Origin of the sequence: Shewanella sp. SR1 (genome assembly GCF_020447145.1) — a bacterium.
Lineage (GTDB): Bacteria > Pseudomonadota > Gammaproteobacteria > Enterobacterales > Shewanellaceae > Shewanella > Shewanella baltica.
This window is the reverse complement of sequence record NZ_JAJAEF010000008.1, coordinates 57,672-115,342: the sequence shown is the minus strand read 5'-3', so window position 1 is coordinate 115,342 and position 57,671 is coordinate 57,672. Positions and strand designations below refer to the sequence as shown.

Below are 57,671 nucleotides of genomic sequence, written 5' to 3'. Positions count from 1 at the left end.
AACCTTGGTAACTCTTCAGTCAATCTATGAACAGCACACTAAATCACAGCCTTCCTTGGCGCGCCACACTCGTTATAGCGCTGGATCATCATTGATCCTGTGAATAAAATGACAAGACCAGAGAGAGAAATATGTTCATGACTTGGGGGAGCACAGTTCACATATTTGATCTTGGGGGAGATAGCTCCCTCTCCAGTCTTGCCGAAACTTTTGCATTGTCTCTGTTCGTTTCGTTTGTCGGTTTTAATACTATTTCCCAATCTTCGCTGGGTTCATCAATAAAGTGACAGAGTCAGATAGTCGTAAACAGCACACTTATTATTGTTATTTGCACAATTCATATCTTAGGTCGTTGGGGAGCGATAATAGATACCCATCCGACTCTGCCTAAACTGGTTAACATTCTTAATTTTCTTAACTTTTCTCGCTTAACAATTTGGACGACAAGGCCGGACTAAAAAGGGCGCTGTTATTATTGTTGTTAGCACATCTTTTACATCGTTAGCGTTATCAGCAGGGCGATATGCAATCTCGTCCGGCCTTGTCTATTCGGGCACGTTTAACTTGTTGTACAGGCACTCAATTGCCATGCAGCGCTTAACCTATGGTGCGTAGCTCGTTATTGAGCTGCTTAATCCTTTTCTGCAGTTGGGCAATCTCGCTCATTAATGCGCATTCTCTTTGCTGGGGTTGCAGATCGCTTTCCCGCACCCATTGGTAGACTGCCTTGGCAGATAAACCGTATTGACGCGCAACATCCGACAGTAAGCGACCTTGCACTTTAACCTCGGTGATAACATGTAGCTTGAGACTATTTTCTGCGATTCCCATGAGCGTTCCCTCTTTTACTGCTTTCTAACTAAAATATGACCGTTTGCGTTGCCTTTTATTGATGATATTGACGCTGTTCTAAATCCCACTGGCTCAGACCTAGGTGGCGCAGACAAATCCATTCGTGGCGACATAGTGCGATAAAGTTCATGACTGTTTTCATACTTCCTCCTTCATGACCCTAAATACTCGAGTTCATTTTCTGTCTCGATAGGTCCATTTAATTTGGATTAATCCTGTTGAAGTCGACTTGAGTTTTCGGCGATTTCTACCGCGTCTGACTGTCTACTCACTTAGTAGTATGTAAAATTCGTGCCAATATTCTAATTTTTATTTTAATGTTTAAAATCATGATCTTGCTTATTCGATTAAAACGGCGTGATTTTTTAGTGCTGACAAAAAAGGTGCAAGACGCACTATTTCGGTGCCATCGGCTTGATATGGAGCAGGGCGGTCTAAGCCAAGATTGAAGCCCGAAATCTGTATCTTTGCTGACTACAATCTGGATTAGCAGAATTGAATATGGATAAAGGATTGTCTCGAGCGCAATTGTCTATATACCCAAGCTACCTGAAGATACGAGTTTCAGAGCACCTAGGGTGCTTCAATTCAAGGCGCATCAATGACAGAATGTCGGCCACCTTTTGAATTGATGCAACACGGAAGTGGAGTGCCCTAGGCGCTCCGTCCCGGCGAGTTTTAACGCACTTTATGCCGTGTTGGTTATTTTTAACTTAGTCCACTAGGTCTGCAAATAACCGCCTTGCCTAAAGTGCGTTAAACTCCCGCTGAATCCTGCATCTTCAGGTTGTTTGGGTATATACTGCCTGCCTTGTGGCAATCCCTAGGTCATTCGTATTACTTAGTGTGAAGTGATATTTCTTGCCCTTTGAGCGGTATTCACAGTCATTAATCATATAAAGAGGTTATAAATGATGAAGTGTTTTCAGGCAGTGCAATCTAAACCATCCCTGTTAGCCATAGTGGTATTGACGACCGCGCTAGTTGCATCGGGTTGTACAACAATCAATCCCTATTCAAACGAACAACAAACCGCTAAAGCGACCAGTGGTGCATTGATTGGTGCCGTCGCAGGGGCTGCCATTGGCGTAGTCTCTTCGAGCAAAAGCGACCGCGGTAAAGGTGCCTTAATTGGTGCTGCATCAGGCGCTGCAGTCGGTGGTGGTATTGGTTATTACATGGATGTGCAAGAGACCAAATTACGCCAACAACTCGCCTCAACGGGCGTGAGTGTGACCCGTAGCGGCGATAACATCATTTTGAACATGCCTAATGAAGTCACCTTCGGCGTAGATCAAACCGAGTTAAGCGACGGCGCTAAACGCGTGCTGAACTCAGTGGCGGTTGTGGCCAAGGAATACAGCAAAACACAGCTTAACGTATTAGGTTATACCGATAGCAGTGGCTCAGACTCTTACAACTTACGTCTGTCACAAGTGCGTGCGGGTGAAGTGGGTAATTACTTGATGAGCAAAGGCGTAGCCTCTGCCCGTGTAAAATCAAAAGGCATGGGTGAAGCGAGTCCTATCGCATCAAATGCTAATGCCAATGGCCGCGCCCAAAACCGCCGCGTTGAGATTGTATTAACGCCGACTGGTCAATAGACATTAAGCATTCTAGTTTTACAAAAGTCGCCTGAGGGCGACTTTTTTGTTTCTGTGATAGGTATATTTAGCGATAAGTGCCTCGCAGATTTAAGCTAGACAATTTGTCCTCTCTAACCTGTGTTTTGGGTGATCTGCACCACAATCACATCACAGCGGTTTGCCTTGGGATGAGTTCAGCTTGATCCCTTTACCGATTTCACGTTCTGTATGGGGATAAGTCACAAGAATGACTTTTAGCGCCCAGAGGAGAATATGACTATGATAAGCAAACACGTGTTAGTTGCCTTGAGTTTAAGCCCTGTCATCATGGTGGCTGCTGTACAAGGAATGCCGATGAAAGCCGAAGTGACCACAGGAGCGGCGCCGATAGAATTGCGCGCCGCAGGCAGTTTAAAGACGGCGATGAAGGATATTATTGCCGCTTATCAAGCCGAGTCGCACACGAGTGTTGCGGCACAATATGCGCCATCTGGTTTACTGTTAAAACGCATTCAAGAGGGTGAAAAAGTCGATTTTTTTGCCTCGGCGAATATGAAACATCCGCAGGCGTTAGTGGATGCGGGTCAGGGGAAAGCGGTGCAAATGTTTGCCCGTAATCAACTCTGCGCGGTTGCCCAGGATAATGTTCAGGTGACGAGCGCAACGCTACTCGATACCTTATTAGATCCTAAGGTCAAAGTTGGCACCTCAACCCCGAAAGCCGACCCAGCGGGTGATTATGCCTGGGCTGTTTTTGCTAAGGCCGAAGCGGTAAAACCCAATGCGAAAGCCGCGTTAGAGATCAAGGCATTGCAACTGACTGGCGGCCCTGAGAGTGCTAAACCACCTAAAGATCGCAATCCTTATGGCTGGGTGATGGAAAACAAGCAAGCAGATATCTTTTTAACCTATTGCACCAATGCTGTGCTGGCTAAAAAAGAAGTGCCGAGTCTCCAAATCATCGACTTACCGCAGGAACTCGCCGTGGGGGCCGACTATGGTTTGCTGGTTTTGCAGGGCGCCAATGCTGCCGCAACGCCGTTAGCTGAGTTTATTTTATCGGCAAAAGGCCAAGCTATACTGAGCAGTTATGGCTTTCAACCACCGGCAAAATAGCCTTGTTTAGTTTTTCAGCGAGATAAAAAAACGGCACCCTTTCGGTGCCGTTTTTTATAAAATCAAACTGTTAAAGCGTTAAAGCGTTAAAGCGTTAAAGCGTTAAAGCGTTAAAGCGTTAAAACATTAGTGCATTAGTGCATCAGATAGAGCGTCGCTAATCCGAGGAAGGCGAATAGACCTACCACGTCAGTGACTGTGGTGAGCACCATGCCGCCAGCGAGGGCGGGATCGATTTTAAGGCGTTTTAAAATCAATGGAATACTCGCACCTGCAAGGCCAGCCACTGTCATGTTGATCAGCATGGCGCTGCCAATTAATCCCGCGAGAGCCATATCATCCTTCCACAGCAACACGGCAATAAACACCAAAATCGACCACATTAAGCCATTGAGAAAACCAATCGATAATTCTTTACCAATAAGCCAACGGGCGTTGCTTTGGCCGATATGGCCTAAGGCAATACCGCGGATCACGAGCGCTAAGGTTTGATTACCGGCCACACCGCCCATGCTAGGGACAATTGTCATCAAGATGGCTATTGTGGCAAATTGCTCGATAGTGCCTTCAAACATATTACTGACTGAGGAGGCGAGTAGCGCGGCGAACAAGTTAATCGTGAGCCAGAGTGAGCGACGTAGGGTACTTTTTAGCACAGGGCCAAACGTATCCTCGTCATCGTCCATCCCCGCCATCCCCATCATGGAATGCTCGGCATCTTCGCGGATAACATCGACCACGTCATCGATTGTGATCCGTCCTAGCAGCTTGCCATCGCTGTCGACGACGGGAGCTGATACCCAGTCATTGCGTTCGAATTTCTGCGCTACTTCACTGTCGGACATGCTCACAGGAATACTTTGGATATCGGGGTCCATGATGTTGCGAATTGTGGTGCTTGGCGCGCAAGTCAGTAGATCTGCCAGCCTGACACCGCCGAGCACTTTATCCTGTTTATCGACCACATATAAGGTATCTGTGGTGTCGGGCAGGTTACCCCTTTGGCGAAGATAGCGCAGCACTACATCGATATTTACATCGGGTCTTAAGGTGACGGTATCTGTGTTCATCAAGCTGCCGGCGGTCTCATCGGGATAGGATAAAGCCTGTTCTACCCGCTGGCGGTTTTGTTCTGTCATCGACTGCAGCACTTGCTTGTAAACTGCATCGGGAAGACTACGCAGAATATAGGCCAGATCGTCGGTGTCCATGCTCGCCGTCGCTTTCGCAACCCGCTCAGGACTCATACTGCGGATCAACGGATCTTTGAGTTCTTCGCTTAACTCGTCGAGTATGTCGCCTATTTGTTCTTGATCGATAAGCTGCCACAGCACTTGTCTGGCGCTGGGTGGTGAGGATTCTAAGATCAGCGCGATATCTGAGGCGGCCATTTTTTGCAGCATGTTACGCACGTGCACAAACATGCCACTGCTAAGCGCTTGGTTTAACTGGTCGAGACTATGTCCGGTGTGATCGTTTTCTGAATTATCTACGGGCATTTGTCCTCCATAGTTGTCCGCCACTGTGCGGCAAATTGGTTAGAGAGTGCGCTGCTTGGCGCAGGGCTGAGACTTAGCGGTGACTTCGCGATAACTATGCTTCAGTCACAGATAGAGCGCTCTGGCATAGGTCATGCGTTTTACGCATAGATTAAGGCGGCTAAAACTAAGATGAGTCAGCGGTAATGCTCGCTAGTGTAATCGCCTATGGTTCGTGTCGTCGAGCGACAAATGTGTCGCCAAGCTTTTGAAACGAGATGTGAACTGCACAAATAAGCAGTGCTAAATGTGAGGTGTACTAATCTGAGTGCCTGTGTGGAACACTGAGTATGAAATGAAACTAACAGGCTTCGTCAAACTTAGCGTCGATTAAGGCACAAATGGCATCCAGAGCGGGCTCAGCATCTGGGCCTTCGGCGATAAGTTTAATGGTTTTACCCATGCCAGTCTCAAGCATCAATAAGCCGAGCACGCTGGCGGCGGATGCCTGTTTATCGCCTTGTATTAAGGTGATGGTCGCATCAAACTCGGATGCCAGTACCACCAACTTAGTGGCGGCACGGGCATGTAATCCCAGTTTGTTACAGATAGTGATCTGACGTTCAAGCTTTGGCATTATTCAGCTCTCGATGGCGGGCATAAACTTTATGTTTACCGTTACTAAAGCGTTTAGCCAATTGCTCTGCGACGTAAACCGATCTGTGTTGCCCACCCGTGCAGCCAATCGCCACAGTTAAATAACTGCGATTGTTGCGCTCGAGATGTGGCAGCCAAGTTTCCAGTAAATTTTCGATTTGCCAGATGAACTTATTCACGAGTGGTTGACGATTTAAGAACTCAGCCACGGGCTCATCTAAGCCTGTCAATGGACGCAGCGCCAGTTCCCAGTGTGGGTTAGGCAAGAAGCGTACATCGAACATAAAGTCGGCTTCGGTTGGCATACCGTGCTTAAAGCCAAAGGACTCGAAGTTAATCACTAACTCTTTATCAACGCTGCCGAGCAGAATTTGTCTGACTTGGTCGCTTAAATCATAGATATTCAGGTTCGACGTATCTATGTAGTGATCGACCAGTTTTGACATAGGCTCGAGCAGCTTCCCTTCCAGTTTTATCGCTTCTTGCAAAGAGACTTGGCTCTTCGACAAAGGGTGCAAACGGCGGGTTTCGCTGTAACGCTTGAGCAGAATTTTATCGCTGGAATTGAGGAAGAAGCTGGTTAACTCAGTATCAGGAGGCAGGCTCGCGAGTTGCTTTACTAAGACCTTGTCCTGCTCAGGCATGTTACGCACGTCGACACTAATGGCGACGAGATCGTTACTGCCTTTGAGTTGCTCAAGCAAAGTGCCGATTAAGGGCAAGGGAAGGTTATCGACACAATAATAGCCGAGATCTTCGAGTACCCTTAGGGCGACAGATTTGCCTGAGCCTGAGCGGCCCGACACTATGACCAGTTTCATCCAGTGATTACCTGATAGAGTTCCGTTTCATCATGCGTCTTGCGTAATTGCTTTAATATTTGCTTGTCGCTCAGCTTTTCGGCCATGCAAGACAAGGTACTTAAGTGCTGCTGACATTGGTCTGCAGGCACCAGTAGTGCAAATAAAATATCAACAGGTTGCTTATCGATAGCATCGAATGCTATCGGCTCTTCACACTTAATGAGTATGGCAATGGGCTGATCTATATCGGCTAGTCGACCATGTGGAATGGCGATGCCGTTACCTATACCTGTGCTCCCCATCTTTTCGCGCGCCACTAGGCTTTCGAATATCTCTTGAGATGAGAGGGTCGGGTACTGGGCAGCGACTAAGTCGCTGATGAGTTCCAGTACCTTTTTCTTGCTGCCCGGAGTGGCGCAGGTAGTGCACTCCGGCCGCAGTATGGTACAAAGTTCCATTATTAGTGTTTTGTTAACTTCTCTTTGTGTTTAATAACCTGACGATCAAGCTTGTCAATCAGGGCGTCTATAGCGGCATACATGTCAGCATGCTCTGAAGTAGCAAAAACTTCACCACCGATAAGATTTATTCTCGCTTCGGCAATCTGTTGCATTTTCTCGACATTGAGCACAACGTGCACATTATTGATCTGTTCGAAATGGCGTTCAAGTTTTGAAAACTTTTCTTCTACATATGCACGTAACGATTCGGTAATTTCGACATGGTGTCCACTCAGGTTTATTTGCATAGAAACGTCCTCCGATATCCACTGTAGGTTATAAACTTTTACGCTGATTAGAAGGCGGAATGAGCATAGCCTCTCGGTACTTCGCAATGGTTCTGCGGGCTACGTTGATCCCTTGTTCTGCCAGAAGTTGTGCCATCTTACTGTCGCTTAATGGTTTTTTCTGGTTTTCCGCTGCAACCAGTTTCTTAATGAAGGCTCTGATTGCTGTGGATGAGCACTCCCCACCATCGTCAGTACCGACGTGGCTAGAGAAGAAGTATTTTAGTTCAAAAAGTCCCTTAGGGGTATGCATGTATTTCTGTGTCGTCACCCTTGAGATGGTCGACTCATGCATTTCTACCGCTTCGGCAATATCGTTCAGCACCATAGGTTTCATGGCTTCTTCACCGTATTCAAAGAAACCTTGCTGATATTGGACGATACAGTTCGCCACCTTCAACAGGGTATCATTACGGCTCTCTAAACTCTTGATAAACCATTTAGCCTCTTGCAGATGACCACGAATAAATTGGCTATCGGCTTGGCTTTTAGTGCTGCGCGCCATCGAAGCATAATGTTGATTTACATTGATTTTTGGCATGCAGTCAGGATTAAGCTCAACCACCCAACGGCCATTTTTCTTCGACACTGACACATCTGGGATGACGTATTCGTCATCGTTGGGCGTAATCAATAAACCTGGGCGGGGATTGAGGGTTTGGATAAGCGCGATGCCGTCTCTTAACTCATCCTCTTTTAATTTAGTCTTACGCATCAACAATCTAAAATCGCGGGCGGCGATCAGATCTAAATGATCTTTGATCAGCATGCGGGCGTTTTCTAGGTTGGGCGTGTCAGCGGCGAAATGCGACAGTTGGATCAACAGGCACTCGCTTAAATCGCGGGCGGCAACACCAATAGGATCAAAGTGTTGAATGCGCTTGAGTACAGCTTCGACTTCGTCGAGCTCAACCTCAGAATTGCCCATGGCTTCGAGGATTTCGTCAGTGCTTTGGGTGAGATAGCCTTGATCGTCGATGGCATCAATAATGGCGGTGGCAATGGCTAAATCGGTTTCAGAAAACGGCGTGAGGTTTTTTTGCCATTCTAAGTGTTCATACAAGCCTTCACTGGTCTCACCTTGGAAGGGCATATCGTCTTCACGACTGCCGCCGGGGCCAGAATTGGGAGAGGCGGTGAACACTTCATCCCATGTGGTGTCCATGGGGAGTTCGTCGGGCATGGACTCTTTCGTGAGCGACTCTGCCGTGTCTATGGTGGAGCTGTCTTTTTCTGGCGGCAGGGTGCTAGATTCACTGAAATCCGTATCGGATAGCGTTTGGTTTACAGGGTCTTTAGTGGCGTCGAATTGATCCTCTTCCAGCTCGAGAAGGGGATTAGAATCTAAGGCTTGCTGGATCTCTTGCTGCAGTTCTAATGACGACAGTTGCAACAGACGTATGGCCTGTTGTAATTGTGGCGTCATGGTTAACTGTTGACCCAGTTTGAGCTGGAGTGACGCTTTCATGTTACCGCTGATCCCTACGTTATTATTGTTGGATGAGGTCGCTTGTTATCATCTTGAGTGGAGTCCAATGGTGGCATAAATTGCCTGCATTGGCTCCGCTTGATTAACTATAGCCTGAATTGTTCACCTAAGTACACAGCCCTAACTTGCTGATTGTCTAAGATCTCTGCGGGTGTTCCCTCGGCAATCAAGTTTCCGTGACTCACGATATAGGCATGTTCACACACATCTAATGTCTCACGGACATTGTGGTCTGTGATCAACACGCCAAGGCCACGACTTTTGAGCTGTTCGATAATCTTTTTAATGTCGATAACCGAAATCGGATCGACACCAGCAAAGGGTTCATCGAGCAAAATGAACTTAGGATTTGCTGCTAACGCCCGCGCAATTTCGACACGGCGACGTTCACCGCCCGACAATGACATGCCTTGGCTGTCACGGATATGGGTGATGTGGAACTCTTCGAGCAGATGCTCTAGCTCTTCTTCCCTTTGCTCTTTTTTTAATTCTTTACGCGTTTGCAGCACGGCCATGATGTTGTCATGGACGGTCAGTTTACGAAAGATACTGGCTTCCTGCGGCAAGTAACCTATGCCTTTGCGGGCGCGCAGGTGCATAGGATCTGCGGTTAAATCATCATCGTCGATAAAGATGTGGCCTTTATCGCTTTTAACCAGACCAACGACCATGTAAAAGGTGGTAGTTTTACCCGCGCCGTTCGGGCCGAGTAGGCCAACGACTTGACCGGTTTTGACCGTCAGACTGACGTCTTTAACCACTTGGCGACTCTTATAACTCTTCGCCAGATTTTGTGCTCTTAGGGTGATTTGGGTCATTTAGAGTCCTGCTTTTTCACAGGTTTATCTGCTGGCGCGTCTGGTTTGGCATCATCTTGATAGCTTTCTGGCTGAATAATCGTGATCACGCGATCGTCACCACTGCCGGTACTCTCGGCAATTAATTTTTGCTGGATGATGTTGTAGCGGATCAAATTACCCGTCACTTGGCTGCCCGCTTGATCTAACGAGGCTTTGCCTTTAAGTGTCAGGGTGCGGCTCGCCATATCGTAACGAATTTCTTTCGCGCTCGCCGAGGCTGGACGGCCATCGTCTAATACTTGGCTGTACGTCGCAGGGTTACCTGTGGCCACTAAAATTTTGCTATTTTCACCTTCGGCAGAAAATGCACGCAGTTGATCTGCATGGATTTTAATCGAACCTTGGGTGACTTCAACCGGACCAAAGAAGATGATCTGGTTGTTCTTGATATCTGCCGTTTGGCTCACAGCCTTGATTTTGACTTCCTGTTTCAGGTCGTCGACTTTAGCAAAGGCGCTCATGCTCATTATTAGCATTAGGCTGGCAAGTAATACGTTATTTTGCTTCATATGTTCCTACTACCTGACTGGTCAATTGCACTTCTTGCGCGTTGAGGTCGGCATAAAGGCCTTGGCCTTGAATATTAAAATCTTTCCCTGTGACGTAAATGGTGCGGTCAGAGGTCATTATCATCGTATTGAGATCGAGTTCCAGATAACTGGTGGACAAGGTCTGGATCGGTTCTTCTGGGCTAATGGCATCAATAATAACATTGTTTTCTAATACAACCTTGCCCGTTTCCTTGTTTAGCTTGCCCTGATCTGCTCTGAGTTGCCATTGTGCTTTACCTTGGTCTGGATAAACAAGATAAACAGGTTGAGTAAAGTAAGTTTGATTCGTTGAATCATAATGTTCCATGTGTTTCGCCGTCACACGGCTATTGACTAGCCCGTGTTCATTGAACTCAACACTGCGCAGATCTTCAACGATGAAATCTGGGGTATTTTGATCTTTTACTCTGTTATCGGTATCACCGCTGTGTTTGTTCTGCACTTGCCAATAAAGCACTAATGCCGTTCCAAAAAAAGCGATAATCGCGAGTGTCACACGACTCATATACTCATTCCATGGGCCGAAGTGAATTTATTTTGACTGAGTAGCAATAGATCTGTGAGTTCACGCAAGGCACCGTGGCCGCCATTGAGCGTAGTCACAAAGTGGGCGTGCTGACGAACATAGGGATGACCATCGGCTACGCTGACTGCTAAACCGACGACATTCATCACTGGCAGATCGACAATATCATCACCGATATAAGCCACTTCTTCTGGGGTAACGCCATAGAGTGCGAGCAATGCTTCATAGGGCTCGAACTTATTGTCTACGCCTTGGTAGATATGGGTTACCCCAAGCGCCGTCATACGGTTTTCAACGATTTTGGATTGACGTCCAGTAATCACCGCAAGATTAAAACCGCTGGTGAGTATCGAGCGCACGCCATAGCCGTCGCGGGTGTGGAAGGCTTTTAGCTCTTCGCCGCTATTGCTTAGGTAAATACGACCGTCGGAAAACACCCCATCGACGTCACAGATCAACAGTTTAATCTTTTGCGCGCGTTGCCACACATCATCACTGATTGGGCCGTAAAATCCTTGCTGTGGCATTAAATGACTCCTGCTTTAACCATGTCTAGCATGTTAAGAGCGCCGATTGGATGGCGGTCTTTATCGATAACAATTAATCCGTTGATGTTTTTTGAGTCCATCACTTGCAGCGCTTGGGCGGCCAACACACCGTCTGTGATGGTCACGCAGTTACGGGTCATCACATCGGCGATGGGCGTAGTACGTAGATTCACTTCGGCATCGATAACGCGGCGTAAATCACCATCGGTGAAGATACCAACTAGCTTGCGCTGATCATCGATAATCGCCGTCATGCCTAAGCCTTTCTTAGAGATTTCGTACAGGGCTTCTGTGATGCAAATATCGTGGTTAACGAGCGGTAAGTCATCACCGCTATGCATGACATCGCAGACTTTTAACAATAACTTGCGTCCTAAAGCACCGCCAGGATGGGACATAGCAAAGTCATCACGGGTAAAGCCTTTCGCTTGTAGTAGCGCAATGGCAATCGCATCGCCCATCACTAAGGTCGCGGTAGTGCTTGACGTTGGCGCGAGTCCAAGTGGGCAAGCCTCTTCAGGGACTTCAATACATAAATGTACTTTAGACAAGCGCGCCATGTTCGATTCGGGTTTACCTGTTACCGCAATAACGGGCACGCCCATACGTTGGATGACGGGCATTAAGGTGAGGATTTCGCTCGACTCACCGGAATTTGAAATCGCTAAAATCACATCGTTATCTGCTAATACACCGAGATCGCCGTGGCTGGCTTCACCCGGATGCACAAAAAATGCGGGCGTTCCTGTGCTGGCGAGGGTGGCAGAAATCTTATTACCGATATGGCCCGATTTGCCCATTCCCATGACAATCACTTTGCCTGTGCAGTTAAGGATCAACTCGCAAGCTTCTGCAAATTCGGCTGAATCAACATATTGATAAAGATTGTCTAGGGCTGACTTTTCAATGTCGATAACTTTACAGCCCCATTGGCGCAGTTGTGATTTGTCTACCATGTCTATCTCTCTTTTTGCATTGTCTTTGTCGCCCCATTGATGGGATTGGAATAGCACAATTTGGTACGCGATAAAGATGATATGTAATAGGCTTTCTGCCAAGTTTTAGTTTGTTTTCAGACGATTTAGCATATGTCTTATTGTGGTGAATTCCCTAAAACAACAAAACAATTGCGGCAGGCTAGAGCGATTGATTCGACTCGTCAAGTTCAGCTGCGGCAGCTATTCATGCACAATAACCTGTTTAGCGGCCGAAGGTCTTGAGCAATATCATCGTCTTTGTCGTTTATTTCAATGGATTTATCCCGTATCGCGGCGGGTATTACCGCACGGGATGCCTCTATTTCACACTCGTATATCGACGCATCGCACCTAAAAGTGGACGAAGAGCGAGCTAAGTGCGAACGAATTAGCCAATATCGCCAATTCTGCAACTAGGTTGAAAACATTAAGTAACATTTTACCTGTGCAGAGTGAAAACTTAGGGCGCATTTTCGCTGTAAATGAGGCAAATTGAAAGTATCGCAGGGCGATAGTGTCGATTCGGTTGTAGGTTAAAGCGCAATTACGTACAATTTGCGGCTCTTCGATTGGTCAGTCTAGGAAGACTAGGATCACCTCTTTGCAAATGTCGGAATCAAGCATGACTCAAGAACAAACGCCGTTGGTTGAGATCCGTAATTTGGGGTTTAGCCGCGGTCAGCGTGTGATATATGAAGATATTAGCCTGTCCATTCCAAGGGGCAAGGTGACGGCGATCATGGGGCCGAGCGGCATAGGCAAAACGACCCTGTTAAAGTTGATCGGCGGCCAATTAACGCCTGACCACGGACAAGTGCTATTTGATGGCCACGATATCCATGGCGTGAGTCGCAATGAATTATTTAGTCTGCGTAAGCGGATGAGCATGTTGTTTCAAAGCGGCGCGCTGTTTACCGACATTAATGTGTTCGATAACGTGGCCTTTGCGCTGCGCGAACATTCAGGTCTGCCAGAAGACATTATTCGCACTATCGTGCTGATGAAGCTCGAAGCCGTAGGTTTACGTGGTGCCGCCCAGATGATGCCAAGTGAATTATCCGGTGGTATGCAGCGCCGCGCCGCATTAGCTAGAGCCATAGCGCTTGAGCCTGAAATGGTGATGTACGATGAACCTTTTGCCGGCCAAGATCCTATCTCTATGGGCGTGTTAGTGAAGCTTATTCGTGAGTTATCCGATGCGCTGAATCTGACCTCCATTGTGGTCTCCCACGATGTGGATGAAGTCCTCGGTATTGCCGATTATGTGTATGTGGTGGCCGATAAAAAAGTCATCGCCCACGGCACACCAGAGGAATTGAAGTACGCCGACAATCCACAGCTGAAACAGTTTATTCAAGGCGCACCGGATGGCCCCGTACCGTTCCATTATCCGGCGAATGATTACCAACAAGAATTAATGGCAAAAGGAGTTGGCAAGTGAAGTTAATAGACAGTATTGCCGACTTGGGCCGTAGCGCGATTGAGTTAGTGCTCGGTTTTGGCCGCGCAGGGCTCATGTTGTGGGGGGCGATTTTTCGCTGGCCACGGGTGCGCAAAGGTTTTCCACTATTAGTGCGCCAGATTTATGTGGTCGGCGTGCAATCTATGGTGATTATTTTAGTCTCAGGGCTTTTTATCGGCATGGTGTTGGCGCTGCAAGGCTACAACATCTTAGTTGGCTTCGGCACCGAAGAAAGCTTAGGCCCTATGGTGGCGCTCAGTTTACTGCGTGAGTTAGGACCCGTGGTTACCGCACTTTTGTTTGCGGGACGTGCGGGTTCAGCCTTAACCGCTGAAATTGGTTTAATGAAAAGTACCGAGCAGCTATCGAGTTTAGAGATGATGGCTATCGACCCATTAAGGCAGATTATTGCACCACGCTTTTGGGCTGGGGTGATCAGTATGCCATTGCTGGCGTTAATGTTTACCGCTGTGGGTATTTACGGTGGTCACATAGTCGGCGTGGAATGGAAGGGTATCGACAGCGGGGCGTTTTGGTCGATTCTGCAGGCGTCGGTCGAATGGCGTCAGGACATAGTTAACTGCCTGATCAAGAGTGGTGTGTTTGCCGTAGTGGTGACTTGGATTGCGTTATATCGCGGTTATCAAGTGATCCCAAATCCGGAAGGCATCAGCCGTGCAACGACTCAGACTGTGGTTCAGTCGAGCCTCGCTGTATTGGCATTAGATTTTTTACTGACAGCCCTGATGTTTGGCCGCTAACGGAACACTGCGGATTTCGACACAGGTAAGATGGATTAACAGAGTGGTAGCTGAACATGTTGACACGAAAAATTGAATTATTAGTGGGTGTGTTTCTTTTAACGGGATTGGCCGCTTTTTTGGTCTTGGTCTTTAACGTCGCCAATATTGAAGTTAAAAGCAGCGATAGCACTTATACCATAAAAGCCAATTTCACCAATATTGGTGGCTTGAAGGTACGTTCGCCCGTTAAGGTCGGCGGTGTTGTGGTTGGCCGCGTCAGTGGCATTGATTTAGATCCCGTTAAGTTAGTGGCTGTGGTCACTTTAGTGATGGATAAGCGTTACGATAAATTCCCTGAAACCAGTAGTTTAGCAATTTTGACTTCGGGTTTATTGGGCGAGCAATTCTTGGGGTTAACACCGGGTTTTGTCGACGATGATGTCAGTATGCTCAAAGATGGCGACAAGATTGATGACACGCGCTCGGCATTAGTGTTGGAGGAACTGATTGGTCAGTTCTTATATAGTATGGGTTCGAAGGATAAATAGGGGTTACCGCTATGTTTAAAAACTTATCTCGTTTTTTACTGCCGTTAGTGATGGTTTTAGGGACAACGAGCGCTGTCGCCGCCGATGTGGTGGTCGACACTAAGGACCCGTATGCCATGGTGAAAGCCGTTGCTAATAAAACCTTCGATCGTTTTCATAAAGATAAAACGTTAATCGATGCTGACTCAGATCATTTAAAGGTGATCGTTCGTGAAGAGCTGATGCCTTATATTGATTATAAATACGCTTCTTACAAAGTCTTAGGACAATATCTTAAGGATTCAACCGAAGATCAGCGTAATCGTTTCGTCGATGCCTTTGAAGGTTATTTAGTGTCGACTTATGCCCAAGCTTTTACTGAATACACCAATCAAAAAGTGGAATTTTCACCTGGAGTTGATTTCAGTAAAGAGAAAATGGTCGATGTGAACGTGCAGATCATCGAAGCCGGCCGTCCGCCAATCAAACTGCTGTTTAAGGCACGCCGTTTGAAAGATGACTCATGGAAGGCATTCGACTTAGTCGCCGAAGGTGTGAGCTTACTGTCTTCTAAGCAGTCTGAAATCTCGAATCTGATTCGCCAGCAGGGTATCGATCCTGTGATTAAGATGCTCGAAGATCGCACCAAAGAGAAAGTGACCATCAAGGCTAAATCAGGGAAGTCGCAGTCGTGATTGAATTTGTGCAACAGGGCACAGTTTGTCATCTCAAAGGGCGCATAACCCAAGCCGATGTCATTACACTTTGGCCACAGCGGCAACAACTGCTGGGCGAGTCTACTCAGATATTGTCTTTATCTGGGCTCGAATACAGTGATAGCGCTGGCATGGCATTTTTGCTGGCGTTAGTGCGTGAACATGGCAGCCAACTTGAATTGAGTTCTGCCTCACCACAACTTAAAAAACTCATCGATTTATATGATTTACATGCCTTCTTTACCGAAGAAGCGCATTGAGAATAGGGTAATAGATTTCATGGAATGCAGCTTAATCGAACAGATTTTACGTGATGCGTTAGGGCTTGAAGAAGTTCACGCTAGCTCGGATGGTAGCCATTATAAAGTGATCGCCGTAGGCGAATGCTTCGATGGTATGAGCCGAGTCAAACAGCAACAAGCCATTTATGCACCGTTGGCGGCACACATTGCCAGCGGTGAATTACATGCATTAACGATCAAAACTTTCACGCCGACTCAATGGAAACGCGAAAAAGTTTTCAACATGCCTAGCTAGTGAGGAAAAGTGGATAAACTAACAATTCAGGCAAGCCCCCCGCTTGCCGGTGATGTGATCATTTCAGGTGCTAAAAATGCGGCTCTGCCTATTCTGATGGCAGGCGTATTGGCCGAAACCGATTTTGTGGTTTCTAACGTGCCGAATCTTCGCGATGTGACTACTAGCTGTAAATTATTACGCTGCCTCGGTGCTGAAGTGACTGAGCTTGGCGACGGACAGATCCGCATTTCAACCACTAATCTGAATGAGTTTTGCGCTCCCTACGATCTCGTGAAAACCATGCGCGCGTCTATCTTGATCTTAGGGCCATTATTGGCGCGTTATGGTACCGCAGACGTGTCATTGCCAGGCGGCTGTGCCATTGGCGCAAGACCGGTTAACTTACACTTACATGGCCTCGAAATGATGGGTGCCAAGATTGAAGTGAAAGAAGGCTATATTAAAGCCCGTGTTGATGGTCGTCTTAAGGGCGCACACATTTTCATGGACATGGTCAGTGTCGGTGCAACCGAAAACTTACTGATGGCTGCGGCGTTGGCCGATGGCGAAACCGTGATTGAAAACGCGGCGCGCGAACCTGAAGTGATCGATTTGGCGAATTGCTTAATTGCCATGGGCGCAAAAATCACCGGCGTAGGCAGTGCAACCTTGCGTATTCAAGGGGTTGAGCGTTTACAGGGGTGTAATTACCGCGTGATGCCAGACCGTATCGAAACCGGTTCATTCTTGGTTGCTGCTGCGGTAACCCGTGGGCGTATTCGTTGCCTAAAAGCCGATCCTGCATCACTTGAGTCAGTTATCGCTAAGCTTGAAGATGCGGGCGCTAAGATTACGACCGGCGAAGATTGGATTGAACTCGATATGCAAGGTAAGCGTCCAAAGGCGGTCAATATCAAGACGGCACCTTATCCCGGTTTTCCAACGGATATGCAGGCGCAGTTCTGTGTGCTTAATGCCTTAGCGCAAGGTACGGCAACCATTACCGAGACCATCTTCGAAAACCGCTTTATGCACGTGCCAGAGCTTATTCGTATGGGCGCAACCATGGAGCTTGAAGGTAATACCTGCATCATCCAAGGGATTGAATCCTTAAGTGGTGCGCAGGTGATGGCGACGGATTTACGCGCATCAGCGAGTCTAGTGATTGCGGGTTTAGTGGCCGATGGCAAGACGATCGTCGATCGTATCTATCACTTAGACCGTGGTTATGAGCATATTGAGAATAAATTCCAAGGTTTAGGCGCGCAGGTTGTGCGTACTCAGTAACGAGTTATTGAGTTAGGCCTGAGAGATTAAAATCTCGACCCAATAAAAAAAACCAGCTTAAAAGCTGGTTTTTTGTTGTCTGCGTTTTAGTGTGCTACGCAATGAGGGGCGCCACTCTAGTTATCGACCACAACCTTTTCATCGATAATCACAGGTAACTCCTGTTGTTTCCCTTGGCGTATCACAGTCATCATTACTTTCTTACCCGGTGTGGTTTCCGCTATGCGGTCCATCAGCATTTCAACGCCTGGCACATCTTCACCATCGTATTTAATAATTACATCCCTTGGCATTAAGAGGGCACGCGCCGCAGGGCCATTAGGATCGACACCCATAATGACTACACCTTTTAAATCGGGCAGATTGAGGATTTGTGCAATGACAGGGTTGATAGGTTCACCTGAAATACCCAAAGCACCACGGATCACGCGGCCATTCTTAATCAACTTACCCATAATGCTGTGGGCCAATTTAATTGGGATAGCGAAGTTAATCCCATGGCCGCCGCCTTCTTCACCCACTTGGAATGCTGCGGTATTAATACCGATAAGGCTGCCGTTAGTGTCAATGAGCGCGCCGCCCGAGTTACCAGCATTAATCGCCGCATCGGTTTGTAAAAAGTCTAAGTAACCTGAACTTAAGCCGTTACGACCCGTGGCACTTATGATGCCTTGGGTAATGGTTTGGCCTAAATTGTAGGGATTACCAATGGCGAGCACGACATCACCAACTTGAGGTGGACTGTCGAGATTAACGGGGACAATCGGTAAGTTATCGCCTTCAATCTTGAGTACCGATAAATCGGTTTCTGGATCGAAGCCAACCACTTCAGAGGTAAATTTGCGTCCATCTTGCAGGGCGACAACAATTTCGTCGGCCTTTTTAATGACATGATAATTCGTAAGAATATAGCCTTCTTTGCTCATTATCACCCCAGAACCTAGGCCCTGTAGCGAACCCGAGTTAAGTGGGCGGTTCTGATCTATGCTGAGGCTATAAATGTTAACAACGGCAGGGGCTGCGCGGCGGACCGCCTTGGCAAAGGAGAGCTCGACTGTGTTGTTGGCTCGGGTTTGTAGCAGGCTATTACCGAGGGATTGGTTATCGAAATAACGGGTTACCAATAAAAACATGGCCGCCATGATAAGACCGAAAAGGGTGGCTTTACCGAGATATAATAGTGTGTCTTTTATCGTCATGGCAGGATGGATCTTGAAAAAGGTGAGTTAGATTAACATGTTTAATCTATGTAAGCATAGGGAACCTAAGCTCCCTATGCTTATGTGTGGCAGAAAAAATGACCTATTTAGTCGATTAACGTAGGACTAAATACAACATGCTCTTATCACGCATGATCTTCAGTGCCACCGCACCTTCTTGATCTTTTAGCTGTGCTTTAAGTGCCTTAAGATCTTTAATTGCAGTACGGTTAATACCGACAATCACATCTCCTTTTTGTAAGCCACTCATTGCCGCTGGTGAACCTTGGGCGACATCGGTAATTTCAATGCCCTTAGATGTGTTTTCTAAGGATGCACCTTGCAACATAGGATGCACGGCGCCAGCCGCAGATTCACTGGTTTGGCTTGCTTCACCTAAGGTCACCTTAACGGTTTTCTTATCTCCGTCACGGATGAGTCCTAACTCAACCTTAGCACCCGCACCCATAGTGGCGACTTTGGCTCGCAGTTCTTGGAAGGACTTAATACCACGGCCATCGACGCTGATAATGATATCACCCGCTTTAATACCGGCTTTTTCGGCGGCACTGTCTTTGGCTACTTCATTCACGAAGCCGCCGTGCTGGGTGTCTAAACCAAAGCCTTGGGCGAGTTGGCTATCAAGATCGCGTCCCGAAATCCCCAGTACTCCGCGGCGTACTTCACCGTGTTCGGCAATTTGCGCGACCAAGTTTTTCACCATATTGGCTGGGATCGCAAAGCCGATACCAACGTTACCACCCCCCGGCGCTACGATTGCGGTGTTAATCCCAATCAATTCCCCGTTTAAGTTAACGAGTGCACCACCCGAGTTACCACTGTTAATCGCGGCATCGGTTTGAATAAAGTTTTCCAGCATTTCTATGCCTAAACCGCTACGGCCTAAAGCACTGACAATACCTGAAGTCACGGTTTGCCCTAAACCGAAGGGGTTACCAATGGCAACGGCAAAGTCACCAACACGCAAGTCGTCAGAGTTTGATGACTTGATTGCGACAAGATTTTTTGCCTCAATTTGCAGCAATGCAATATCCGATTCTGAGTCAGTACCAATGAGTTTGGCCTTTACTTCACGACCGTCATGTAGACCAACTTGAATATCATCAGCACCGTCAATCACGTGGTTGTTAGTGACTATGTAGCCTTTTTCGGCGTCAATAATAACGCCTGAGCCTAAGCCTCTAAAAGGACGTTCCTGCACTTGCTCCTGTGGCGCATTGGGGCCAAAGAAGTAACGGAAAACATCAGGTACTCTTTGTTTTGAAACATGAGTCCCCGTAACGGCTACGGACACAACAGCAGGTGTCGTACGCTCAAGCATGGGCGCAAGACTTGGAATGGATTGTCCCTCAACCGTCTGTGGAATGGCGGCCTGTGAGACGACAGGCATCATAGTCAGGGTCGCGGCTAACATTGCGGCTGAAAGTACAGATAATTTTGTTTTCATCTATTCATAACTCCAAATAAGGGTTGAACGATCTGGATGTAATGCATCAGCTATTGTGCGAGTGCCAGATCAAATCTGTATCGGTACCGGCTATTTGCCTAGGTAACCATTCGGACACGCACCTAATTGAAAAAGTTCATCATATTAACAAATGTTAATTTTTTTGAGCCTATTTTATCGACTGTTTCATACTCGTTGCTGAGTGGAAAACTGTGGGCAAGATACTCATTTTTCAAGCCCTGATATCAGCAAGTTTTGCCGATTAAAATGACCTACAGCATAGAGGTTTATTCGCCGTTTGTATGCTGTTTAGCGTTGAGGCAAAAGTCGTATTCAGCATTAATATATCCTGCGCCACATTGGCCGTGCTAATATCATCGCAGTTTTAATAAAGGACATAAGAGAATTAAAAAGTGCCTCAGTTAAGCCCTTGGCAGCATTATCAAAAAGATCTTACCCGTGACGGTTTCTCCCATGATCCGGCCCAAGAAATTGCGGTCAAAGCATTACAACGTGTCTATGAAGACTTAACGGCGGCGGAAGAGCCGAGTTCTATCGTAGGGAAATTGTTTAGTGCATTCGGCTTAAAATCGGCGCCTGCTTCACCTAAAGGCCTGTATCTTTGGGGCGGTGTGGGTCGCGGCAAAACCTATCTGATGGATACTTTTTTTGATGCCTTGCCTGGCGATCAAAAGCTGCGGGCTCACTTCCATCGTTTCATGCATCAGCTACATTTAGATTTAGATGAACTGAAAGGCGTGCGCGATCCCTTGCTGGTGATTGCGAAAAAGATGGCCGCGAAATATCGCGTTATCTGTTTCGATGAATTCTTTGTCTCCGATATTACCGATGCCATGTTGTTAGGTACGCTGTTTCAAGCGCTATTCAAAGAAGGCGTTGTGCTGGTCGCTACGTCTAACATCATCCCCGACGACTTATATAAAAATGGCTTACAGCGGGCACGTTTCTTACCCGCGATAGCCTTAATTAATCAACATTGTGAAGTGCTCAATGTGGATTCTGGCATCGATTATCGACTACGTACCCTTGAGCAAGCGGAGATTTATCATCATCCGTTAGACGCACAAGCCGATGCCAATCTTATGCGTTATTTTAGCCAGTTAGCGCCTGAGTCAGAGGTGCTTACCGCCGACATCGAAATCGAAGGTCGTAGTATCAGTATTCGTCAGCAGGCGCAGGGCGTATTGTTGGCCGATTTTAGAGCGCTCTGTGATGGTCCGCGAAGTCAGCGTGACTACATGGAATTGGCGCGGATTTATCATACTGTACTGGTCAGCGGCATTGAGCAAATGGGCGCATTTTTGACCGGCGATGATATCGCCAGACGATTTTTAGCTATGGTCGATGAGTTTTACGAGCGCAATGTAAAGCTTATCGTATCGGCCCAAGTGCCACTCGAAGACATCTACGCCGATGGCTTGCTTAACTTCGAATTTAGACGTTGTCGCTCGCGTCTTATTGAGATGCAATCACACGATTATTTGAAAACAGAGCACCTGCCTTAACCCTGCGGCGCAAGAGTTTCGCTTTAACTCCCGTGTTAAATCACCACTGGCTTGTTAATCCTTCGGATGACAAGCCAGATTGGTCGATATTTTATAAATTTTATCAAAATATCAGGTGATTTTTAACTCAGCTTTGTCTATACTCCGCCACCTGCCCACGTTACTCCGCCAATTGGGCGGAAGTTGTAAGCCGAAGTCAGTGCTCGAAGGGGTGCTAAAAGGCAATTTTGTGTTGTTTGCAAATGCAGACAGCATGTGAGACAGAAAATTAACTTTGGGTTTTTGTAATAATGAAGACTTTTACTGCTACACCAGAAACCGTAACTCGTGACTGGTTCGTCGTTGATGCAGACGGCAAAACTTTAGGTCGTATCGCTACTGAAATTGCTACCCGTTTACGCGGTAAGCATAAGCCAGAATACACTCCACACGTTGATACCGGTGATTACATCATCGTTGTTAATGCTGAAAAAGTGACTGTTACTGGTAACAAAGCGAAAGGCAAAACGTACTACTCGCATTCAGGCTTCCCTGGTGGCATTAAGCAAATCAGCTTTGAAAAGCTGCAAGCGCAAAAGCCAGAAATGATCATCGAGAAAGCAGTTAAGGGTATGTTACCAAAAGGTCCTCTGGGCCGTGCCATGTTCCGTAAACTGAAAGTTTACGCTGGCGCAGAACATAACCACACTGCACAACAACCTCAAGTTCTTGATATCTAAACGGGATTAAGCAAATGGCTGCAACTCAGTACTACGGCACTGGCCGTCGCAAAACCTCTACAGCTCGCGTTTTCGCTAAAGCAGGTAGTGGCAACATCGTTGTAAATCAACGTCCTTTGGATCAGTATTTTGGTCGTGAAACTGCTCGTATGGTTGTTCGTCAACCTTTAGAGTTAGTTGAAATGACTGACAAGCTGGACATCTATGTAACTGTTAAAGGCGGTGGTATCACTGGCCAAGCAGGCGCAATCCGTCACGGTATTACCCGTGCTCTGATGCAATTAGATGAAGCACTGCGTCCATCACTACGTTCTGCTGGTTTCGTTACCCGTGACGCTCGTAAAGTTGAGCGTAAGAAAGTGGGTCTACGTAAAGCACGTCGTAAGCCACAATTCTCTAAGCGTTAATTCGTTTTTGGAATATCAAAAAACCCAGCCTATGCTGGGTTTTTTATTAGCTAAAATTTACGGTACTGGCGAATTCATTTAAATAAGAGACTCTGTTGTTGGAGTGGGCTGATATACAATAAATGTGTATTGAACGACTGAGTTTGAGGTGCACATGACTTTTCAAGTTTTTATGCTGGCAGTAGCACTTGTATTACTTTTAGAGGGAGTCGGCCCCTTACTCTTTCCGAACAAGTGGCGTCGTTATTTAAATGAGCTCTCCCATCAAAATCAGCAGGTTATCCAGCGACTCGGTGGCGCATTAGTCACGGCAGGAGTGGTGATCCTGGTGATTTTTGCGTAAAAAACAGCCTGCTTGCCCTTGCTTACTAAGATCTGTTAAAATTCTTTTTTAACCGCAACCTTGCAGCAAATAATGGGCAAAAACGTAGTTGTTCTCGGCACCCAATGGGGTGACGAAGGAAAAGGTAAGATTGTCGACCTTCTAACAGAACAGGCAAAATATGTAGTTCGCTATCAAGGCGGCCACAATGCTGGTCATACCTTGGTTATCGATGGTGATAAAACCGTTCTTCATCTGATCCCATCGGGTATCCTGCGCGATAATGTGAAATGCATTATTGGCAACGGTGTGGTGCTTGCACCTGACGCCCTGATGAAAGAGATCAACATGCTGAAAGATCGTGGTGTTCCTGTTGAGGAACGTCTGTTGATCTCTGAAGCGTGTCCGCTGATCCTACCATTCCATTGCGCCTTAGATATCGCACGTGAAAAAGCACGTGGCAATAAAGCTATTGGTACAACTGGCCGTGGTATCGGACCTGCGTATGAAGACAAGATCTCCCGTCGCGGTCTGCGAGTTGGCGACCTGTTCAATGCTGAACTGTTTGCTGAAAAGCTGAAAGAAGTTATGAAATACCATAACTTTATGCTGACAGAGTACTATCAAGTCGAAGCTGTTGATTACGAGCAAACGCTAGCAGATGCTTTGGCTATGGCCGATTATCTGAAGAGCATGTGTGTTGACGTGACTGAACTGTTGGATACTGCGCGTAAAGCCGGTGAGCCAATCCTGTTCGAAGGCGCTCAAGGTACATTACTCGACATCGACCACGGAACTTATCCTTTTGTAACCTCTTCAAATACCACTGCCGGTGGTGTTGCGACGGGTTCAGGTTTTGGTCCGCGTCACTTAGACTATGTCTTAGGTATCATGAAGGCATGCACCACTCGCGTGGGTGCAGGTCCATTCCCAACTGAACTGTTATGTGAAGTTGGTGATCATTTAGGTACTAAAGGTCATGAGTTTGGTGCGACAACGGGTCGTAAGCGTCGTCCTGGTTGGTTGGATGCTGTGGCAATGCGCCGCGCAGTTCAAATCAACAGTGTGAGTGGCTTCTGCTTGACTAAGTTAGATGTACTTGATGGTCTGAAAGAAGTGAAGATTTGTGTGGGTTATCAGAATCCTGATGGCACTATCTCTAAAGTGACCCCGCTTGCGGCTGAAGGTTATGAACTGGTTACGCCTGTTTATGAAACTATGCCAGGTTGGAGCGAGTCGACTTTTGGCGCGACATCCATTGAGCAACTGCCACCGGCAGCGATCAATTATATCAAGCGTCTTGAAGAGCTATTAGAAACACCAATCGACATTATCTCTACTGGTCCTGACCGTAACGAAACCATGATTTTGGTTAATCCGTTCAATTAAGACCTGTTAAGGCCGTGTTTCACGGCCTTTTTCTCTGCTTCTTTATGCCTTTCTCTGTTTAATTCTGCGGTTAGAAATTCAGCTCAAGCTCAAGAAATAGGTTATACTGCCGATGCAAGTATTCACCCTATTGTCATTGAGAGTCGTTATGCTACGTACAGCACTAGTTGCGCTACTGCCTTTAGTATCTTCAATGTGCTTTGCTGAAACGCAGGCGGTGGATATTTATAGCCAAGATCAATTGCTTGATTTGATCCGTAGCGATCAATATTTAGCGAAAGTGAAGCGTGATGATTGCCAGTTAGTCCAAGACATTGAGGCGCGAGCCCAAGTCTTAAAACAGCCTTTATATCAATTCCTGTGGGGCGAAATGCTCAATTATGGAACCTGTGTAAAGGCAAACCCTGTGAAGGGTATTGCTTTGTTACGTGACTCGGCCGAACAAGGTAGCTCAGAAGCGATGTTAAAGCTTGCCGAGTATTATCAGAGTGGGAAATTTGTCATCCGCAATAAAGACAGAGCAGTGCATTATTTACTGCCTGCGGCTGCAAGTGGTGATTTACCCGCTCGTATGATGTTAGTGCGTTTATTCGGTGAAGGTTATGGTAGTCCTAGAGATTACGAGATGGCCTATCACTGGTTATATAACGATGTTTTTGCGGACGAGGCAACGAAGAAAAAAGCCTTGTCTTTACTGCAGGTGTTAGCAGCTAAAATGCCCCCCAGTGCAGTGGCGCGGGCCCAGCAAGAACAGTTGCGAACCCGTTAAGTGGTCTCTTAATCTAGAGACACATTATTTGGATATTGAATGATCAAAGACCCTCATTTTGAGCGTGAACAGGATAAGTACGAAAACCCTATCCCAAGCCGTGAGTATATTATCGATTACTTACGTTCTCAGAAATCACCTATCACTCGTGACAGTATTGCTGCGGCGTTAAACATCCAAGAGGAAGAACAACTTGAGGCCCTGCGCCGTCGCCTACGTGCGATGGAACGCGATGGCGAACTTGTGTTCACCCGTGGGCAGAGCTATGGCTTGCCCGAGAAAATGGATCTTATCCCCGGCACTGTACTCGGACACAGAGAAGGCTTCGGCTTTTTCAAACCCGATGAAGGCGGTGATGACTTATTTATTTCGAACCGCGATATGCTGATGTATTTCCACGGTGATAAAGTGCTGGCGCAAAAAGCGGGCACAGATCGTCGTGGTCGCCGCGAAGCGCGTTTGGTGCGTTTGATCCAGCCGCGCAGTGCCGCGATTGTTGGCCGTTATCATGTTGATAGCGGTATGGCATTTGTCATTGCCGATGATAAGCGTATTACCCAAGAAATCTTAGTCGCGAATGAAGATCGCAACGGCGCCCGTCAAGGCGATGTGGTTGTGGTTGAATTAACGCGTCGCCCAGGTCGTTTTGTTAAGGCTGCGGGTAAAGTGACTGAAGTGCTTGGTAAGCAAATGGCGCCGGGGATGGAAATCGAAATCGCCCTGCGTAACTACGACTTACCCCATACTTGGTCACCTGTGATCGAGAAGAAACTGCGCCGAATTCCCGATGAAGTGACCGACGCCGATAAAGTCGGCCGTGTAGATTTACGTCATCTGCCATTAGTGACTATCGACGGCGAAGACGCCCGCGATTTTGACGATGCCGTGTATGCGGAGAAAAAAGCCGGTGGCGGCTGGCGTTTATGGGTTGCGATTGCTGATGTTAGTTATTATGTTCGCACCGATTCGGCTTTAGATACCGAAGCGCGTGCCCGTGGTAACTCAGTGTATTTCCCATCGCAAGTGATCCCTATGCTGCCGGAGAAAATCTCCAACGGCCTATGTTCGCTTAATCCTCACGTCGACCGTTTATGTATGGTCGCCGAGATGACAGTGTCTGCCAAAGGCAAGTTGTCGGGTTATAAGTTTTATCCGGCGGTGATGTATTCCCATGCCCGTTTCACTTATACCCAAGTGGCGGAGATGTTAGAAGGCGGTCCAATTGCGCCTGAGCATGAATCCTTGTTCCCGCATCTGCAGTGTTTACAGTCGTTGTATTTAGCGCTAGATGAGCAAAGAGCTGAGCGTGGTGCGATTGCGTTTGAAACCATGGAAACGCAGTTCATTTTCAATGAGCAGCGCAAGATTGATAAAATCGTGCCACGTGGTCGTAATCAAGCACATAAAATCATTGAAGAATGTATGATTTTAGCCAACGTTTCTGCTGCTAAATTTGTTAAGAAACACAAAGGCGAAGTGCTGTACCGAGTGCATGAAGCGCCATCTGAGCAAAAGTTGGCGAACTTTAAAGAGTTCCTTGCTGAGCGTGGTTTGACTATGCCTGGCGGACTTGAGCCAACGCCGTCAGATTACCAGAACGTGATGCTGCAAATTGCTGACCGTCCCGATGCTGAACTCATCCAAGTGATGTTGCTGCGCTCTATGCGTCAGGCCATTTACACCCCAGATAACGAAGGTCACTTCGGTCTAGCCTTAGAAGAGTATGCGCATTTTACCTCGCCCATTCGCCGTTATCCGGATTTAGTCTTACATAGAGTGATCCGTTATTTACTGGCGAAGGAAAGAGGCGAAGCCACAGAAAAGTGGACGCAGGATGGTGGCTACCACTATCAACTCGATGAACTCGACCAATTGGGCGAAGAGTGTTCGACTACAGAGCGTCGTGCCGATGAAGCGACTCGTGATGTTAGCGATTGGCTCAAGTGCGAGTTTATGCAAGATCACGTCGGCGATACCTTCGAAGCTGTGATTGCCTCAGTGACGAGCTTTGGTTTGTTCGTGCGCTTAAATGAGCTGTTTATCGATGGCTTAGTGCATATCTCAAGCCTAGGTAGCGATTACTACCAATTCGATCCTATGCGTCAACGCCTTATCGGTGAGCATACAGGCCAAGTCTATCAAGTCGGCGATCCTGTGACGGTTAAGGTCGCTGCTGTTAACTTAGATGACAGACAGATTGATTTAGTCATGCTGGGCGATGACGGCAAAGGTGGCAAGCGCAAAGCATCTGCCAGCCGTGATAAGCCGATGACAGCCCGTGAGCGTGTTAATCGTGAAGGCGCTAAGCAAGGTAAAGCGGGCAAAACCGCAACGCCTAGCACTAAGGCTGAAGCTGGCAAAGCCAAACCTAAGGCTAAAGCGGGCACTAAAGTGAAAAAGACAGCAGTAAAAGATCCGGCTAAAAAGCCAAAAGCCGCTAAGCGGAGCACGAGAAAGAAATAAATGAAAAAACAAGATATTATTTTTGGGATCCACGCAGTTGAAGCCCTGTTAAAACACAGCCCTGAGCGCGTTATCGAGTTATGGCTGTTACAAGGTCGTGACGATGAACGCTTAACTGTGCTGGCCAATCAGGCCAAAGCCTTTGGCACGACGATTCAAGTCGCTTCTCGCAAAGCCTTGGATGACAAAGCGGAAAGCAGCCAACATCAAGGTATAGTCGCACGCGTTAAAGCGGCGAAAGTGTTGAACGAGCAAGATTTAGATGTGCTGCTTGCTAACACTGAGCAACCATTTCTGCTGATTTTGGATGGCGTGACGGATCCCCATAACTTAGGCGCTTGCCTACGTAATGCCGATGCGGCAGGCGTGCAAGGTATTATCGTGCCTAAAGACAACTCAGTCGGCTTAACTGCGACTGTGAGTAAAGTGGCATGTGGCGCGGCGGAAACAGTGCCTTTATTCCAAGTGACTAATCTTGCGCGCACTATGCGTCACCTGCAGGATAAAGGTGTATGGATTGTGGGTACGGCGGGCGAGGCTGATTGCGAGCTTTATCAAGCCGATCTTAAAGGGTCACTGGCGATTGCCATGGGTGCGGAAGATAAAGGTTTACGCCGTTTAAGCCGTGAGTCTTGCGATTCACTGATCTCTATCCCTATGGCCGGAAGTGTGTCTAGCTTGAACGTATCGGTTGCGACCGGTATTTGCTTATTTGAAGCTGTGCGTCAGCGCCGCAGCTAATATGCTCACGCTTGCCTGATTTCGCACATGCGGTATCAGGCTTGCAGTAACGACTTGTTGCAGTAACTACTTGTTGCAGTTAGCATTAGCAGTAATAAAAGACCGATTAACTTTAAACAGTTAATCGGTCTTTTTTGTTGGCCTTTTTATGTCAGCGCTTTGTCTAGGTTAACCTGATGGCTATCGGCTTCATCCGTTTGAACGGCTTCTGGCTCTGCTTGTTCGATATCGAAACTGAAGGCGAGTTGCTCCTCATCACTGTCATTTTCGTCGATAATATCGTCATCGACGCCATCAGCCCCTAAATCATGCTCAGATTCATCTAGGTTAGCACTGGGCGTCATATGCTCTTGAATCGATTCAACATCAACCCTAGGGTCTAGCGCCGCCGCCAGTGGTGAAGAGACTAGGTCGCCCGTCGCCATTATATAATCTTGGGTGACATTGGTTTCGACTTTTTGCTGCGAATGCACGTAACGTAAACGCACAAACAGGATCAAGGTACAGGCAGACATAAAGCCATATAACATGCTGTTGCCAAGCCATTGCATCAACGTCGAGGCGATCAGTGGACCGATACTGGCCCCTAAGCCGAAGGTTAATAAAATGGTGGCGGATAAGCCGACTCGCTCATTTTGTTCGACTCGTGAGTTAGCCAGTGCCGTAGCGAGGGGATAGAAGGTGAAACCTAAAATACCAAACAGAAAGGTCATCACCAGCGAAATCACTGGATGATAGGGCGTTAAGGCGATGGCTAAGGCTAAGATGCCAAGCAATATACAGTTGATACGGATAAGACGGCTGCGGGACATAATGTCGGACAGTTTCCCCATCGGCCATTGTGCCAGTAATCCCGCTAAAATCGTTGCTGTCATATAAGTGGCGACTTTTTCAGGCGGCAAACCTAAGTTACTAGCATAGGCGGGCGCGAGACCATAAAACGAACCCACTATCATGCTACCAATTGCGATGGTTGTGAGTGCCTGCGGCGCTTTTTTCCAGTAATGGGCAATTTTGAGTGGAGCTGGGACCAAAGGCGCAGGGTGAAGACGACGCGTGAGTGAAATCGGTACGATACAGAGTGAGAAACAAATCGCGATCAGCAGTAACGGCTCAAGGCCTAATTCGGGGAAGATACTGATCGCACCTTGGCCCAAGATCAAGCCGAAGTAAGATACGATCATATAACTCGCGAACACTGTGCCCCTTTGGTTACTTTCGGCTTGTTCGTTAAGCCAACTTTCGAGCACCATGTATTGGCACATCATGCCCATGCCGACAACGAGCCTGAGGAGCAGCCAAACTGCTAGCTCATCCACGAGTGCATGACCCAATGCAGATGCGGCGACTATGCCTGCACTGGCAACGAAGGCGCGGATATGGCCCACTTGGGCGATAAGTCTATGACCAATCTTAGAGCCCGCCACAAGGCCAACATAATAGGCCGACATCATACCGCCTATCCAGATCTGTGGCACGTTCATCACCGAGAGCCTGAGCCCAAGGTAAGTTGTGAGCAAACCGCCGGCCAGTACCATTAACAAGGTGGTGCTATATAAAGAGGCGAAAGTGCGCAGCGGATTAGTCATATACAACTCCGAAAACACAAACAAGATTGATAATAAACCGTGAGTATATCAGGGGTTGGTGTTTATGTTGTGTTGCAAATTGTTGGTAAATCTTGATTAATTGCGCATTTCTGCTCAAAAAAACCTTAGATTATGTCGAAGTGACTTGAGAGGGGGTTGAGGAACTTTAACATTGACGCCAGCCGAAGATGACATTGGCGCCGTGTGCTTGCTTATATTGCTACGGATTATCTAAAAGCGGTTATCTAAAGGTATAAAGCAGGTTGAAGGTGGTGATGGTATCTGTCTGCTGGCTACCTTCTGGAACTACTTCAGTGTATTTGATGTTCATGCCGATTTTAAAAGCCCAATCTTGGAACACCAGATTCTTGTAGTTCATGTCTAAGGTAAGGGTATTGTTGTTCTCGCCCATTTCGGCAGTTAAATCGGCATTGAGACTGCTGTATTCCTGTAGTTTTTGAGAAAACTTTGCCGCGGTACGCAGAATGACATCTTTCTCAGCATCAGGATTAGGAATATCGACAGATTCGGCCGGTAAGTTATATCGATAACCCGGGCCGATTTCGAGACTGAGTTTGGTCTTGTAGCTGCTGATGGCATTAAAACCGTAACCACTCGAAATAGTTGATATTTGCGTGTAACTACCGAATTGATCCCAAGTGAAATCACCGCGTCCGAAGATATAACCCTTAGTGAGTTTATAGTTCGACTGGAGTTGGAGTTCGTATTTTTCGGAAGTCGTCTTGCTTTTTTCTGAGGCAAAGTAGGCTTTGAGCGTGGCTTCTTGCTTGGTTTGCTTAGTGTCGTAAATCAGTTGGGTTCGACCGTTAAAACTGCTGGATTCGGTATTGCCAGTATTCAGTTGCAAACCCGCTTCGATTTCTGCGGTAAAATCGCTGGGCGGTTCCTGATAATCAGGTGGAACAAGCGCAAGCGCAGGAAATGAAAGGGAAAATAAAAAGATTGGCGCAATAACTTTTAGCATTATGTTTTATTCTTGGTTAGCTGATGTCAGACGTCCGAATATAGATGAAGCGCCATCATACCTGTATTGATTGGCGAGGCAAAGTTATTGCTTGAGTTTCTGGCTTGCTTTCTGTACTATCTCGCGCTCAAATCAGTCACTATTTTTCGTTCCTTGCCTCCATTTGGTTTGACTGAGCCAATACCGAGGCTACATAACCGTAAGGAGCAATAAATGCGTCATTACGAAATCGTATTTATGGTTCACCCAGATCAAAGTGAACAAGTACCAGGTATGATTGAGCGTTACACAGGTGTTATCACCGAAGCTAACGGCACAATCCACCGTTTAGAAGATTGGGGCCGTCGTCAACTGGCTTACCCAATCCTTGATCTGCATAAAGCTCACTACGTTCTGATGAACGTTGAAGCTAAAGCAGAGACGATTGAAGAGCTAGAAACAGCTTTCCGTTTCAACGACGCAGTTCTGCGTAACATGGTAATGCGTACTAAAGTTGCCGTTACTGAAGCATCTCCAATGGCTAAAGCTAGAGATGAGCGCGATTCACGTCGTGGCCCAGCTGGCGAACGCTCATACGATGAAGCTCACGCTGAAGAAATCGCTGAGTAAGGTAATCTGTGACCACCAATAACTTGGTGTTGTCAGGAACGATAACTCGTTCAAGACGCTTTAAAAGCCCAGCAGGTATTGCACACAGTGTGATAATGTTGGAACACAAATCGCAGCGTTATGAAGCAGATATGCTCCGCAACGTCTACGTACAAATTCAAGTGATATTGAGTGGCCCACGCTTTGAAAGCGTCGCAGAAGATCTGAAAGCAGGTGTGGAAGTACAAGTGCAAGGCTTTATGACGCTTCAACAGGGGCGCAATGGTCAAAACCGCTTAGTTATCCATGCCGAAAATGTCGAATTGAAAACTTAGGAGACTGTCAACATGGCACGTTATTTCCGTCGTCGCAAGTTCTGCCGTTTCACCGCTGAAGGTGTTGCAGAAATTGATTACAAAGATATCGTTACTTTAAAGAACTACATCACTGAAAGCGGCAAGATTGTTCCTAGCCGTATCACTGGTACTAGTGCTAAATATCAGCGCCAACTAGCTCGCGCTATCAAGCGTGCTCGTTATCTTTCTCTACTGCCATATACTGATTTACATCAGTAATTGCAGTATTCCTAATCGAATATAGAGGATTTGATAATGAACGTTATTCTGCTTGATAAAATCGCTAACCTAGGCAACTTGGGTGACCAAGTATCAGTTAAGGCTGGTTACGCACGTAACTTCCTTTTGCCACAAGGTAAAGCTGTTGTTGCTAACGAAAGCAACGTTAAAGTATTTGAAGCTCGTCGCGCTGAATTAGAAGCTAAATTAGCTGCTGAATTAGCTGCTGCTAACCTACGTGCTGAGAAAATCACTGCACTGGAAGCTGTTGTAATCGCTTCTAAAGCTGGTGATGAAGGCAAACTGTTTGGTTCAGTTGGCAACCGTGACATCGCTGATGCAGTGACTGCTGCTGGTGTTGAGCTGGCTAAAGCTGAAGTTCGTTTACCATTAGGCGCTCTGCGTACTACTGGCGACTTCGAAGTTGAAGTTCAGTTACACACTGAAGTTAAAGCTGTTGTTAAAGTATCTGTGGTTGCAGAAGCTTAATTACGACTCGCTTTAAATATAAAAAGACACCGCCTCGGCGGTGTTTTTTTATGGCTGAAATTTAGTACTCTAGAAAATACCTGTCATTTCAAAGGTTCATCCAATGAAGTTACGTATTGAGTAAGGCAAAATGGTTGCTACTGCTACTGACATTTTATGTATTACACAGTAAGTTAATTAAGTGGCCTGTAAAACGTATCTACCCGTTGGTTATACCTTAATACTACCTAATCTTGCAGTAGCCCCAATAAGGTTATTATTTGAAAGTAAATGAAGCGACGGGATCCATGAAGCTTCTCTAGCTACTTGGAGATTGTATATGATGAGTTATGAGGTAACTGTACTGATCTTGATGCTGAACATTTATAGCTAACATTATGACCAAGTCAAAAATAAAAAAACCGCCAAGAGAATCTTGACGGTTTTTAAGTTGTTATTTAGAAAACTAGTTTAGAAACGGCCAGAAATTCCAAACTCAACATAACGAGGTTCTTGCCAATCATATGCTGCGCCATAGTATTGGTTTTTAGTACCTTCGGAGCTTCTAGCTTCGTAGTGCTCATTTTGTGAGACTATTTCTTGAATATCTAGAACGTTATAAACATTGACCGTTGCTCTCATGTCAATATCACTAATTTTGAAATCATAGTTTAGCGATAAGTCTAGGTTGAAGTTCCATGGTGTACGTCCAACTGTTCCACGTTCAACTCGATTGTATATCTTCTCTGATTGGTCACACTTCGCATTGCCATTGGTATCTGGGCATTGGTTGGTATAGAGATAGAAGGTATCACCATAACTTCCATAAACAGATGGGTCATTGCTTGGGTAGCCTTGACCAAATGCACTTAGAGGGCGACCACTAGAGAGTGTACTGTTAAAACCAACACTTAGATCATCAGTTAAGTTATAAGTACCAAATAACTTAAAGACGTGGCGACGATCATTAGCTTGATAACCTTCAGCACCATCCATCAGAGCTGGGAAATCGAAGTCCTGCGTTACGCCAGGATCTGCTTGACCTATGTCAGACTTAACCGCGCCTTCAAAGTTACCGTAGCTCTTACTCCAAGTGTATATAAAGTTAAGGCGTAAATTATCAGCAGTGTAATTGACTTCAGCTTGAATTGCTTTGTATGTGTTTTCAGCTTTAGGTAAACCTATCTCTTCAGCTGAATAGGTTTGGCGACTACCTGGATCCGCAATGGCATCACCATCATTATCTAGTGACCAAGTGCCAGCACTTCCTGGGTTAACTAAAGTACAAGTTGCTTGCGATGCTAATGGACCGCAATAATCATCTAGAGCGGTTCCAACCTCACGATAGATCCCGCGAACAGACATTACCATCTCTTCGGTTACTTGCTTTTGGTAGCCTAAGATATATTCATCTTTACTGAACGGTTCTGCTTCTTCGCTTTGGAATGTTTCTTGAATTGCTGGAGTTGGAACAGAGTTTACTACAGTTGAATTAGCCCCTGCGATAGGGTTTAAACCCGTAGGTGCACCAGTGTTATCATGTCCAGTGAACGTATAATACGTAGTACTATCACTAATACCAGATGCTGCACGATAGTTTGTGTTATTTGGGACTGGTAAATAGTAACGGCCAGCAGTACCGTATATTTTTGACTCGCCATCTCCGACTGGATCCCAAGTAAAGCCTAATCTAGGAGCCAAGTCTGTTTTAAATGAAGAGAACGTCAGTCCTGTAACACCTTGGTTATCAAATTTATCCTGTCTAACTCCTGCAGTTAACATCACATTATCAGTGACTTGCCATGAGTCTTCCAGGTACCAAGCTGACAAATCAGAGTTGAAACCACCGCCACCTGCAAATATACGATCCTGAACATAGTCGAGCTGTTGACCTGTTGTATTCGTATATAAATTACCATCATTACCTTGTATGCCTGCATTGGGTGCTAAGCTCGCGTAAGTCCAGCTATGTCCTGTAATTGGTGCGGACGTGTGAGATGTAAATCGCTCTTGCTTGTCATAGCCTGCTTTAAGCAGGTGGTCACCTAAAACATATTGTAGGTCAACGCGCGTTTGAGTATTTTCATCAATGTTCACACCAACAGAGCCACCAGGTCCACAGCTAGTAATTTTTTGGTCTGCAGGGATTTGGCGAGAGTCAGATACTGTAGGGCACTCAAGGTTACTTGGAGTGTTCGTATACTCGGTTTCTAACTTGCCATACATGACAGATAATGAAAGGTCGTCTGTAATATTACCATTATAGGTAACACTCTTTGCCGTACCGCCACGTTTTCTTATGCTTGACCCAAGATAATTACCGATTTTACCTTCTTCAGCATCATATGCGTATGTATCTGAGTTGGTATCACTGCGGTTTGAATAGCCGAAAAAGCTTAAGCTATGGTCATCAGTGATGTTCCAGTCAACTTTAGCACCCCAGAATAGATTGTCTGCACCGCTTGAATCTCGTTTGATGAATTGGTCATCAGGTGCATATTGAGATCTTGTACCTGATTGGGTCGCAAAGTCATTTGAAACATTACGCGGGTTTACAATTGCATAGAAAAATAGTTTGTCTTCGATAATAGGGCCAGCAGCTGAAGCACTGTATTCCCATAAGTTGTATTCATCATTAGTAGTGTCTCTGAATATGGCACCAACACCACCATTACCACGGGATATTTGACCTTCAGAAGCTAAAGATTTAGGAATATAGCGGCCTGTTGCAGCAAAATCCCACTCGTTGGTACCACTTTTTGTAACTGCGTTGATCACACCACCAGTCGTACGACCAAATTGGGCTGAATAACCACCCGTTTTGACTTGGAATTCACGATAGAATTCAAATGGTACTTCACCACAGCCTAACCCTTGGCTTGTATTCGTTACTTCAAGACCGTTGATATAACATGAGTTTTCAGCCGCTGAAGAACCACCAAAAGATGCCGTTTGACCGAATTTACTATCACCAGCAACAGTACCTGGAGCAAGTAGCGCAATTGAAGTAAAGTTTCTTGCTACTGGCAGTAAATCTATTTCGCCTTTATCAATAACTAGACCAGAGTCTGAGTTTGATAAATCGACATTATTAATTCGTGCACCGACTATAGAGATCACTTCGGGGCCGCTTGTTGCTTTAATATCAAACGTAGCATTAGCATTTGAACCTAAAGATACTGACACAGTATCCTTAGCTACCACTATTCCACCTTTACTGATTGCAACTTCATACGTTCCAACGGGTAATTTAGAGAAACGGAAAGTTCCATCAGTTCCAATTTCAATATTTCTTGTTAATCCAGTTTTAGGATCTTTGGCCGTTGCGGTGTACTCGCTAGCACTTGCACCAGAAACAGTTAAAGAGCCCGTAATGCTTGCTGTCGTATTGTCTGCATAGGCGATACTTGGGACTCCCATCCCTAAAGCGGATGCAATCGCAACCGCAATAATCTTCTTCCTAATGTTCATTATGCATTTTCCTCTATCTATTTGTGTATGTAGTTTTTATTTTTCATCTTATTACTGATGAATTGATTTGTAACAACATCGACCATATCCTTACATATATGTTTGTTTTGTGTAAACAGAATGTTTCAAATGTAAGCGTTTAATTTGTTAGTTAGTGATTGTGAAGGTCTTTATAGGGGAGGGAGAGTTGGATTATCATTGATTGAAGTAAGCCTAAGGTTGTACTTTTCTGCATGGGAAAAGGGTTATTTATTCTACTGTAAATTAAGGTTTACGAGTCGCTATGGGGATTTCTACTTCTCTCGTTACTGTTATTGCTGATTCTATAGATGCCAACGATCAGAAATGGAAAAGATGCCTTATATCCACTTGTGTTTCTGAAAGCTCAGATAAAGCGTCTGTAGGGCAGTCATCGGGGATAGTTGTGACTCGAGAAAGGTCTGACTCTTACTCTGTTTTCTAGTTACAGTTTTCTGGAATAAGCGTGACTTTCACATTTGAATTGTAAGTGGTATCAACCAATATAGTTATACTTTTGACAACGAAGTCATAGCGCTTAAAATGTTCTATTGAGTGTTTTATGTTAGAAATATTGAGTAATAGCGCAATAAACACTTAGTTGAATCTGTGGTTGGTAAGTTATTTGTGATGCAGGCTAAGCTGAACTTTCTTAGTTGCCAATTAGTATATATTTCACTTCGGGTAGTAAAACGTATCAGGTATTAATACCTGATACGTTAATGTGGCGATTAATTTCTGACTAAATCCAGTTCTTGGATTAGGTTATCGGCATGGTCGACTTCGTCCATCATCCACAGGATATAGCGGATATCCACGTGTACTGCGCGGGTGATGGTTGGGTTGAAGAACCAATCTTTAGTGATGGCTTCATAGGTGGAGTCGAAGTTAAGACCCACTAACTCACCTTTACCGTTGAAGACTGGTGAGCCGGAGTTGCCGCCTGTGGTGTCAACGCTCGATAAGAAGTTAACCGGTACTGAGTTAAATTCTTCGGGTTTGTCTAAGCAAGAGAAGAGTCTGCAAATCCAGCCGCGGGGATCTTGATAAACTGACTTCACTAAATGATTGCCAAAACGCTGCTCGGCAATCGCATCGAGGAGCTTTTTCGGTGCATTGTAGGGCTCTACGCCTGTGTGTTTCGCGACTATGCCATCTAGACGAGTAAACGGCTGTTTGTAGAGTGCATCACGTGATTGATAACCATCGACCATACCGTAGCTGATACGTAGTGTACCGTTGGCGTCAGGATAGACCGGCCAGTTGTTGGCCTTATAGTATTCGATCACTGCGGCCATATAGTCTGGGCGAGCAGTTGATAACTTACCGTCTAAGATTTTTTCCGTTTTTTCCTGCGCCATATTAGTGTCGTAAAGTGCTACGGCTAAACGAATAAAGGGATCGGCACTGGTTTCGAAGGCGTTAACATCGGCATTCATCCACGCCAGACGTTGGGCTTGGTCTATGAGCGTAGTGAGTGAATACAAACCATCGAGTTTAGCCGCAAGATCTACGTCTTTACTGTTTACACTTAACATTTTATCGAGCGCTGCCACGCGATTCGATTGGCCTAGGTAAGCATTTAAATCCTGTAACCACAATGTCTTATCGACTTTGACATCGAAACTCGAATCGATACGTTTAAGACGCGAGCTCAGCATGGCTAAATCACGCTCTTGATAGCCTTGTTCACGTTCGGCATCGGGCTTTTGTTTTTCTTTCGCAAGACGATACAAGCTGTTTGCTGCGGTTAACAGGGTGCTCGATTGGGCATTAGTAAAGTAGTAATTACTTTGGAACGCCTGTTGTTGCTCGGCAAGTAGCACTTCTAACTCAGCGATGAGGTTTTGATTTAGCTTAGGATTTTTTTTAAGCCAAGCTAAAAAGTTATCCTCACGGCTTTGTTTAATGCCCACGATATCCGTGGCTTTAAAACCCGCTAGCAAGCCATTGAGTTTCTTCATTCGGTTGGCCATTGAAGCCATATTGCCAGCGTACTTAATGGCGATGTCGGCATCTTTTTGTCCCATAGCCTCGATAGTATCAATCTGTAATTGATAGCGTTTTGCTTGGGTGGGATACAGCCAGTCACTGGCAAACTTAAGTTCACTAGTAAGATTATAGCGACTGGTTGAGCCCGGATAGCCTGCGACGAACACGCCGTCACCGGCTTTCACGCCATCGGCGTTGATTTTAAGGTAACTCTTTGGCTTGTAAGGGATGTTATCGTCACTATAGGCAGCGGGTTGGCCGTCTTTACCTACATAAGCCCGTAAGAAGGCAAAATCACCCGAATGACGTGGATATTCATAGTTATCGATGTCGCCGCCAAAGGCACCGACACTTTCTGGTGGTGCATACACTAAGCGTACATCGCGGATCATCAATTGCTTGATTAGGTAGTATTCTAGGCCGTTATGGAAACTGCGGACATTACAGCGATAATTCGCATCGGCTTCACAGCTCTTGATCAGTTCTTTGCTGTGATTTTGAATGTCTTCGTAACGGCTCAGTGGATCTTGGCTTAGGCCTTGATTGATTTGGGCGGTGACATCGGTTACTGCCTCTGTGATGTATAAACGTTCGTTAGGACCGGCAGAGGGTTCCTTGTCCATTGATGTAGCTAAAAAGCCTTGTTCGAGATAGTTATGTTCTTTCTTAGTGTTATATTGTATCGCCTTGAAGGCACAATGGTGGTTTGTCACAACTAGCCCTTGGGGGGAGACAAAACTGGCGGTACAATAGCCCAGCCCTACAACGGCGTTCATTGGATAACTTGTAAGATCGGCCAGTTTTTCTGCAGGAATATCGATTCCGCGTTCACTGAGTTTGTCTGCAATAGAAGGCATTTGATAAGGTTGCCATTGTCCTTCGTCGGCAGTTGCTATGCCGGATGTCATTACTAAGGCCGCAACCAATGCAATACGCATGTTCTTTCCTTATTGATTATTAGAGTGTCCGTTGGAATGAGATAACAGGCGAGTGTAAACATCCTGTTTGCTTGACGCGGGTTTTATATCATATTTTGTTAAGTTGTTGGAAATTGGGAGCGTTAATGTCACAACAAGGTGCTTTTAAGCCTAAAAGTAAGCCAAGAGATTTGCAGCTTGATGGACTCAAGCTGCCACCGCATTCAATTGAGGCTGAACAATCGGTATTAGGCGGCTTGATGTTAGATGCCGAAGCGTGGGACAGGGTCGCTGAGGCCGTCGTAAAAGATGACTTTTACTCCCGTTCACACAAGATGATCTTCTCTGCCATGCACAGATTGGTCGATCTGGGGCAGCCGATCGATTTGATCACGGTTTCTGAACAGCTCGAAGTTGAAAATCAATTAGAAGATGCCGGCGGTTTTGCCTATTTAGGTGAGATTGCGAAAAATACCCCAAGTGCGGGTAACATTTTATCTTACGCCGAAATCGTCCGTGAACGCGCCGTAGTGCGTGACATGATCCGCGTAGCGCACGAAATTGCCGATGCAGGTTACAACCCAGAAGGCCGCGATTCGAGCGAATTACTCGACCTTGCTGAGAGTAAAGTCTTTAAGATCGCTGAGATGCGAACCAATTCCAACGAAGGTCCTGAAGGCATTAAAACCATTCTGGAAAAAACCGTCGATAAGATTGAGCAACTTTATAATAACCCCCATAACGGTGTGACTGGGGTTTCGAGCGGCTTTAACGATCTGGATAAGATGACCGCTGGCTTCCAGTCCGGCGACTTGATTATCGTTGCGGCGCGTCCTTCTATGGGTAAAACCACCTTCGCGATGAACTTGTGCGAACAAGCCGCGATGAATGAAGACAAGCCGGTGCTTATCTTTAGTCTCGAGATGCCGTCAGAACAGATTATGATGCGTATGTTGGCCTCCTTGGGCCGCGTCGATCAAACCAAAATCCGTACCGGTCAGCTCGATGACGAGGATTGGGCGCGGGTTTCATCGACTATGGGTATCATGCTCGAGCAAGGCAAAATGTATATCGATGACGGTTCGGGATTAACGCCGACCGAAGTCCGTAGCCGCGCGCGTCGTATTGCCCGTGAGTACGGTGGCTTATCGATGATCATGATAGATTACCTGCAGTTAATGCAGGTGCCCGCCTTGAAAGATAACCGTACCTTAGAGATTTCTGAGATTTCACGCTCCCTAAAGGCGTTAGCCAAAGAGCTAGAAATCCCGATTATTGCCCTGTCGCAGCTTAACCGCTCGCTTGAGCAAAGGGCCGATAAACGCCCGGTAAACTCGGATTTGCGTGAATCGGGCGCTATCGAGCAGGATGCGGATCTCATCATGTTTATTTATCGCGATGAAGTGTATAACAACGATTCTCAAGATAAAGGTACGGCCGAAATCATTATTGGTAAGCAACGTAACGGCCCGATTGGTCGAGTGCGACTCACCTTCCAAGGGCAGTTTTCGCGCTTCGATAATTATGCCGGACCTCAGTTTGAAGAAGACTAAATTCATGTTTGAAAATAGTAAATTTGCGTATGCAGAAGACGTGCTGTGCTGATGTATTTTTTATATCCGTGACTTTTTATTTCCTGAGTGAGCAAGGTAAATTTTGAACCCTTTTCCCCGTGCAGAAATTAGCAGTAGTGCACTGCAAACCAATCTCGCTGCGTTGCGTCAACAGGCACCAGCGAGTCGCGTAATGGCCGTCGTTAAAGCGAACGGCTATGGTCATGGATTATTGAATGTCGCTAATTGTTTAGTCAGTGCCGATGGCTTTGGCTTAGCACGATTGGATGAAGCCTTAGAATTACGAGCGGGCGGCGTGACAGCACGGTTGTTATTGCTGGAAGGTTTTTTCCGCGCCACCGATCTCCCGTTACTCGTCGGGCATGATATCGACACTGTGGTGCACCATAGCTCTCAGCTTGAGATGTTAGAGCAAACTGTGTTGTCTAAACCTGTCACTGTATGGCTGAAAGTGGATTCAGGCATGCATCGCTTAGGCTTTACGCCAGAGCAATTCTCAGCGGTTTACGATCGATTAATGGCCTGTCCCAATGTGGCAAAACCGATTCATTTGATGACGCATTTTGCCTGTGCAGATGAGCCAGATAACACTTATACCTCAGTACAGATGGCGGCTTTTAATAACTTAACGGCTGGCTTGCCTGGATTTAGGACCTTAGCTAACTCCGCCGGTGCCTTGTATTGGCCGCAAAGCCAAGGCGATTGGATCCGTCCGGGAATCGCCCTCTATGGTGTGTCACCTGTCACTGGAGATTGCGGTGCGAATCACGGACTAGTACCTGCGATGGAACTGGTATCACAGTTGATTGCGGTGCGGGATCATAAAGCCAATCAGCCAGTGGGTTATGGTTGTTTCTGGACCGCGAAGCAAGATACCCGTTTAGGTGTTGTCGCAATTGGTTATGGTGATGGTTATCCCCGTAATGCACCGGAAGGTACACCCGTGTGGGTCAATGGTCGTCGCGTACCCATAGTTGGTCGCGTCTCTATGGACATGTTGACTGTCGACCTAGGCCAAGATGCGCAGGATAAGGTTGGCGATAGCGCTTTGTTGTGGGGTAAAGCATTACCCGTAGAAGAAGTCGCTGAGCATATTGGTACTATCGCTTATGAATTAGTCACTAAGCTCACCCCAAGGGTTGCGGTTTGTTTAGCTTAGCTTTGTTAACTTCATCTCGTGAGTTTACTCTCATGAGCTTAATCTCGCGTGCTTGGTCTCATGAGACTAGCCTGGTGAAATGAACCTCGTTAGCTTGAGCGACTTCAGATCGAGATACAGAATCATAAAAACGGTGTGTTAAACACCGTTTTTTATTTGTGGCAACTCTAGGGTGAAGTCTCGCGGTGAATCATCAGCACTATGTTTGCATCTACTGATTGCAGTGAATAAAACCGTCATAGGTTAGTAATTTTTGCAGTGTGATGTGTGCTGAGCGAGTAGGGTTTAGATAAGCGCATTGCAGTTAAGTACTGATTTGATGTGCAGGCTGGTTGACTCGATATGTTTACGGGTAGAGCCGCGCGAATTGAACAGTTATCGAACACAAATGAGACAGTGAAATGAATGGTAAAAGTATATTCAGGTGCTGGTAATCCAGCCGTTCTGATCTTTGTTATCTAGCTTTAAATCAGCAAATGAAACATAAGATCCAGAGCGACAGGAGCGTTAATGTAATTTGAGCAATGCTGGCTTGGTACATTTTAAGCTTTTAGTTTTCAAAGCATATTTCGATATAAGCGGTCCCATGTGGGCTAGTAAAAGGCATGATAATCTTAGTGCCATTGGCTTTATGGGAAATAGTGTGGCCTTTTCCTGACACGACCATAGGGGTGGCCATTTCAAACTCATAGCCTTTCTGACCCAATAGATTTTTTGCGCCTCCAGTCACCATGTTGGTGATTTCACCCACTAGGTCAGTCACTTCCTCGTTAATTTTACCCGGGTTTTCGCCCAGCATATTCTGCATTATCTGCAAAACCAGCTTTTGTTCGAAGGTAATCGATAGTGATCCTTTTGTTTGGGGGCCAACGAGCCCAATGAGGCCAGACACATCCCCCTTCGCTAAGTTATCTGATTTGATTTGAGGTTTGCCCGGCGTCAAATCCATGCTCGCCATAGTCGAAATGACATTGAGCAGAGATTGGAGGAAAGGATTAATAAAATTAACGTTCATGCCTAAGTTTGTCCTCTTTTGAGCCTAAACCATGAAGTAATGGCATTGCTTAAGGCTATTAGAAAAGTTGCTTATCGACAGCAATCTTGATCACACTCTATCAGCTTAGATGAGACAGCTATAAATGTGAGGCTAATTTAAAGATATTCTTATCATTTATCCGAGATATATGCGGCTAAGGCCCAATATCACTGTGCCATTTATGGTTGCGATCGCTTTGCATCATAGTTTACAAGTGTTACTCAGGAAGACGTTGAACGTCAAATGGCGCTGTTTTACGCTACATAAATACAAAACATGATGCAATATCGACACTATTAGCCCCATTCATAGTGGCCCATGTGTGTCGATGCTGCAAAGTTTTTTAGCCTTTTTATGGAGTAACTCGACTTTTATCTATTCAACAACTGAGGGGAGAGCGGTTATTGCCCGACTCTGTGGCATCTCGGTTAGTGCGATTCTGCGATACCACTCCATTCGCTATCGTCTGGCAGCTAACGAGATTTCTCAACAGCAACATTAAAATATCCCCCGTAGATAATTTCATTACAGTCGTCATTGCACAAACTGACTCGGCTCGCGTAATAACGTAATATTTTTATGTGGTTAGCTCGTCGCCGGTTTTTTTAAACATCAAGACACTCTCACTTTCTCCACTACTCTCAATTTCAGAGGCAATGAAAAAACCTGCATTGCTGGACGATAAATTATGCAATCAATGTTAACTAATAATGCAAATGATAATAGTTATTGATCAGTTTGTGCGATTTCCTTATATTAGCGGGCGATTAACAGGTGGGGGACATCTGTTACAGGGTTTAGTCCGCAACAGGAATGCTTTTAATGAAATTTGCAAAACGCCGCAATGGCCGAGTCGCACTCGGCGCCCATGTTTTAGGTTCATTAACTATAGGTATGGCTATATCAGCTACCCCTGCGATAGCAGCGGATCAGGCACAAGTCGCTGGTAAGAAAGTCGAACATATTGAGGTTAACGGCGAATATTTGGGCTACAACACGCGCAAAGTACAATCCGGTAAATTTACTGATGATCTGCTCAATAGCGCTAAAACGGTCACTGTGATTAATCAAGATCTGATCAAAGACATGGGGGCACAAAGTTTTACTGATGCTCTGCGTGCAACACCTGGTATTACGCTTGGTACAGGTGAAGGTGGTAATCCCTATGGTGACAGGCCGTTTATTCGTGGTTATGACGCTCAATCTTCGACGTTTATTAACGGTATGCGGGATGTGGGCTCCCAGAGCCGTGAGACTTTTAACATCGAACAAATTGAGGTGCTAAAGGGGCCGAGTTCTGTTTACAACGGCCGTGGTGCAGTTGGCGGCAGTATCAATATCGTGACCAAAAAAGCGCAAGCTGAAGATTTTATTAATGCGGATGTGGCAATTGGTACTGATGCTTTAAAACGCGCCAGCCTTGACGTTAACCATGTAATTGCAGATGAAGCTGCCGTGCGGGTGAATCTAATGGCGCACGATGCCAATACACCGGGTCGTGATGAAGTCTCTGGTAATCGCTGGGGCATTGCACCCTCTGTGACATTTGGCTTGACGACACCCACTAAGGTGACGTTGGAATACTATCATTTTGAAAACCATGACATACCTGACTATGGGATCCCCTATGATCAAGCGACAGGTAGGCCTGCCGATGTAGATCCCAATAACTTCTATGGCTTATTGTCGCGGGATTTTCGCGATAATAATGACGACACAGCTTCAGTGCTGATAAGCCATGACTTCAACAATGACATGCAATTTACGTCGACCTCAGTGTATAGCCGTAATACCAATTATTACATTGTGACCAACCCCGATGACACGACAGGCAATGTCGCCAATGGTTATGTATGGCGTAACACTAAATCGCGTCACTCTGTCACTAAAACGCTCGCGACCCAATTACAATTGGCGGGTGAGGCTAAACTGGCTGGATTCACCAACCGCTTTGCGATTGGCACTGAATTTAGCAACGAGCGCACCAGTAACTTAAGTTATACGGTCGATACGGGTAATGGTCGTAATGCGGGTTGTAATGATGCACTACTGGCTAATTACAATTGTACTTTGCTATCGAAGCCTAATCCTCACGACCCTTGGGTCGGCAGCGTGACGCTAGGAACAGATGCCACGGTGACTGAAACGGACACTCGCTCAGTTTATGCCTTTAATACCATAGAGTTGAATGAGTCTTGGATGATTAACGGCGGCGTGCGCTGGGATGATTACAGCACTGCTGCACAGAACTCGACTTCGTCACTATCAAATGACGATGACTTTTTAAACTACCAATTATCAGTACTGTATAAACCTGCGGTCAACGGCAGTATCTATGCGGCATGGGGCACATCTTCGAATCCGCCAGGAACATCTAATGGCGATGGTTCAGATCGTCTTGGTAGTAACAATGAAGATTTAAAGCCTGAAGATACTGAAAGTTACGAGCTAGGTACTAAGTGGGATTTCTTCAGTGGCCGCTTATCGCTTAATGGTTCAGTATTCCAAATCGAGAAGAACAACGCTCGCGTTGCGACTTCTGCCGATCGCAATTCACCGCAAGAAAACGTTGGTGAGCAGAAAGTGAAGGGCTTTGAAATTGGTTTTTCAGGTGATATCACTGAGCATTGGCATGGATTTGGTGGATACACCTATCTTGATGCTAGCCTAGAAAGTAACGGATTTAATGCCGCTTACGATGGTAATCGTTTCCCTAATACGGCCAAAAATAGCATCAGCCTGTTTACCACTTACGACATTACGGAACAGTTAAATGTCGGAACTGGTGCGTACTATATGGGGCAGGTTTACGGTAATACCGCCAATACCTTATCGATTCCTTCATACTGGCGTTTTGATGTGGTTTCATCTTATAAGATGAATGACTTTCTGACGCTGCGCTTGAATGTGCAAAACCTCACTGACGAGCGTTATTACGATAAAGCCTACACCGCGCATTTTGCTAACATGGCGCCCGGACGTTTGGTCATGCTCAGTGCCGATATGCATTTTTAATATCAGTCATTAGCTATTGTTACGGCAGCCTTTGGGCTGCCTTTTATGTTTTATAAACGGTATAACTCATGCCGTGTTTTTTGCCCTATGGAACCCTAAGATGCTGATTGAAATTCCTAATGTTTTCTCAAAACAAGAAGTGATTCAACTGCGCGACCAGTTAGATGCGCGTTGCTGGATAGACGGTAATCAAACCTCCGGCGCGATGGCGACAACTCGTAAGCGCAATCAGCAATTAGATAAGGACGACCCAGTAGCCGTCGCGCTAGGTCAGCAGATTATGGACAGGCTGTTAGCAAACCCACAATTTGTATCTGCCGCATTACCATTACAGTTTTATCCGCCTTTGTTTAATCGATATCAAGGCGGTGAAACCTTTGGATATCATATTGATAATGCTATCCGCTCGACCCCTGATGGGATGATCCGTACCGATTTGTCAGCGACTTTATTTCTCAGTGAACCAGAAAGCTATCAGGGCGGCGAATTAGTTATCCAAGATACCTACGGCCAACAAAGCATAAAATTATCAGCGGGTTCATTAGTGCTGTATCCATCGAGCAGCTTGCATCAGGTCACGCCAGTTCTGTCGGGCGAGCGTACCGCCGCCTTTATGTGGCTGCAAAGTATGGTTCGTGATGAAGGTCAGCGCCGCTTGCTATTTCAACTTGATCAATCGATTCAAACACTCACAGATCAGCAGGCTGCAGAACAAGAGTTATTTAATCTGAGTGGCGTGTATCACAATCTATTGAGGCGCTGGAGTGAGCTGTAAATGGCGGTTATTCCTCTAGTCAGCAAGATAGTCGCTTACAGCTTGGTGAAGGGGGACTGAGCGCTAGATAATTAATCCACTTTTAGTATTCATGCCGCTTTGCGTCTACTGGCATAGGCCAAGTTTGTCATCGTGCCATAACGATGCACTTTCGATGCAGAGCGTGATCCTGCAGCTTGGTGTTTGGTAATGGCGCTTTGCTCTGTGTATAATGCGTTGCCGTTTTACTTCACATAGACGACAAGAGACGACAAGATATTGATGGTGAATGAGCCCGTCAGCCTTTTCACGTTTTTGAATGCGAAATAACACCATTTATGAGGTTCTTCAATCTGCTGCGTCCAAGCTATTGTGATTCCCTCTTAGTTCCCTGAATAAGGTAGAACATCCTAAACGTGTAAAAACAGTCAGTAAGAATATTATTTAGTCGGAACATAATGAATTTAGATAAAACCCAGCAAAACCAAGGTTTAGCGCCTAAAACCCTCGATAGAACCTTTTCCATTGCGCCCATGCTGGATTGGTGAGATTTTGGCTGCAGCCCTTATCTGGCAAGGGCTGAACTTGTCATGGGGCAGATATGGGGCAGGTGTCTTAAATTTTTGTCGTTTTTGCCCGTTTTTTGTTCTGCTTTTATCTATTCACTGCAGCTTAAAGTTTAAATTCAGGTTCTGGAGTTGAACTGCCGAACAGCTTGGCATCTACCTCCGTCAGCATTTCCTTTTGAACCAGGTGAATATTCCGGCCAACGCGTTTTTGGTCTCGCCAGGCCGCTTGCTTTGTGGCCATCCGCAGTGGCCTGTTTATAGAAATGAAACTCTGAATAATTTCACGGACCGGCCGCTTGGTATGTGTGAATTCAATGATGCCATACTGAGTTTTGTATTCACCTTTGCGCCCTGTGGTCATCACGGTCAGCCTGTCCATCGGGATTTGCGAAATTACGCCATAACAGGAAAGCGCGGATTCCAGGCTGACGTAATTGTATTCACCACGCCGCAGGGTTTTGGCAATCAGTTCCAGAGTGTCTGGACCTTTTTTATGATGTGACAAAGCAAAGAGGTAGACGCCACGAGCCGCCCTTTCCAGAATGTTCTGTCGTACCAAACGTTCAAGTCCAGCGTGAAGGGTACGTTTGCTATCTTCAGGGAAGATTTTTTCCAGATCGCGCTGGTTAAATACATAACGTCCTTGCTGGTCTAGCTCACTTAAACGCTGGATCGCAGTGGTCTGTTGCATAATCTCTATCTGTGCGTGAAATACACTTATTCATAGTATAAGTGTCCACTTGTCGACGTTAAACCGACTAAGTAGACAGTTTTACATGTATTAAGTGGTTTATTGATCACTTAAAGGCCCGCGAAATTCACGGGCTGGTTTGTTGTCTTGTTTAGCTTAGTGGATGCAACGCTTTATCAAAGCGCATTACCGGGTAGATAGGGCGCTCACAGCCCTTGGATTAATAGCAGCCAAACGTCTCGACTCCTTCTCACGTTGTTGATCAATGTACGCCGCCAAATCTGCCAGATGCACCAAATAGTCATTTTTCTGGCTGGTTCTAAAGGCCGGAATTGGCAACTGACCTGCATTGGCTCTGACTCTGGCGGTTTGATGCGACAGGCCAAAGTACTCACCACAAATCTCTTTTAACGGCACTACAGGTTTCTCAAATTGTGCCAGCAGCATAAAAATTGTCTGCATAGGGTTACCTCTGAATATGACAAAAAAACTGGGAAAACTGGGAAACGAGTTAATCAGCCTCAAGTTCTGCCAGATCGTTTTTGATCCGCTCAGGCCACAAGGCAAAATATCGCGCTGACTTTTTGCCCTGCACTAGTTTTAGTGTTAAACGTTCCATCTCATTAAACGCTATCCAATTTCGTTGAGCTAATAGCATCAGTTGCGAGCGGTACTGCGGCCTTAGATTTAACGCCTGCTTTAACTCGTCCGGTTTGACTAACCATTGCTCTTCGCCTTGCTGAAGTCTGCTGTAGCCGATACTTGAATTCAGCTGGCTATCCAATGGTTTAATCCGGGTGCGCCAGCTTTGTATGGCCTGTTTTAGCTGGCAGAATAGCCGGTAATCTTCGGTATCCAGGCCATGGCCACGGTTTTGCAGCCATAATTTGAAGCAGTGGCCGACCGCATCAGTAGCTTGGTACTCCGGCCATGGCAATAAATTAAATTGGCATGCCATGCTAAGCGCCACCTGGATCAGCGCAAAACGCCGGATCACTCTCAAAACTTGTGGGCTGGCTTTGTGGCCAACCAAAGTTTCGGCATCTTCTTTGAGTAGTTCGGCACGATAGCTCAATAGCTGCGACACTTTGCGGCTGAGCTCTGCCTCGTCATAACTGACCAAGCGGCGTACCCAGGAAGGGAATAGGGTGCCATGATAAAGTCTGCAGCGACGTTGCAATTCATCTGCCAGCAGATCGGGCCGGGCAAAACTATGCAGTTCGTCAAAAACGCCGAATTTTCCCGACACTGGTATTTCGACAACTCTGGTGAGTTGTCCAGCCAGTGGTTGTTTACCCAGCTCTGCCAGGCGTTCAGGCAGAGTCACCTCGCCGTTTGACAGCGCGATGGTCCTCCAAAGCTCCCCAGCGGCCAATTGCCCAGTTTCGTTGGCGCGCAGTTTAGGGCGGCCATTGGTAATTGAATAAACTGCACTATCGATATCTTCAGCCTTGGCCTGTGATAACTCATCTAAAAATAGCGGTATATCATGGTGTAGCGCAGCTGCGGCAGCCAAACCATTTGCCGTGCTAAGCCAAGTCCGCATTAAAGATTCATCACCTACCACTGAGGTTGCCAATTTAGTGATGGTCGATTTACCAGAACCAGAACCGCCAGTGATATGAATAATCACATTCTCTACCCCTGATACCCTCAGCAATGGCGCGCTTAGAGCGATCCCGCAGGCAAAAATTAGCATGGGGTTGGCAATGCACAGTTTGCCGATTTCTTCGTGCCATTGTTCCAAAGTACCTTTTGAGCGAAGATCTAAATCCTGCCCTTTACACAATAAGTACAGAGCTGTTTTTCCAACTGGAGCGCTCCAACCAGGAGTGACAAAACCTTCAGAATGCCAGCCTGCACGTTCTACACAGATAGCTGGTTCAGCATGCTGTATTTGACTAAGCAAGTCGCGCCTGAGTCCTTGCCATCCTTGCGTCACTTTGTTGAGAGGAAAGCCGGTATCAATCAGTCTCTCCAGAACAAGCTTGTTGTGATCTCCCATCAAATGTTTGATTAAAACAATTTCTTGGAGCACAACATCGTCGATATTTTTCCACTCCAACAGAACTCCGTGATTGGTTTTTTTATCTGCTGAGCGGATGCGGGCGACAACTTTGATATGTACAGCGTCGTGCACTGTATCACCCAGTTTATTGTCCAAAGGCTGCGATTGATTATTCATTATCCAGCCTCCGTTAAAGATTATTCAGATAGTGTCTGATTTCAGCCGGTCTGAATCGAATAGCCCGCCCGGTTTGGCCGAGTCTTAGCGGCGCTGGAAATTTACCAGCGTTAATTAAGCGTCTGATTGTCGATTGTGAAAGCGACGTCATAGTGGCCACTTCAACTAATGTTAATAATTTTTCGTTTTCTGTTTCAGCCATACATTCCTCCAATGTTCATGAGTTGGCAGGAGTATTCTGAATGCGCACCACAGAAAACCTCGGCGCTGTAATTGCCCTTTTTGGACAAAATCAAAAAATAAAAAGTCTTGATAAAACAGTTATCTAATTCATGGCTTTAAATTTCAGGTTTCACAGCATCAATTCTTGGTTATTAGCGAATTATTTTTTGATGCTGTGATAGGGCAAAACTTTCACATGTGAAAGTTCGTGCCCCCTCATGACAACTCACCAGAAATGATAATTTTTGATAACGACCCGAGATTTAGGCCGAGGTGGAAGTGTTTTGGCTGTTTTAACCATCCAAATCAGCACTATTGCACAAAGCGTTGCAAGTGCAGCTACCCAATGCATGACTAAAAAAGCTATAAAGCAAAGCAACAACAGGCATAAACCTAGAGGCCGCCTGGCGACAAAGGCGATGGCGGGCAAGCACCACAAGGTGGGGGCAAAGCAAATCAGCCACCAGCCGAATTTCGTGTTTTGATAGATATCCAAACCAATAACAACGAGTAGCATTAAAAAAATAGTTTTAGTAAAGTGCATACATAAATCCTTTCATTCCATATTCAGCTCAAGGCTACCACCAGATTTAAAAATGCAACCCTCAGCTTTTGTCTGCCTATTGGTCCTTAGCCTGGTGTTTTTTGTAGCTATAAATTGACCAGATAAACACCACAGTAAAAAATCCAAGCAGTAGCGCCATACCACAAAAAAAGCCTTCAGACATATCCCAGCCCCTCAAAAGCCAAATTTCAGAAAGCATGTATCACGTCTGGTTTTTGATCAATAAATTATTGAAAATATTGAACTTTGTTATGTCTGTACAGAGTCTGGTTTCGAATCGGTTTGCTTAACTGAAGACAGTTGAGAGCGGCTAAAAATGAGAAGGGATTTTGGAATCACCCCGCGAACACCCGGCCAGATCCCAGCCAATTTCTTTCCACATAACTATCTATCTGGAATCTTGCCGCACAAATTCCACAGTAGTGGAATATCGATGTCGATCAATCAGCCCAGGTTTGGGGGAGCCGCAAGGGCCATATTCCTATCTATCTGGAATCTGACATCGGTTTTTACACAGAGGTGGGGGGCACACCAAGCATGCCATCAGACAGGTCAAATAGCTCAGAATCCGTTAAGCGCGAAAAGGCATAAGCTTCGCTGCAGTAATCAAAACCAGCAGCGTCCGACGCTTTAAATATGCCATGCGGCACTGAGTCCTCATCACCCAGCCACATCCTCAAGCGAAAATCGACAATATAGCCGTCGACAGAAAGCCAGAAATGAGGCGCAACAATATCGCCTGCAGCCGCCTGAACATAACCAGAATGGCCGGTAACTATGTATCCTGCACGCGTAAGCGCCTCATGCAACACCCACGACAGTTCAAAGCACTCCGCGTTGATATCCGCCAGTGGCAATAAAGCAATTTCCAGCTCAGTGGGGTCGAAGTTATTCATTTTCACGTCAGCTCCTTTAGATCTGAAAATAGGATTTCAATTGTTGTCATGTCCTTTGTAAAGACACTTGAGTAGGAGAACTTTGCAAGATGTGCGGCTTTATCGCCGTTTTGAGCAAGTTGTTTATGATGTTTTTGCTTCAAGCGATCGCTATGTGTTTTTACTCTGTTAATTGGCTCTAAAGCGTTACAAAGTTACAGCCAACTTCTGGGTGATTTAGGGGGGATTCATTGTTTGAAAACGGCTTTAGAAGCCTTTTTAGGTGTGTGGTGTGTGTTTTTGATGACTAACTTCGCTATTTACCATAATGGGCATATCACGCACTCGTTATGATCGTGTATAATATTTTTTTTCTTTTCTTATCGTTGGTTTAGTTGTGAAAAAAATAATAATTGCTGTTGTACTTGCGCTTAGTTCGTTTGGGTATGGATTCTTGTCTGGTGTTTATAAGTTACCTCCGTATTCAATGATTAAGTTGGTTAAAGATGGTTACTCAGATGCTCTTGGTCGTGACTCTTTACCAAAAGTTGAAGCGCCATCTTTTGAAGGTAAGGCTCAAGCTGTGATTCTCGGAAATAGTCTAACGTTGCACCAACCAGCACCGAATTTAGGGTGGAATGGATTTTATGGCATGGCTGCGTCGAATGAGAATTCGGACTATGCCCACCAACTTCTTGATCTATTAGGTATTAATAGTCAATCAGCATACATTAGAAATATGTATCCTTTAGAAGTAGATTCGTCGCCAATTTTGGAGTTTAAAAACCAATTAGAAGATCTTTTTGCTAATAGTGCGAATACTGATGTTGTTGTTTTGCAGCTTGGTGACAACACTCAGAATGTCAAAAGTGCAACAAAAGAATTATCCATATCTTTGAATGGAATCTTTAACGCCATTCCAAAAAAAATTCATTCATCTGTGTTCTGCGTTTCAACTTATTGGGGTAAGTCAGTTGTTGATAATGTTATTCAGGGTATTTGCCAAGAGCACAATGCCAATTTTGTTTACATTGGCGACATATACCCACGTCAAGATTTGGCTAATGATAAGTATGAGCACCAAGGTGTAAACAAGCATCCTAAGGATAAAGAAATGCTTATGATCGCAGAAAGGATTTATGGCGAGATAATGTCGCACAAAGCAGGATTTTAGTTCACAGCATGCTTCAGTAATAGAAGGCTGCCAATGGCGGCCTTTTTCTCTTTTTTGAGTCTGTAGTAAAAATTAGTAACCTTGTAAGAAAGGTACCTCTTTAAGCCAGCACTGAGAAATACGGAATTTGCTTCGCATTCCTTAATTTCTCGTCTGGTTAGGGAGTATCCCTAAAACCCTAAAAGCAAAAGCCATGACACAGGAGAAACTTACTAGACACTTGCTTTCCAAGCAAAAAGTTTACGTCATCAATCAATAGCCAATTGACGTCGAATAATTTTTTCATATCTCGGTGCTGTATCAGATTGCAACTGAATATTCGCTCTGCCTGTGCGACAAGTATATTTTCATTTTGATTCGTAAGTTGATGTGCCAACGTATACAACAAATGTGTCATACCATCACCGTTACCTGATTGGCTGTCGATGGTTAGATGAGGGATTCCTGGCTCAGAAATAAACCCGAAGCCTGCTTTTAATGCATTGTCATTATATGCACATGTAACTAAGGATTTTTTAATTTTGCTTGTACAAAGTTTTGATTCAACAGACATGTTTGTCTCCTTCGAGAGAGAGCCTGGCAAAAATGCATAGCCAGCCGCTTCAACCAAAAACCGAGAGGATGTCTCTGAAAGCCAGCTTAACACTGCTTTGGTCTTTTGGTGACTCACTAACAATTAGCGACAAACACATGAGCTTTGAATGTGTAGGGAGGTTCAAGGGGGAGTGGGCGTCCCGCTTTTCCCAGTTTCCAGATCAGTTTTGGCTCTTACCCTGTTGCAACCTTTCAAACTTCGCATGCACCCGGTTTGGGAAAAGGTCGGTGTAGATTTGCCATAGGATGTTGATATTCCTGTGGCCTGTGACCTGGGCGACTTCGTCAATGACAAAACCGGCTTCGAATAAACGGCAGGCACCTTCGCGGCGCAGGTCGTGCCAGCGTAAATCTTCAATGCCAAGCTCTTTTCTGACCCGCTGAAAACCTGCGGTAACGCTTTTGCCGTTGTAGGGAAAGATCAGCTCATCTGTTTTAGGCTGGCGTTGTAAGATCTCCCAGGCTTCGCCCAATAACGGCACCAACATATGGTTACCGGCTTTTTTCCTTGGGTCTTTGCGGTCTTCTACCATCACGGCTTTGTTTTTTTCATCAACGCCAGACCATTTGATTTTGCACACTTCGCTGATCCGCATACAGCTTAAAATGGCAAAGTTGAGTATTTCGGTGAAAGGGATTTTGGCCGTGACATGCTCCTGGCGTTTTTCTAAACCCTTGATGATGCGCTCTAACTCGTCGCTCACTGGCCGTCTGGTGCGTTTTTGTGCCTTACCTACCAGTTTTAGATCATTGAGGATCTTACGGCCTTCGGTAATCAGTTTGTTGTCGACAGCAATATTAAACACCGGCTTGGCTGCAGCAAACACAGAACTCAGGTAGCTAATATCATGTGCAATAGTGGCCGCTGAAGCTCCGGCTTTGCGTCTGGCCTGGCAATGGTCGACCAAATCTTTGATAGTCAGCTCATCGGCCTGAATCGCGGCCAGATCACAGTCTGCCACTAAGTTCAGGCAATAGGCTTTGGTGCGGCCTATGGTTGGGGCTATTGCTGAGTGGTTGCGGTACATCGCAATCAACTCACGGATCGTTGGCACCGGCTCCACTGCGCCAGGGATGCCATCACGCTCGATCATGGTTACCATCTGCATGCCCCAGCTCTTCGCGTCTGACTGTCTGCCAAAGGTGCGCGATTCGCGGTATACTACCGCCTCGCCTTTATGTTCCCGGACGGTACAGCGATAGCGTAATTCGCCTTTGCTGGTTTTGCGTTTTTCAATGGTATAACCGGCCATGACTAACCTCTTGGAATTTACCTGCCCCATGGAATTGTGGGGCAGATGTGGGGCAGGTGCAACCAATAAATGACTGGAAACGACCTAAAATGACTCAGAAACAGAACAACGAAAACTCAGTAAAAACAGGCTCTGTAGCTGATTCTCGCAGTAAAACCATCGACCACCGTTTCTCCATTGCCCCTATGCTGGATTGGACCGATCGTCATTACCGTTATTTTGCACGTTTGATGTCGGCTAATGCATTGTTGTATACGGAAATGGTGACAACTGGGGCGATATTGCATGGTCGTGGGGATTACTTGGCATATAACCAAGAAGAACATCCTTTGGCGTTGCAGTTAGGTGGCTCTAATCCTGTCGATTTAGCGCGTTGCGCTAAACTCGCGGCTGAGCGTGGCTACGATGAAGTGAACCTCAATGTGGGTTGTCCTTCCGACCGAGTGCAGAATGGTCGCTTTGGCGCGTGTTTGATGGCTGAACCTGAATTAGTGGCTGAGTGCGTTGATGCCATGAAGCAAGTGGTTGATATTCCTGTGACTGTTAAGACACGTATCGGGATTGATGAACAAGACAGTTATGCGTTTTTAACCCAGTTTATCGATGTGGTCAGTGCAAAAGGGTGTACGGATTTTACTATTCATGCCCGTAAGGCTTGGCTTCAAGGTTTGAGTCCGAAAGAGAATCGCGAGATCCCGCCGCTCGATTATGAGCGTGTATATCAACTCAAGCGCGATTATCCCACACTTAATATTGGCATTAATGGCGGCGTCACCACACTTGAGCAAGCGCAACTCCATTTAGCGCAGCTTGATGGCGTGATGATGGGGCGTGAGGCCTATCAGAATCCTTATATTCTGGCGCAGGTGGACCAAGTTTTATGTGGCAGCCAAAAGGCGGTGATCAGCCGTGAGGATGTGATTGAGGCAATGTTGCCTTATATCGAAGCACATTTGCTGTCGGGTGGGCGACTCAATCATATTACTCGCCATATGATAGGGTTATTCCAAGGCTTACCGGGTGCCCGTGCGTGGCGTCGTTATTTGAGCGAAAATGCCCATAAAAACGGCGCTGGGATAGAAGTGGTAAAGCAGGCTTTTCAGAATATTCAGGCTGAAGTTGTAGAGTAATTCCACTCGACTTAAAAGATGGTGAAATTTACTAATTTGAGTAGTATTTTTCACCACTTGTTATTTTTCAATCCATCCCTATATCTCATCTTGTCCACATAAATTTTTTTAAAATTATTAAAATCATAATCTTAAAAATATTTTTATAAGTTGGCACGCAGTTTGTAATACTCCTTTCGTCAAGTTAATTAATCGAAAGGGATGCCATCATGTTTACGTTAACCATTAAAAAATCAGTACAAATGAGTGTGTTATTAGGTGCGTTAGTCGGTAGTGTTGCAGTACACGCAGAAGCCGCGCCAATATCGGATGTTGTCGGAACCATTGAGCAAACGCTAACTACCCAAACACAAGAAATGTTAGTCAGTGCTAAGCGTGAGTTTGTGATGTCATTGCAAACACAACTTGCTGAAAGTATTTATGACTTCAACAGTCAACTTGGCTTAAGCGCTGAGAATGAAGGTGAGTCGGCAAGTGCCGATGAATATAGCGCTAAGTAGGGGATCTGCTTATGTGGTTTGTAGCACCTTTAATGACTTTGCTACTGTTACCTGTAATTAGTCTTGCGTTGTTTTCAGGCATTATTTGCTGGTTTCAGTGGCATAGTGATAAATAAATTACAATCAATTGAGTCGAGGTTTGAGATGAAACGAGTAAAAGCACGTATGGAGAGCCCAGAGCGATTAGTGTGTGGTGTTGCCGCTGGTATGGCATGGAAATTTGGTTGGTCTTGCTTTTGGACTCGAGTGTTGTGGGCTGGCGCGACGGTATTTATGCCTGGCGTGAGTTTGTTGATTTACTTTGTTTTAGCACTGTTAGTTGATCAATGGAAAAGACCCGTTTAAGCCTGCAGTGATGCTTATATTTGAGGCTTGTCTTGATTGAGAAATTGAAAGAATTTTTTAAAAAATAGGGTGTTAAACCTATCAACAAGAGGGCACTTTGACCCTCATGCGACATGTATGTGCATACTGCTTGCAGACTACTTCTTCAAAAAAGCCTGAAATCTGCTCTTGGCCTCATCACTTTTTAGCCTAGCGCTAAATTGTTCTAATTCTTGATGCATTTGGTGTTGTACACGATTTTTATGCGGACGCATTAATTGACGTGTGATTTGTAGGGCTTGTGGCGGTTGATTTGCCAACTTTTTAGCCTGAGACAATGCATAACTGAGTAGGTCTTCATGGGCCACAATTTCGTTGATCATATTGAGTCTGTGGGCCGTCTCGGCATTAAAACTTTCGCCGAGTAGCAATAGCTCTGCCGCTTTTTGATAACCCACTAGTTCAGGTAACAGTAGGCTAGCACCCGCTTCTGGCACCAGTGCTAAGTTGACGAAGGGCAGCTGAAACTTCGCCGTGTTATCGGCGTATACCAGATCGCAGTGCAGTAGTACGGTAGTGCCAATGCCGACGGCGGCGCCAGAAACGGCGGCAACCAGCGGTTTTTTGAGTTCCAGCAGGCAAAATAAGAAACGAACAGCGGGGTGATTTGGCCCTAAGTCACTATTTTTCAAAAAGTCTGCAACATCATTGCCTGAGGTGAAGCAATTATCTTGGCCATGGAGCATAAAGGCACGAATGTCGTTGTCTGCTTCACCTTCGATCAGGTATTCTGTCAGTTGTTTATACATATTAAGATCAAGTGCATTGCGTTTATCGGGGCGATTAAAGCTGATAATACGTACGCCCTGATCATCCTGAACCTGTATATGACTCATGGGTTGTTTCCTTTACGACGACATTGGGTAGACATGGAGTTTAAGACATTGAAACCAATATTCAA

The 57,671-nt window shown here is 45.9% G+C and carries 59 protein-coding genes (1 of these 59 only partly in view); 31 read left to right on the top strand and 28 right to left on the bottom strand.

Features of this window, described 5'->3' with window-relative positions; all coding sequences use genetic code 11:
* Window positions 1–597: 597 nt before the first annotated feature.
* Window positions 598–831, bottom strand: coding sequence for a transposase (locus tag KV201_RS09765; RefSeq protein ID WP_006083078.1), 234 nt, complete (start codon window positions 829–831; stop codon window positions 598–600).
* 935 nt (window positions 832–1,766) lie between these two features.
* Between KV201_RS09765 and KV201_RS09760 the strand changes: the two genes are divergently transcribed.
* Window positions 1,767–2,456: an OmpA family protein gene (locus tag KV201_RS09760; protein WP_162096847.1), complete on the top strand. Its 690-nt coding sequence runs from the start codon at window positions 1,767–1,769 to the stop codon at window positions 2,454–2,456.
* A 261-nt stretch (window positions 2,457–2,717) separates the two neighbouring features.
* Window positions 2,718–3,554: a molybdate ABC transporter substrate-binding protein gene (locus KV201_RS09755; RefSeq protein WP_226059185.1), complete on the top strand. Its 837-nt coding sequence runs from the start codon at window positions 2,718–2,720 to the stop codon at window positions 3,552–3,554.
* Window positions 3,555–3,688: 134 nt separating this feature from the next.
* Here the strand turns inward: KV201_RS09755 and mgtE are convergent, their stop codons facing one another.
* The 11 genes from mgtE to KV201_RS09700 form a co-directional block, all read right to left on the bottom strand.
* The gene (mgtE, locus tag KV201_RS09750; RefSeq protein ID WP_063882291.1) at window positions 3,689–5,053 is read right to left on the bottom strand and encodes a magnesium transporter; all 1,365 of its coding nucleotides are present in this window, start codon (window positions 5,051–5,053) and stop codon (window positions 3,689–3,691) included.
* 340 nt (window positions 5,054–5,393) lie between these two features.
* Complete coding sequence (locus KV201_RS09745) at window positions 5,394–5,669, bottom strand: HPr family phosphocarrier protein (protein ID WP_006083073.1); 276 nt, start codon at window positions 5,667–5,669, stop codon at window positions 5,394–5,396.
* Window positions 5,656–6,510, bottom strand: coding sequence for an RNase adapter RapZ (rapZ, locus tag KV201_RS09740; protein WP_006083072.1), 855 nt, complete (start codon window positions 6,508–6,510; stop codon window positions 5,656–5,658). The genes KV201_RS09745 and rapZ overlap by 14 nt, the downstream gene beginning before the upstream one ends.
* On the bottom strand, window positions 6,507–6,950 hold the full coding sequence (ptsN, locus tag KV201_RS09735) for a PTS IIA-like nitrogen regulatory protein PtsN (protein WP_006083071.1): 444 nt from the start codon (window positions 6,948–6,950) through the stop codon (window positions 6,507–6,509). The genes rapZ and ptsN overlap by 4 nt, the downstream gene beginning before the upstream one ends.
* A gap of 2 nt (window positions 6,951–6,952) precedes the next feature.
* Window positions 6,953–7,240, bottom strand: coding sequence for a ribosome hibernation promoting factor (hpf, locus tag KV201_RS09730; protein WP_006083070.1), 288 nt, complete (start codon window positions 7,238–7,240; stop codon window positions 6,953–6,955).
* Between the two features lie 28 nt (window positions 7,241–7,268).
* Window positions 7,269–8,747: an RNA polymerase factor sigma-54 gene (locus tag KV201_RS09725; protein WP_006083069.1), complete on the bottom strand. Its 1,479-nt coding sequence runs from the start codon at window positions 8,745–8,747 to the stop codon at window positions 7,269–7,271.
* A gap of 107 nt (window positions 8,748–8,854) precedes the next feature.
* Window positions 8,855–9,586 (bottom strand): LPS export ABC transporter ATP-binding protein, encoded by a 732-nt coding sequence (lptB, locus tag KV201_RS09720; RefSeq protein WP_006086073.1) that lies wholly within the window; start codon window positions 9,584–9,586, stop codon window positions 8,855–8,857.
* Window positions 9,583–10,137, bottom strand: a complete 555-nt coding sequence (gene lptA, locus KV201_RS09715) for a lipopolysaccharide transport periplasmic protein LptA (RefSeq protein ID WP_006086072.1) — start codon at window positions 10,135–10,137, stop codon at window positions 9,583–9,585. Before lptA ends, lptB begins: the two co-directional genes overlap by 4 nt.
* Window positions 10,124–10,684, bottom strand: coding sequence for an LPS export ABC transporter periplasmic protein LptC (gene lptC / locus KV201_RS09710; RefSeq protein ID WP_006086071.1), 561 nt, complete (start codon window positions 10,682–10,684; stop codon window positions 10,124–10,126). Before lptC ends, lptA begins: the two co-directional genes overlap by 14 nt.
* Entirely contained in the window at window positions 10,681–11,232 is a 552-nt protein-coding gene (gene kdsC / locus KV201_RS09705) for a 3-deoxy-manno-octulosonate-8-phosphatase KdsC (protein ID WP_006083065.1), read from the bottom strand. Before kdsC ends, lptC begins: the two co-directional genes overlap by 4 nt.
* Entirely contained in the window at window positions 11,232–12,209 is a 978-nt protein-coding gene (locus tag KV201_RS09700) for a KpsF/GutQ family sugar-phosphate isomerase (protein ID WP_006086070.1), read from the bottom strand. Before KV201_RS09700 ends, kdsC begins: the two co-directional genes overlap by 1 nt.
* Window positions 12,210–12,488: 279 nt before the next feature.
* On the opposite strand from KV201_RS09700, the gene KV201_RS09695 reads away from it, so the two are divergent.
* The 8 genes from KV201_RS09695 to murA all read left to right on the top strand — a co-directional run bounded on the left by KV201_RS09695 (window position 12,489) and on the right by murA (window position 17,484).
* On the top strand, window positions 12,489–12,647 hold the full coding sequence (locus KV201_RS09695; protein WP_155730104.1) for a hypothetical protein: 159 nt from the start codon (window positions 12,489–12,491) through the stop codon (window positions 12,645–12,647).
* Between the two features lie 205 nt (window positions 12,648–12,852).
* Window positions 12,853–13,671, top strand: a complete 819-nt coding sequence (mlaF, locus tag KV201_RS09690; protein WP_063882287.1) for a phospholipid ABC transporter ATP-binding protein MlaF — start codon at window positions 12,853–12,855, stop codon at window positions 13,669–13,671.
* The gene (mlaE, locus tag KV201_RS09685) at window positions 13,668–14,453 is read left to right on the top strand and encodes a lipid asymmetry maintenance ABC transporter permease subunit MlaE (RefSeq protein ID WP_006083062.1); all 786 of its coding nucleotides are present in this window, start codon (window positions 13,668–13,670) and stop codon (window positions 14,451–14,453) included. The genes mlaF and mlaE overlap by 4 nt, the downstream gene beginning before the upstream one ends.
* Before the next feature lie 56 nt (window positions 14,454–14,509).
* Window positions 14,510–14,983: an outer membrane lipid asymmetry maintenance protein MlaD gene (gene mlaD, locus KV201_RS09680; protein ID WP_006083061.1), complete on the top strand. Its 474-nt coding sequence runs from the start codon at window positions 14,510–14,512 to the stop codon at window positions 14,981–14,983.
* Window positions 14,984–14,994: 11 nt separating this feature from the next.
* Complete coding sequence (locus KV201_RS09675) at window positions 14,995–15,657, top strand: phospholipid-binding protein MlaC (protein WP_226059184.1); 663 nt, start codon at window positions 14,995–14,997, stop codon at window positions 15,655–15,657.
* Window positions 15,654–15,938: a lipid asymmetry maintenance protein MlaB gene (locus tag KV201_RS09670; protein WP_006086066.1), complete on the top strand. Its 285-nt coding sequence runs from the start codon at window positions 15,654–15,656 to the stop codon at window positions 15,936–15,938. Before KV201_RS09675 ends, KV201_RS09670 begins: the two co-directional genes overlap by 4 nt.
* A gap of 19 nt (window positions 15,939–15,957) precedes the next feature.
* Window positions 15,958–16,215 carry a BolA family protein gene (locus KV201_RS09665; RefSeq protein ID WP_006083058.1) on the top strand — a complete coding sequence of 86 codons (258 nt, stop codon included), beginning with the start codon at window positions 15,958–15,960 and terminating at the stop codon, window positions 16,213–16,215.
* A gap of 9 nt (window positions 16,216–16,224) precedes the next feature.
* Window positions 16,225–17,484: a UDP-N-acetylglucosamine 1-carboxyvinyltransferase gene (gene murA / locus KV201_RS09660; RefSeq protein WP_006083057.1), complete on the top strand. Its 1,260-nt coding sequence runs from the start codon at window positions 16,225–16,227 to the stop codon at window positions 17,482–17,484.
* A gap of 116 nt (window positions 17,485–17,600) precedes the next feature.
* Here murA and degS read toward each other — a convergent pair whose 3' ends face one another.
* Both degS and degQ read right to left on the bottom strand, forming a co-directional pair.
* Window positions 17,601–18,683 carry an outer membrane-stress sensor serine endopeptidase DegS gene (degS, locus tag KV201_RS09655; RefSeq protein ID WP_126491167.1) on the bottom strand — a complete coding sequence of 361 codons (1,083 nt, stop codon included), beginning with the start codon at window positions 18,681–18,683 and terminating at the stop codon, window positions 17,601–17,603.
* 115 nt (window positions 18,684–18,798) lie between these two features.
* Window positions 18,799–20,151, bottom strand: a complete 1,353-nt coding sequence (degQ, locus tag KV201_RS09650; RefSeq protein WP_011847817.1) for a Do family serine endopeptidase DegQ — start codon at window positions 20,149–20,151, stop codon at window positions 18,799–18,801.
* 413 nt (window positions 20,152–20,564) lie between these two features.
* Between degQ and zapE the strand changes: the two genes are divergently transcribed.
* The 8 genes from zapE (at window position 20,565) to rlmB (ending at window position 28,487) form a co-directional block, all read left to right on the top strand.
* Window positions 20,565–21,677 (top strand): cell division protein ZapE, encoded by a 1,113-nt coding sequence (gene zapE / locus KV201_RS09645; protein WP_006086064.1) that lies wholly within the window; start codon window positions 20,565–20,567, stop codon window positions 21,675–21,677.
* Between the two features lie 290 nt (window positions 21,678–21,967).
* Window positions 21,968–22,396, top strand: coding sequence for a 50S ribosomal protein L13 (gene rplM, locus KV201_RS09640; protein WP_006083053.1), 429 nt, complete (start codon window positions 21,968–21,970; stop codon window positions 22,394–22,396).
* Between the two features lie 14 nt (window positions 22,397–22,410).
* Window positions 22,411–22,803 (top strand): 30S ribosomal protein S9, encoded by a 393-nt coding sequence (gene rpsI, locus KV201_RS09635; RefSeq protein WP_006083052.1) that lies wholly within the window; start codon window positions 22,411–22,413, stop codon window positions 22,801–22,803.
* A 154-nt stretch (window positions 22,804–22,957) separates the two neighbouring features.
* Entirely contained in the window at window positions 22,958–23,146 is a 189-nt protein-coding gene (locus KV201_RS09630; RefSeq protein ID WP_006083051.1) for a DUF2065 domain-containing protein, read from the top strand.
* A 72-nt stretch (window positions 23,147–23,218) separates the two neighbouring features.
* Window positions 23,219–24,514 carry an adenylosuccinate synthase gene (locus KV201_RS09625; protein ID WP_226059183.1) on the top strand — a complete coding sequence of 432 codons (1,296 nt, stop codon included), beginning with the start codon at window positions 23,219–23,221 and terminating at the stop codon, window positions 24,512–24,514.
* Window positions 24,515–24,626: 112 nt separating this feature from the next.
* Complete coding sequence (gene motX, locus KV201_RS09620) at window positions 24,627–25,283, top strand: flagellar protein MotX (RefSeq protein WP_011847814.1); 657 nt, start codon at window positions 24,627–24,629, stop codon at window positions 25,281–25,283.
* A 39-nt stretch (window positions 25,284–25,322) separates the two neighbouring features.
* Window positions 25,323–27,746 (top strand): ribonuclease R, encoded by a 2,424-nt coding sequence (gene rnr, locus KV201_RS09615; RefSeq protein WP_226059182.1) that lies wholly within the window; start codon window positions 25,323–25,325, stop codon window positions 27,744–27,746.
* Window positions 27,747–28,487 (top strand): 23S rRNA (guanosine(2251)-2'-O)-methyltransferase RlmB, encoded by a 741-nt coding sequence (rlmB, locus tag KV201_RS09610; RefSeq protein ID WP_226059181.1) that lies wholly within the window; start codon window positions 27,747–27,749, stop codon window positions 28,485–28,487.
* A 146-nt stretch (window positions 28,488–28,633) separates the two neighbouring features.
* Here the strand turns inward: rlmB and KV201_RS09605 are convergent, their stop codons facing one another.
* Together KV201_RS09605 and KV201_RS09600 are read right to left on the bottom strand one after the other, a co-directional pair.
* Entirely contained in the window at window positions 28,634–30,076 is a 1,443-nt protein-coding gene (locus KV201_RS09605) for an MFS transporter (RefSeq protein ID WP_006083046.1), read from the bottom strand.
* Between the two features lie 241 nt (window positions 30,077–30,317).
* Entirely contained in the window at window positions 30,318–31,061 is a 744-nt protein-coding gene (locus KV201_RS09600; RefSeq protein ID WP_226059180.1) for a YdiY family protein, read from the bottom strand.
* A gap of 213 nt (window positions 31,062–31,274) precedes the next feature.
* On the opposite strand from KV201_RS09600, the gene rpsF reads away from it, so the two are divergent.
* Genes rpsF through rplI form a run of 4 tightly spaced genes read left to right on the top strand, consistent with a single transcriptional unit; the run spans window position 31,275 to window position 32,713 of the window.
* Window positions 31,275–31,670, top strand: coding sequence for a 30S ribosomal protein S6 (gene rpsF / locus KV201_RS09595; RefSeq protein WP_006083044.1), 396 nt, complete (start codon window positions 31,275–31,277; stop codon window positions 31,668–31,670).
* Between the two features lie 8 nt (window positions 31,671–31,678).
* A complete protein-coding gene (gene priB / locus KV201_RS09590; protein WP_006083043.1) occupies window positions 31,679–31,984 on the top strand; it encodes a primosomal replication protein N in 306 nt (101 codons plus the stop codon).
* Window positions 31,985–31,996: 12 nt separating this feature from the next.
* Entirely contained in the window at window positions 31,997–32,224 is a 228-nt protein-coding gene (gene rpsR / locus KV201_RS09585) for a 30S ribosomal protein S18 (RefSeq protein WP_006083042.1), read from the top strand.
* 36 nt (window positions 32,225–32,260) lie between these two features.
* Window positions 32,261–32,713, top strand: coding sequence for a 50S ribosomal protein L9 (gene rplI / locus KV201_RS09580; RefSeq protein WP_006083041.1), 453 nt, complete (start codon window positions 32,261–32,263; stop codon window positions 32,711–32,713).
* A gap of 450 nt (window positions 32,714–33,163) precedes the next feature.
* Here rplI and KV201_RS09575 read toward each other — a convergent pair whose 3' ends face one another.
* Together KV201_RS09575 and KV201_RS09570 are read right to left on the bottom strand one after the other, a co-directional pair.
* Window positions 33,164–36,163 (bottom strand): TonB-dependent receptor, encoded by a 3,000-nt coding sequence (locus KV201_RS09575; RefSeq protein WP_226059179.1) that lies wholly within the window; start codon window positions 36,161–36,163, stop codon window positions 33,164–33,166.
* 749 nt (window positions 36,164–36,912) lie between these two features.
* On the bottom strand, window positions 36,913–39,111 hold the full coding sequence (locus KV201_RS09570) for a S46 family peptidase (protein ID WP_226059178.1): 2,199 nt from the start codon (window positions 39,109–39,111) through the stop codon (window positions 36,913–36,915).
* A 125-nt stretch (window positions 39,112–39,236) separates the two neighbouring features.
* Here KV201_RS09570 and dnaB point away from each other — a divergent pair, with 125 nt between their 5' ends.
* Window positions 39,237–40,643, top strand: a complete 1,407-nt coding sequence (gene dnaB, locus KV201_RS09565) for a replicative DNA helicase (protein ID WP_006083039.1) — start codon at window positions 39,237–39,239, stop codon at window positions 40,641–40,643.
* 103 nt (window positions 40,644–40,746) lie between these two features.
* Entirely contained in the window at window positions 40,747–41,823 is a 1,077-nt protein-coding gene (alr, locus tag KV201_RS09560) for an alanine racemase (protein WP_226059177.1), read from the top strand.
* Window positions 41,824–42,373: 550 nt separating this feature from the next.
* On the opposite strand, the gene KV201_RS09555 is transcribed toward alr, so the two are convergent.
* Window positions 42,374–42,838, bottom strand: coding sequence for a chemotaxis protein CheX (locus KV201_RS09555; protein ID WP_006083037.1), 465 nt, complete (start codon window positions 42,836–42,838; stop codon window positions 42,374–42,376).
* 843 nt (window positions 42,839–43,681) lie between these two features.
* Here KV201_RS09555 and KV201_RS09550 point away from each other — a divergent pair.
* Complete coding sequence (locus KV201_RS09550) at window positions 43,682–45,874, top strand: TonB-dependent siderophore receptor (RefSeq protein WP_226059176.1); 2,193 nt, start codon at window positions 43,682–43,684, stop codon at window positions 45,872–45,874.
* A 100-nt stretch (window positions 45,875–45,974) separates the two neighbouring features.
* On the top strand, window positions 45,975–46,649 hold the full coding sequence (locus KV201_RS09545) for a Fe2+-dependent dioxygenase (RefSeq protein ID WP_226059175.1): 675 nt from the start codon (window positions 45,975–45,977) through the stop codon (window positions 46,647–46,649).
* Between the two features lie 651 nt (window positions 46,650–47,300).
* Here the strand turns inward: KV201_RS09545 and KV201_RS09540 are convergent.
* The 6 genes from KV201_RS09540 to KV201_RS09515 form a co-directional block, all read right to left on the bottom strand.
* Window positions 47,301–47,888: a type IV toxin-antitoxin system AbiEi family antitoxin gene (locus KV201_RS09540; protein ID WP_226059174.1), complete on the bottom strand. Its 588-nt coding sequence runs from the start codon at window positions 47,886–47,888 to the stop codon at window positions 47,301–47,303.
* A 186-nt stretch (window positions 47,889–48,074) separates the two neighbouring features.
* Window positions 48,075–48,350 (bottom strand): pyocin activator PrtN family protein, encoded by a 276-nt coding sequence (locus tag KV201_RS09535; protein ID WP_226059173.1) that lies wholly within the window; start codon window positions 48,348–48,350, stop codon window positions 48,075–48,077.
* Window positions 48,351–48,399: 49 nt separating this feature from the next.
* Window positions 48,400–50,073, bottom strand: a complete 1,674-nt coding sequence (locus KV201_RS09530; protein WP_226059172.1) for a DUF927 domain-containing protein — start codon at window positions 50,071–50,073, stop codon at window positions 48,400–48,402.
* A 13-nt stretch (window positions 50,074–50,086) separates the two neighbouring features.
* Window positions 50,087–50,275, bottom strand: coding sequence for an AlpA family transcriptional regulator (locus KV201_RS09525; RefSeq protein WP_226059171.1), 189 nt, complete (start codon window positions 50,273–50,275; stop codon window positions 50,087–50,089).
* A gap of 246 nt (window positions 50,276–50,521) precedes the next feature.
* Entirely contained in the window at window positions 50,522–50,839 is a 318-nt protein-coding gene (locus tag KV201_RS09520) for a hypothetical protein (RefSeq protein ID WP_226059170.1), read from the bottom strand.
* Window positions 50,840–51,369: 530 nt separating this feature from the next.
* Window positions 51,370–51,762 (bottom strand): hypothetical protein, encoded by a 393-nt coding sequence (locus KV201_RS09515; RefSeq protein ID WP_226059169.1) that lies wholly within the window; start codon window positions 51,760–51,762, stop codon window positions 51,370–51,372.
* Window positions 51,763–52,132: 370 nt separating this feature from the next.
* Between KV201_RS09515 and KV201_RS09510 the strand changes: the two genes are divergently transcribed.
* On the top strand, window positions 52,133–52,909 hold the full coding sequence (locus KV201_RS09510) for a hypothetical protein (RefSeq protein ID WP_226059168.1): 777 nt from the start codon (window positions 52,133–52,135) through the stop codon (window positions 52,907–52,909).
* A gap of 178 nt (window positions 52,910–53,087) precedes the next feature.
* On the opposite strand, the gene KV201_RS09505 is transcribed toward KV201_RS09510, so the two are convergent.
* Both KV201_RS09505 and KV201_RS09500 read right to left on the bottom strand, forming a co-directional pair.
* Window positions 53,088–53,462 carry a DnaA/Hda family protein gene (locus KV201_RS09505; protein ID WP_226059167.1) on the bottom strand — a complete coding sequence of 125 codons (375 nt, stop codon included), beginning with the start codon at window positions 53,460–53,462 and terminating at the stop codon, window positions 53,088–53,090.
* 202 nt (window positions 53,463–53,664) lie between these two features.
* The gene (locus KV201_RS09500; protein ID WP_226059166.1) at window positions 53,665–54,756 is read right to left on the bottom strand and encodes a site-specific integrase; all 1,092 of its coding nucleotides are present in this window, start codon (window positions 54,754–54,756) and stop codon (window positions 53,665–53,667) included.
* A gap of 89 nt (window positions 54,757–54,845) precedes the next feature.
* Here KV201_RS09500 and dusA point away from each other — a divergent pair, with 89 nt between their 5' ends.
* From dusA to KV201_RS09485, 3 genes are all read left to right on the top strand, one after another.
* Window positions 54,846–55,886, top strand: coding sequence for a tRNA dihydrouridine(20/20a) synthase DusA (gene dusA / locus KV201_RS09495; protein ID WP_226059165.1), 1,041 nt, complete (start codon window positions 54,846–54,848; stop codon window positions 55,884–55,886).
* Window positions 55,887–56,095: 209 nt separating this feature from the next.
* Window positions 56,096–56,386, top strand: a complete 291-nt coding sequence (locus KV201_RS09490) for a hypothetical protein (protein WP_006086053.1) — start codon at window positions 56,096–56,098, stop codon at window positions 56,384–56,386.
* Between the two features lie 144 nt (window positions 56,387–56,530).
* Window positions 56,531–56,731: a PspC domain-containing protein gene (locus tag KV201_RS09485; protein WP_011847757.1), complete on the top strand. Its 201-nt coding sequence runs from the start codon at window positions 56,531–56,533 to the stop codon at window positions 56,729–56,731.
* Window positions 56,732–56,868: 137 nt separating this feature from the next.
* Here the strand turns inward: KV201_RS09485 and KV201_RS09480 are convergent, their stop codons facing one another.
* Window positions 56,869–57,606, bottom strand: coding sequence for an enoyl-CoA hydratase (locus KV201_RS09480; protein ID WP_006083031.1), 738 nt, complete (start codon window positions 57,604–57,606; stop codon window positions 56,869–56,871).
* Window positions 57,607–57,639: 33 nt separating this feature from the next.
* On the opposite strand from KV201_RS09480, the gene KV201_RS09475 reads away from it, so the two are divergent.
* Window positions 57,640–57,671 carry the 5' end (the start) of a copper chaperone PCu(A)C gene (locus KV201_RS09475; protein ID WP_115335495.1) on the top strand. The gene runs 451 nt beyond the window's last position, so the window shows 32 of its 483 coding nt (coding positions 1–32); the start codon lies at window positions 57,640–57,642; its stop codon lies off the right edge, out of view.

Bases quoted from the DNA above. Each gene is read 5' to 3' on its own strand.
- KV201_RS09765 (WP_006083078.1), bottom strand. From the start codon at position 831: ATGGGAATCGCAGAAAATAGTCTCAAGCTACATGTTATCACCGAGGTT.
- KV201_RS09760 (WP_162096847.1), top strand. From the start codon at position 1,767: ATGAAGTGTTTTCAGGCAGTGCAATCTAAACCATCCCTGTTAGCCATA.
- KV201_RS09755 (WP_226059185.1), top strand. From the start codon at position 2,718: ATGATAAGCAAACACGTGTTAGTTGCCTTGAGTTTAAGCCCTGTCATC.
- mgtE (WP_063882291.1), bottom strand. From the start codon at position 5,053: ATGCCCGTAGATAATTCAGAAAACGATCACACCGGACATAGTCTCGAC.
- KV201_RS09745 (WP_006083073.1), bottom strand. From the start codon at position 5,669: ATGCCAAAGCTTGAACGTCAGATCACTATCTGTAACAAACTGGGATTA.
- rapZ (WP_006083072.1), bottom strand. From the start codon at position 6,510: ATGAAACTGGTCATAGTGTCGGGCCGCTCAGGCTCAGGCAAATCTGTC.
- ptsN (WP_006083071.1), bottom strand. From the start codon at position 6,950: ATGGAACTTTGTACCATACTGCGGCCGGAGTGCACTACCTGCGCCACT.
- hpf (WP_006083070.1), bottom strand. From the start codon at position 7,240: ATGCAAATAAACCTGAGTGGACACCATGTCGAAATTACCGAATCGTTA.
- KV201_RS09725 (WP_006083069.1), bottom strand. From the start codon at position 8,747: ATGAAAGCGTCACTCCAGCTCAAACTGGGTCAACAGTTAACCATGACG.
- lptB (WP_006086073.1), bottom strand. From the start codon at position 9,586: ATGACCCAAATCACCCTAAGAGCACAAAATCTGGCGAAGAGTTATAAG.
- lptA (WP_006086072.1), bottom strand. From the start codon at position 10,137: ATGAAGCAAAATAACGTATTACTTGCCAGCCTAATGCTAATAATGAGC.
- lptC (WP_006086071.1), bottom strand. From the start codon at position 10,684: ATGAGTCGTGTGACACTCGCGATTATCGCTTTTTTTGGAACGGCATTA.
- kdsC (WP_006083065.1), bottom strand. From the start codon at position 11,232: ATGCCACAGCAAGGATTTTACGGCCCAATCAGTGATGATGTGTGGCAA.
- KV201_RS09700 (WP_006086070.1), bottom strand. From the start codon at position 12,209: ATGGTAGACAAATCACAACTGCGCCAATGGGGCTGTAAAGTTATCGAC.
- mlaF (WP_063882287.1), top strand. From the start codon at position 12,853: ATGACTCAAGAACAAACGCCGTTGGTTGAGATCCGTAATTTGGGGTTT.
- mlaD (WP_006083061.1), top strand. From the start codon at position 14,510: ATGTTGACACGAAAAATTGAATTATTAGTGGGTGTGTTTCTTTTAACG.
- KV201_RS09675 (WP_226059184.1), top strand. From the start codon at position 14,995: ATGTTTAAAAACTTATCTCGTTTTTTACTGCCGTTAGTGATGGTTTTA.
- KV201_RS09665 (WP_006083058.1), top strand. From the start codon at position 15,958: ATGGAATGCAGCTTAATCGAACAGATTTTACGTGATGCGTTAGGGCTT.
- degS (WP_126491167.1), bottom strand. From the start codon at position 18,683: ATGACGATAAAAGACACACTATTATATCTCGGTAAAGCCACCCTTTTC.
- degQ (WP_011847817.1), bottom strand. From the start codon at position 20,151: ATGAAAACAAAATTATCTGTACTTTCAGCCGCAATGTTAGCCGCGACC.
- rplM (WP_006083053.1), top strand. From the start codon at position 21,968: ATGAAGACTTTTACTGCTACACCAGAAACCGTAACTCGTGACTGGTTC.
- rpsI (WP_006083052.1), top strand. From the start codon at position 22,411: ATGGCTGCAACTCAGTACTACGGCACTGGCCGTCGCAAAACCTCTACA.
- KV201_RS09630 (WP_006083051.1), top strand. From the start codon at position 22,958: ATGACTTTTCAAGTTTTTATGCTGGCAGTAGCACTTGTATTACTTTTA.
- KV201_RS09625 (WP_226059183.1), top strand. From the start codon at position 23,219: ATGGGCAAAAACGTAGTTGTTCTCGGCACCCAATGGGGTGACGAAGGA.
- motX (WP_011847814.1), top strand. From the start codon at position 24,627: ATGCAAGTATTCACCCTATTGTCATTGAGAGTCGTTATGCTACGTACA.
- rnr (WP_226059182.1), top strand. From the start codon at position 25,323: ATGATCAAAGACCCTCATTTTGAGCGTGAACAGGATAAGTACGAAAAC.
- rlmB (WP_226059181.1), top strand. From the start codon at position 27,747: ATGAAAAAACAAGATATTATTTTTGGGATCCACGCAGTTGAAGCCCTG.
- KV201_RS09605 (WP_006083046.1), bottom strand. From the start codon at position 30,076: ATGACTAATCCGCTGCGCACTTTCGCCTCTTTATATAGCACCACCTTG.
- KV201_RS09600 (WP_226059180.1), bottom strand. From the start codon at position 31,061: ATGCTAAAAGTTATTGCGCCAATCTTTTTATTTTCCCTTTCATTTCCT.
- rpsF (WP_006083044.1), top strand. From the start codon at position 31,275: ATGCGTCATTACGAAATCGTATTTATGGTTCACCCAGATCAAAGTGAA.
- rpsR (WP_006083042.1), top strand. From the start codon at position 31,997: ATGGCACGTTATTTCCGTCGTCGCAAGTTCTGCCGTTTCACCGCTGAA.
- rplI (WP_006083041.1), top strand. From the start codon at position 32,261: ATGAACGTTATTCTGCTTGATAAAATCGCTAACCTAGGCAACTTGGGT.
- KV201_RS09575 (WP_226059179.1), bottom strand. From the start codon at position 36,163: ATGAACATTAGGAAGAAGATTATTGCGGTTGCGATTGCATCCGCTTTA.
- KV201_RS09570 (WP_226059178.1), bottom strand. From the start codon at position 39,111: ATGCGTATTGCATTGGTTGCGGCCTTAGTAATGACATCCGGCATAGCA.
- dnaB (WP_006083039.1), top strand. From the start codon at position 39,237: ATGTCACAACAAGGTGCTTTTAAGCCTAAAAGTAAGCCAAGAGATTTG.
- KV201_RS09555 (WP_006083037.1), bottom strand. From the start codon at position 42,838: ATGAACGTTAATTTTATTAATCCTTTCCTCCAATCTCTGCTCAATGTC.
- KV201_RS09550 (WP_226059176.1), top strand. From the start codon at position 43,682: ATGAAATTTGCAAAACGCCGCAATGGCCGAGTCGCACTCGGCGCCCAT.
- KV201_RS09545 (WP_226059175.1), top strand. From the start codon at position 45,975: ATGCTGATTGAAATTCCTAATGTTTTCTCAAAACAAGAAGTGATTCAA.
- KV201_RS09540 (WP_226059174.1), bottom strand. From the start codon at position 47,888: ATGCAACAGACCACTGCGATCCAGCGTTTAAGTGAGCTAGACCAGCAA.
- KV201_RS09535 (WP_226059173.1), bottom strand. From the start codon at position 48,350: ATGCAGACAATTTTTATGCTGCTGGCACAATTTGAGAAACCTGTAGTG.
- KV201_RS09530 (WP_226059172.1), bottom strand. From the start codon at position 50,073: ATGAATAATCAATCGCAGCCTTTGGACAATAAACTGGGTGATACAGTG.
- KV201_RS09525 (WP_226059171.1), bottom strand. From the start codon at position 50,275: ATGGCTGAAACAGAAAACGAAAAATTATTAACATTAGTTGAAGTGGCC.
- KV201_RS09520 (WP_226059170.1), bottom strand. From the start codon at position 50,839: ATGCACTTTACTAAAACTATTTTTTTAATGCTACTCGTTGTTATTGGT.
- KV201_RS09505 (WP_226059167.1), bottom strand. From the start codon at position 53,462: ATGTCTGTTGAATCAAAACTTTGTACAAGCAAAATTAAAAAATCCTTA.
- KV201_RS09500 (WP_226059166.1), bottom strand. From the start codon at position 54,756: ATGGCCGGTTATACCATTGAAAAACGCAAAACCAGCAAAGGCGAATTA.
- dusA (WP_226059165.1), top strand. From the start codon at position 54,846: ATGACTCAGAAACAGAACAACGAAAACTCAGTAAAAACAGGCTCTGTA.
- KV201_RS09490 (WP_006086053.1), top strand. From the start codon at position 56,096: ATGTTTACGTTAACCATTAAAAAATCAGTACAAATGAGTGTGTTATTA.
- KV201_RS09485 (WP_011847757.1), top strand. From the start codon at position 56,531: ATGAAACGAGTAAAAGCACGTATGGAGAGCCCAGAGCGATTAGTGTGT.
- KV201_RS09480 (WP_006083031.1), bottom strand. From the start codon at position 57,606: ATGAGTCATATACAGGTTCAGGATGATCAGGGCGTACGTATTATCAGC.